At 35.6% G+C, this 57671-nt stretch carries 49 protein-coding genes (1 of these 49 cut by a window edge); 36 read left to right on the forward strand and 13 right to left on the reverse strand.

Annotated features, from left to right (window positions below; genetic code table 11):
* The 3 genes from G3A47_RS00700 to G3A47_RS00710 form a co-directional block, all read left to right on the forward strand.
* Positions 1–653: the 3' portion of an alpha/beta fold hydrolase gene (locus tag G3A47_RS00700; protein WP_166919470.1), read on the forward strand. The gene continues 241 nt to the left of window position 1, outside the view; 653 of the gene's 894 nt are visible here — the last part of the coding sequence; its start codon lies beyond the left edge, outside the window; its stop codon occupies positions 651–653.
* 364 nt (positions 654–1017) lie between these two features.
* The gene (locus tag G3A47_RS00705) at positions 1018–1572 is read left to right on the forward strand and encodes a thioredoxin family protein (RefSeq protein WP_166919472.1); all 555 of its coding nucleotides are present in this window, start codon (positions 1018–1020) and stop codon (positions 1570–1572) included.
* Positions 1573–1949: 377 nt separating this feature from the next.
* Positions 1950–2330, forward strand: a complete 381-nt coding sequence (locus G3A47_RS00710; RefSeq protein ID WP_166919474.1) for a GreA/GreB family elongation factor — start codon at positions 1950–1952, stop codon at positions 2328–2330.
* A 189-nt stretch (positions 2331–2519) separates the two neighbouring features.
* Here the strand turns inward: G3A47_RS00710 and G3A47_RS00715 are convergent, their stop codons facing one another.
* The 6 genes from G3A47_RS00715 to G3A47_RS00740 form a co-directional block, all read right to left on the reverse strand.
* Positions 2520–2837, reverse strand: a complete 318-nt coding sequence (locus G3A47_RS00715; RefSeq protein WP_166919476.1) for a cytochrome c — start codon at positions 2835–2837, stop codon at positions 2520–2522.
* A 101-nt stretch (positions 2838–2938) separates the two neighbouring features.
* On the reverse strand, positions 2939–3871 hold the full coding sequence (locus G3A47_RS00720) for a peptidylprolyl isomerase (protein ID WP_166919478.1): 933 nt from the start codon (positions 3869–3871) through the stop codon (positions 2939–2941).
* A gap of 62 nt (positions 3872–3933) precedes the next feature.
* Positions 3934–5070 carry an MFS transporter gene (locus tag G3A47_RS00725; protein ID WP_243860362.1) on the reverse strand — a complete coding sequence of 379 codons (1137 nt, stop codon included), beginning with the start codon at positions 5068–5070 and terminating at the stop codon, positions 3934–3936.
* A 447-nt stretch (positions 5071–5517) separates the two neighbouring features.
* Complete coding sequence (locus G3A47_RS00730; protein WP_166919482.1) at positions 5518–6216, reverse strand: aspartate/glutamate racemase family protein; 699 nt, start codon at positions 6214–6216, stop codon at positions 5518–5520.
* A gap of 235 nt (positions 6217–6451) precedes the next feature.
* Positions 6452–7315, reverse strand: a complete 864-nt coding sequence (locus G3A47_RS00735) for an archaemetzincin (RefSeq protein ID WP_166920983.1) — start codon at positions 7313–7315, stop codon at positions 6452–6454.
* A 105-nt stretch (positions 7316–7420) separates the two neighbouring features.
* Positions 7421–7885 carry a nuclear transport factor 2 family protein gene (locus tag G3A47_RS00740; protein WP_166919484.1) on the reverse strand — a complete coding sequence of 155 codons (465 nt, stop codon included), beginning with the start codon at positions 7883–7885 and terminating at the stop codon, positions 7421–7423.
* 418 nt (positions 7886–8303) lie between these two features.
* Between G3A47_RS00740 and trmD the strand changes: the two genes are divergently transcribed.
* The 13 genes from trmD (at position 8304) to uvrB (ending at position 26648) form a co-directional block, all read left to right on the forward strand.
* Positions 8304–8978 (forward strand): tRNA (guanosine(37)-N1)-methyltransferase TrmD, encoded by a 675-nt coding sequence (gene trmD / locus G3A47_RS00745; protein WP_029268668.1) that lies wholly within the window; start codon positions 8304–8306, stop codon positions 8976–8978.
* Between the two features lie 693 nt (positions 8979–9671).
* Entirely contained in the window at positions 9672–10022 is a 351-nt protein-coding gene (gene rplS / locus G3A47_RS00750; protein ID WP_166919486.1) for a 50S ribosomal protein L19, read from the forward strand.
* A 663-nt stretch (positions 10023–10685) separates the two neighbouring features.
* The gene (locus G3A47_RS00755; RefSeq protein WP_166919488.1) at positions 10686–12908 is read left to right on the forward strand and encodes an NADP-dependent isocitrate dehydrogenase; all 2223 of its coding nucleotides are present in this window, start codon (positions 10686–10688) and stop codon (positions 12906–12908) included.
* A gap of 137 nt (positions 12909–13045) precedes the next feature.
* The gene (locus G3A47_RS00760; RefSeq protein ID WP_166919490.1) at positions 13046–15427 is read left to right on the forward strand and encodes a TonB-dependent receptor; all 2382 of its coding nucleotides are present in this window, start codon (positions 13046–13048) and stop codon (positions 15425–15427) included.
* A 37-nt stretch (positions 15428–15464) separates the two neighbouring features.
* Complete coding sequence (locus G3A47_RS00765; RefSeq protein WP_166919492.1) at positions 15465–16286, forward strand: DUF4249 domain-containing protein; 822 nt, start codon at positions 15465–15467, stop codon at positions 16284–16286.
* An 11-nt stretch (positions 16287–16297) separates the two neighbouring features.
* Positions 16298–16792 (forward strand): GyrI-like domain-containing protein, encoded by a 495-nt coding sequence (locus tag G3A47_RS00770; protein ID WP_166919494.1) that lies wholly within the window; start codon positions 16298–16300, stop codon positions 16790–16792.
* The gene (locus tag G3A47_RS00775) at positions 16786–17238 is read left to right on the forward strand and encodes a DinB family protein (protein WP_166919496.1); all 453 of its coding nucleotides are present in this window, start codon (positions 16786–16788) and stop codon (positions 17236–17238) included. The genes G3A47_RS00770 and G3A47_RS00775 overlap by 7 nt, the downstream gene beginning before the upstream one ends.
* 97 nt (positions 17239–17335) lie before the next feature.
* On the forward strand, positions 17336–17998 hold the full coding sequence (locus G3A47_RS00780) for a thiamine diphosphokinase (protein ID WP_166919498.1): 663 nt from the start codon (positions 17336–17338) through the stop codon (positions 17996–17998).
* Between the two features lie 338 nt (positions 17999–18336).
* The gene (rlmF, locus tag G3A47_RS00785) at positions 18337–19287 is read left to right on the forward strand and encodes a 23S rRNA (adenine(1618)-N(6))-methyltransferase RlmF (RefSeq protein WP_166919500.1); all 951 of its coding nucleotides are present in this window, start codon (positions 18337–18339) and stop codon (positions 19285–19287) included.
* A gap of 309 nt (positions 19288–19596) precedes the next feature.
* Positions 19597–19899, forward strand: a complete 303-nt coding sequence (locus G3A47_RS00790; RefSeq protein ID WP_166919502.1) for a DUF3800 domain-containing protein — start codon at positions 19597–19599, stop codon at positions 19897–19899.
* A gap of 89 nt (positions 19900–19988) precedes the next feature.
* Positions 19989–20927 carry an alpha/beta fold hydrolase gene (locus G3A47_RS00795; RefSeq protein ID WP_166919504.1) on the forward strand — a complete coding sequence of 313 codons (939 nt, stop codon included), beginning with the start codon at positions 19989–19991 and terminating at the stop codon, positions 20925–20927.
* A 378-nt stretch (positions 20928–21305) separates the two neighbouring features.
* Complete coding sequence (locus G3A47_RS00800) at positions 21306–24425, forward strand: TonB-dependent receptor (RefSeq protein ID WP_166919506.1); 3120 nt, start codon at positions 21306–21308, stop codon at positions 24423–24425.
* 231 nt (positions 24426–24656) lie between these two features.
* The gene (gene uvrB / locus G3A47_RS00805) at positions 24657–26648 is read left to right on the forward strand and encodes an excinuclease ABC subunit UvrB (RefSeq protein WP_166919508.1); all 1992 of its coding nucleotides are present in this window, start codon (positions 24657–24659) and stop codon (positions 26646–26648) included.
* Here the strand turns inward: uvrB and G3A47_RS00810 are convergent.
* Positions 26645–27046: a TerB family tellurite resistance protein gene (locus G3A47_RS00810; RefSeq protein WP_166919510.1), complete on the reverse strand. Its 402-nt coding sequence runs from the start codon at positions 27044–27046 to the stop codon at positions 26645–26647. The genes uvrB and G3A47_RS00810 overlap by 4 nt on opposite strands.
* A gap of 56 nt (positions 27047–27102) precedes the next feature.
* Here G3A47_RS00810 and G3A47_RS00815 point away from each other — a divergent pair, with 56 nt between their 5' ends.
* From G3A47_RS00815 to G3A47_RS00830, 4 genes are all read left to right on the forward strand, one after another.
* The gene (locus G3A47_RS00815) at positions 27103–27903 is read left to right on the forward strand and encodes an alpha/beta hydrolase (protein ID WP_166919512.1); all 801 of its coding nucleotides are present in this window, start codon (positions 27103–27105) and stop codon (positions 27901–27903) included.
* A 13-nt stretch (positions 27904–27916) separates the two neighbouring features.
* A complete protein-coding gene (locus G3A47_RS00820; RefSeq protein WP_166919514.1) occupies positions 27917–28930 on the forward strand; it encodes a dipeptide epimerase in 1014 nt (337 codons plus the stop codon).
* Between the two features lie 318 nt (positions 28931–29248).
* Positions 29249–30286, forward strand: coding sequence for an aminotransferase class I/II-fold pyridoxal phosphate-dependent enzyme (locus G3A47_RS00825; RefSeq protein WP_166919516.1), 1038 nt, complete (start codon positions 29249–29251; stop codon positions 30284–30286).
* Between the two features lie 464 nt (positions 30287–30750).
* Positions 30751–31203, forward strand: a complete 453-nt coding sequence (locus tag G3A47_RS00830) for a DUF1456 family protein (protein ID WP_166919518.1) — start codon at positions 30751–30753, stop codon at positions 31201–31203.
* 99 nt (positions 31204–31302) lie between these two features.
* Here the strand turns inward: G3A47_RS00830 and G3A47_RS00835 are convergent, their stop codons facing one another.
* Positions 31303–32007 carry a LytR/AlgR family response regulator transcription factor gene (locus G3A47_RS00835; protein ID WP_166919521.1) on the reverse strand — a complete coding sequence of 235 codons (705 nt, stop codon included), beginning with the start codon at positions 32005–32007 and terminating at the stop codon, positions 31303–31305.
* A gap of 3 nt (positions 32008–32010) precedes the next feature.
* The gene (locus tag G3A47_RS00840) at positions 32011–33051 is read right to left on the reverse strand and encodes a sensor histidine kinase (protein ID WP_166919523.1); all 1041 of its coding nucleotides are present in this window, start codon (positions 33049–33051) and stop codon (positions 32011–32013) included.
* 221 nt (positions 33052–33272) lie between these two features.
* Between G3A47_RS00840 and G3A47_RS00845 the strand changes: the two genes are divergently transcribed.
* Positions 33273–34073 carry a DUF5694 domain-containing protein gene (locus tag G3A47_RS00845; protein ID WP_166919525.1) on the forward strand — a complete coding sequence of 267 codons (801 nt, stop codon included), beginning with the start codon at positions 33273–33275 and terminating at the stop codon, positions 34071–34073.
* A 223-nt stretch (positions 34074–34296) separates the two neighbouring features.
* Here G3A47_RS00845 and sucC read toward each other — a convergent pair whose 3' ends face one another.
* Positions 34297–35493: an ADP-forming succinate--CoA ligase subunit beta gene (sucC, locus tag G3A47_RS00850; RefSeq protein WP_166919527.1), complete on the reverse strand. Its 1197-nt coding sequence runs from the start codon at positions 35491–35493 to the stop codon at positions 34297–34299.
* A 620-nt stretch (positions 35494–36113) separates the two neighbouring features.
* On the opposite strand from sucC, the gene gltB reads away from it, so the two are divergent.
* Positions 36114–40631, forward strand: coding sequence for a glutamate synthase large subunit (gene gltB / locus G3A47_RS00855; RefSeq protein ID WP_166919529.1), 4518 nt, complete (start codon positions 36114–36116; stop codon positions 40629–40631).
* A 185-nt stretch (positions 40632–40816) separates the two neighbouring features.
* Positions 40817–42271 (forward strand): glutamate synthase subunit beta, encoded by a 1455-nt coding sequence (locus G3A47_RS00860; protein WP_166919530.1) that lies wholly within the window; start codon positions 40817–40819, stop codon positions 42269–42271.
* A gap of 136 nt (positions 42272–42407) precedes the next feature.
* Here G3A47_RS00860 and G3A47_RS00865 read toward each other — a convergent pair whose 3' ends face one another.
* Positions 42408–44540 carry a TonB-dependent receptor gene (locus G3A47_RS00865; RefSeq protein WP_166919532.1) on the reverse strand — a complete coding sequence of 711 codons (2133 nt, stop codon included), beginning with the start codon at positions 44538–44540 and terminating at the stop codon, positions 42408–42410.
* Between the two features lie 189 nt (positions 44541–44729).
* Between G3A47_RS00865 and lysA the strand changes: the two genes are divergently transcribed.
* From lysA to G3A47_RS00910, 9 genes are all read left to right on the forward strand, one after another.
* On the forward strand, positions 44730–45953 hold the full coding sequence (gene lysA, locus G3A47_RS00870; RefSeq protein WP_166919534.1) for a diaminopimelate decarboxylase: 1224 nt from the start codon (positions 44730–44732) through the stop codon (positions 45951–45953).
* Between the two features lie 201 nt (positions 45954–46154).
* Entirely contained in the window at positions 46155–46625 is a 471-nt protein-coding gene (locus G3A47_RS00875) for a DUF6934 family protein (RefSeq protein ID WP_166919536.1), read from the forward strand.
* Positions 46622–46777 (forward strand): hypothetical protein, encoded by a 156-nt coding sequence (locus tag G3A47_RS00880; protein WP_166919538.1) that lies wholly within the window; start codon positions 46622–46624, stop codon positions 46775–46777. Before G3A47_RS00875 ends, G3A47_RS00880 begins: the two co-directional genes overlap by 4 nt.
* A gap of 651 nt (positions 46778–47428) precedes the next feature.
* Positions 47429–47878, forward strand: coding sequence for a hypothetical protein (locus G3A47_RS00885; RefSeq protein ID WP_166919540.1), 450 nt, complete (start codon positions 47429–47431; stop codon positions 47876–47878).
* A 306-nt stretch (positions 47879–48184) separates the two neighbouring features.
* The gene (locus tag G3A47_RS00890) at positions 48185–49087 is read left to right on the forward strand and encodes a helix-turn-helix domain-containing protein (RefSeq protein ID WP_243860363.1); all 903 of its coding nucleotides are present in this window, start codon (positions 48185–48187) and stop codon (positions 49085–49087) included.
* Between the two features lie 103 nt (positions 49088–49190).
* Positions 49191–49553 (forward strand): hypothetical protein, encoded by a 363-nt coding sequence (locus G3A47_RS00895; RefSeq protein WP_166919542.1) that lies wholly within the window; start codon positions 49191–49193, stop codon positions 49551–49553.
* A 4-nt stretch (positions 49554–49557) separates the two neighbouring features.
* Positions 49558–50040 carry a GNAT family N-acetyltransferase gene (locus G3A47_RS00900; RefSeq protein ID WP_166919544.1) on the forward strand — a complete coding sequence of 161 codons (483 nt, stop codon included), beginning with the start codon at positions 49558–49560 and terminating at the stop codon, positions 50038–50040.
* Positions 50041–50069: 29 nt separating this feature from the next.
* Complete coding sequence (locus G3A47_RS00905) at positions 50070–50627, forward strand: hypothetical protein (protein WP_166919545.1); 558 nt, start codon at positions 50070–50072, stop codon at positions 50625–50627.
* Positions 50628–50736: 109 nt separating this feature from the next.
* Positions 50737–51918, forward strand: a complete 1182-nt coding sequence (locus G3A47_RS00910) for a hypothetical protein (RefSeq protein WP_166919547.1) — start codon at positions 50737–50739, stop codon at positions 51916–51918.
* A gap of 506 nt (positions 51919–52424) precedes the next feature.
* Here G3A47_RS00910 and G3A47_RS23635 read toward each other — a convergent pair.
* Entirely contained in the window at positions 52425–52880 is a 456-nt protein-coding gene (locus G3A47_RS23635; protein ID WP_208328325.1) for a hypothetical protein, read from the reverse strand.
* 180 nt (positions 52881–53060) lie between these two features.
* Between G3A47_RS23635 and G3A47_RS00915 the strand changes: the two genes are divergently transcribed.
* From G3A47_RS00915 to G3A47_RS00930, 4 genes are all read left to right on the forward strand, one after another.
* Positions 53061–53387 (forward strand): ArsR/SmtB family transcription factor, encoded by a 327-nt coding sequence (locus G3A47_RS00915; protein ID WP_166919549.1) that lies wholly within the window; start codon positions 53061–53063, stop codon positions 53385–53387.
* Entirely contained in the window at positions 53377–53877 is a 501-nt protein-coding gene (locus G3A47_RS00920) for an SRPBCC family protein (RefSeq protein WP_166919551.1), read from the forward strand. Before G3A47_RS00915 ends, G3A47_RS00920 begins: the two co-directional genes overlap by 11 nt.
* Positions 53878–54017: 140 nt before the next feature.
* Entirely contained in the window at positions 54018–54443 is a 426-nt protein-coding gene (locus G3A47_RS00925) for a DoxX family protein (protein ID WP_166919553.1), read from the forward strand.
* A 45-nt stretch (positions 54444–54488) separates the two neighbouring features.
* Entirely contained in the window at positions 54489–55364 is an 876-nt protein-coding gene (locus G3A47_RS00930) for a class I SAM-dependent methyltransferase (RefSeq protein ID WP_166919555.1), read from the forward strand.
* A gap of 719 nt (positions 55365–56083) precedes the next feature.
* On the opposite strand, the gene G3A47_RS00935 is transcribed toward G3A47_RS00930, so the two are convergent.
* Positions 56084–57619, reverse strand: a complete 1536-nt coding sequence (locus G3A47_RS00935; protein ID WP_166919557.1) for a YifB family Mg chelatase-like AAA ATPase — start codon at positions 57617–57619, stop codon at positions 56084–56086.
* Between the last annotated feature and the right edge of the window lie 52 nt (positions 57620–57671).

Consider the following 57671-nt stretch of genomic DNA (forward strand, 5'->3'; position numbering starts at 1 on the left):
GATTTGGCAGATCTTCACAGCCTTGGGATGGTTACGATTTTGATACTTTAACAGATGATCTAAACGAAATAATAGAACAACTTCAATTAGGAGATTTTACACTGATTGGTTTCTCTATGGGTGGAGGAGAAGTCGTGCGCTATTTTAGCCGACATGACGGAAGAGGCGCCACTAAAGCAGTTTTAATCTCTTCAATTATACCTTTCCTTGCAAAAACGGAAGATAACCCCGATGGACGTCCGAAAGAAAAAGCCGATGCAACTGTCGCCGCAATCAAAGAAGATCGAATCGGTTTTCTGGATAATTTCGGAAAGACATTTTTTGGGGTAAATGTGATCAACAGACCCGTAAGCAATGCTTTGTTAGAATATTACCGCATGCTCTGTTCTTTTGCCTCACCACAAGCCACTTTAAAATGTGCCGAATCACTTACGAATACTGATTTTAGAAGCGAACTTGAAACGATAAATGTTCCAACGCTCATTATTCACGGCACAGATGATAAAACGGTACCAATTGACCTAACCTCAAAAAAAGCTGCTCAAGAAATTGAAGACAACACTTTTATCATCTATGAAGGTGCACCACACGGACTATTCTACACCGAACGAGATCGCTTAAATAAAGATTTGTTGAATTTTCTGAATTCATAACTAATTTAAACTGCTAGTTGTGAGACGTGAGATGTGAGTTGTGGGTTATAAACCTGGAAAGTGATTAGTTTTGTTATGCGACAGCCAAATACTAATCAATAAAATAGTTAAGAAAGTAAAAAAAACGCTTTTTTTTATTTGATAATTCTACCTGTAATATCGTATGTATAAGCATTTGCCTGCTATAAACAAAATTACCATATTCAGCATCTTACATCTCACAACTCACATCTCACAACCCACAACTCAAATCAACTAACTCCCCCCCAAAGTACTATCACTTTTTACAATATCTACCTTCGCTTGTATTTTTTGCTTTCTTTTACAGAATTTAAAGGTTATTTTTGAATAAATATATTCTAAAATGGCACGAACTCCTTCAAATATGATTCCACTTGGAACAGTAGCTCCAAGCTTCAGTCTAAAAGATACGAATTCAAATAATACTTATTCTTTTGAAGAATTAAAAGGAACAAAAGGCACCTTAGTGATATTCATGTGCAATCATTGTCCTTTTGTGCTTCATGTTATTCCCGAAATTGTCATGATTGCAAATGATTATCGTGTTCAGGGAATTGGAGTACTTGCAATTTCCAGTAATGATATTATTAAATACCCGCAAGACGGTCCGGAACTCATGACCGAATTTGCTTTCCAACACAAAATAGATTTTCCTTATTTATTTGACGAAACTCAGGAAGTTGCAAAAGCCTTTGATGCTGCCTGTACTCCCGATTTCTATCTGTTTGACACCAACGACCGTTTGTTTTATCGTGGCCAACTAGACGATTCAAGACCTAATAACGGAATCCCATTAAGCGGCAGTGATTTACGAAGTGCCATCGACGCTCTAATCTACAATCGAACTTTAAAAGATTTACAGAAGCCAAGCATTGGTTGTAACATCAAATGGAAATAACAACCCCGACTTTTAAAAAAGTTTAAGTATCTTTACGAATTCATCTAAATGATCACTCATGGCGAGTATTATAGTAGCTATTATTTTTATACTACCGTTTTCTTTAAGGAGAAAACCGCTTGCCGTTGCCTTTATTTCGCATAGTAAGGCCTTTATTAATTAGGCCTCCGTCTATTTCCATTTCTTCTTTCAGGCGGAGGATTTACATCTTATTTTAACGTTTTTATTTGAAAGAAAATTTCTTCTGTCAAATAATCCTGTTTCTGTTAATCTTGTATTTGCATCCATTCTCTTCCAGCCACAATTTGTTCCTTACGTTCATTTTGAGAACCGGAAATAGTTTTTTTTTTTGAATAAATAACTAAATAAATAACAATATGAAACCAACACCTGTTTTCAGTTCAACAGACTATCAATTACTTCGTGAATTGATTCTAAAAAGTAAAAATGCTACCAATGCCAAAGAAGTTGGTCAGCTTTCTCACGAATTAGATCGTGCCATTATCAGTAAAGACACCACTCCGGATCCTTTAGTTATCCGAATTAATTCATTTGTCACTATTGAAGATGTAAAAGCCAAAAAGCAAATGAAAATTCAAATTGTTCTACCTTCAATGGCAGATGTAAAAGAAGGAAAAATTTCTATCCTGGCCCCTTTAAGCGTAGCCATAATTGGATTCAAAGAAACCGACGAAGTTGATTGGGAACTACCTGCCGGAGTAAAATCTTTAAAAATAATTGCAGTGAGCAACAAATAACCTATTAAACTAATCAAGTTTAAAAAAAACATTTCTCTCCTAAAAATAAAGCCCTCACTGTCAGGCTGAGCGAAGTCGAAGCCCCTCTAAGTTCCAAAAACCTTCGACTCCGCTCAGGGTGACATCGCGGTTACTAGCAGGTAAAATTCAAAACAAAAAAAGCATTCCGATTAAGAATGCTTTTTTGTTTTACAATTGTGAATTAATGTAATTCGTAATAGACGCCATTTGAGTAGCATCTAAATGTGCTTTTTTCCCCATTCGCACTAAGATTGGAGTCCATTCTTCCTGTGTGAATTTTTTAGGCTCGTACAATTTATGACATTTAGCACAATTGTTAGAATACAAGTTTTGACCTTCCGCAAGCTCAGGTGTTAATGTTACAACTTTAGCAGTTTCTGTTGGTGGTGCAGCTGGTTCAGTTGCAGCAACCGGAGCAGACTTTTGAGTACCACAAGAAGCCAAAAACAAGGCTACTGCGGCAAAGGTTAAAAAATTTGATTTCATTAGCTTTGTTTTTTAAGTAAATATAAAAAAATCCCATTCGCAAACGAATGGGATTTATTATTTAGACACTATTTAAATTAGTGCAAAACTAGTCTGATTTCTTATTTTACTTCCATTAATTCAACGTCAAAAATCAATGTTGCGTTTGGTGGAATAACTCCTCCTGCACCTGCAGATCCGTAAGCCAAATGAGAAGGAATAACAAAACGAGCTTTGTCTCCAACTTGCAATAAAGCAATACCTTCATCCCAACCTTCAATAACCTGACCTTGACCTAATCTGAATTCGATTGGTTTTTTACGTGGGTAAGATGAATCAAAAACTTTTCCTGTTTCTAAAGAGCCTTCGTAATGTACTGCAACTGTTTTTCCAGCTTCAGCTCTTTTACCATCTCCTTTTTGAATCATTTTGTAACGTAAACCGCTTTCTGTTTTATCAAAACCAGCTGCAAGTTCTTCCATTTTAGCTTCAGCAGCCGCTTTTTCTGCAGCTTCACGTTTAGCACGAGAACCTTCAAAAACTCTGAAAGCCTCAATAGCATTCCATTTTTGAGCTTCTTCTCCTACTCTCACAATTTCTAAAGTCTCAAGAGCATCTCCCTGAGCGATTGCATCAACGATATCCTGTCCTTCAACTACATGACCAAAAACAGTATGTTTTCCGTCTAACCAGGAAGTTGGAACGTGAGTGATGTAAAACTGAGATCCGTTTGTTCCTGCTCCCGCATTAGCCATAGCCAAAACTCCCGGACGATCGTGTTTCAAACTTGGGTGAAATTCATCATCAAATTTGTAACCAGGACCACCTGTTCCTGTTCCCTGAGGACAACCTCCCTGGATCATGAAATCAGGAATTACGCGGTGAAATGATAATCCATCGTAATATTTATTCCCTTGTGGTTTGATTTTATTTTCTAAATTTCCTTCTGCCAATCCTACGAAGTTACCAACTGTACCAGGTGTTAAATCGTGTGTCAATTTTACTAAAATTGAACCTTTGCTAGTATTGAATTTAGCGTATATTCCGTTTTCCATTGTTATTATTTTTAATTTTTGATTGCAAATTTACAAATTAATTCTATATCAATTTGTGCTTTCTATTTTTTCGAATTTGATTTAAAAGTAACTCCATAAACTAACAAGGCCAGTAGAGCCAGAACAGCACATCCGATCGTAACGGCATGCCATCCGCCTAATTTCCACAATAGCAATCCGTACGCTGATCCGGCAGCAGTTCCCAGAAAACTAAACGACATAAATACGGTGTTTAATCTGTTTCTTGCTTCAGGCAAAAGAGAGTAAACGCGGGTTTGATTTGAAATATGAACTCCCTGAATTCCGATGTCAATAAAAACAATTCCGATCACAACTCCAATGACACTTTCTATTGAAAAATAAAAAACAATAAAGCTAATTAACATCAACAAACAACCGTAGCCCACTGCGACTCTCGGATTTCCTTTATCACCCATTTTACCAACCAACGGCGCAGCTAAAGCTCCTGAAGCACCTACAATTCCAAAAAGCCCAATTGTGGCACTATTAAAATTAAATGGTTCACCTGACAGCAGTAATACCATGGTTGTCCAGAATGCTCCAAATTGTGCGAAACAAAATACATTGATTAAAGTGGCTTCACGCAAAACAGGCTGTGTTTTTATCAGCGTAAATAATGATTTAATTAATTGACCGTACGAACCTTCAAATTGCGGTTTATTTACCGGTAATTTCTTCTGAATGGCAAAGAATATCAAAAGACAAATTCCGGCCGCAATCCAAAACATGGATCGCCATCCAAAAATCTCACCTATAAATCCGCTTAAAGTTCTGGAAAGCAAAATACCAACCAGCAAACCACTCATTATAGTTCCAACTACTTTTCCACGTTGCTCCGGTGCACTCAAAGAGGCCGCCAAAGGCAAAATAAGCTGTGGCACAATCGATGTGATTCCAACCAATAAACATGCTGCTTGCAAAACAAAAAAACTTTTAGCGGTAGCGGCAATAATTAAAGCAATTACCGTGGCAAAAGTGGTCATTAAAATTTGCTTTTTACGTTCCAGTTTATCGCCAAGCGGTACCATAAAAAACAACCCAATTGCATAACCTGCCTGGGTAAGATAGGTAATGGTTCCGGCATTGGCCTCGGGAATTTTAAATTCGTTAGCGATTAAAACAATCAGGGGTTGGCAGTAATACAGGTTGGCAACTATCAGTCCGGTGCAGGCTGCCATGAACAAGATATTCGTTTTAGATAAATTCATTTTGCAAAAATACTATTCTAATTGCAACCAAAACTTTAAAAAAACTATAAATTTTTCAACGTTAGTGGGGGGATTGAATTTCTCGCAAAGTCGCCAAGCCGCAAAGTTTTTTTGCACGCAGATTTTGCAGATCATGCTGATTTTCTTGTTTTGTCGTTCCGCTAAAAACAATCCTGCTGAATCTTAGAGTGAAAATTTCTCGCGAAGTCGCAAAATCGCAAAGTTTTTTTTGCACGCAGATTTTGCAGATTATGCTGATTTTCTTGTTTTGTCGTTCCGCTAAAAACAATCCTGCTGAATCTGAGGGTGAAAATTTCTCGCAAAGTCGCTAAGCCGCAAAGTTTTACAAAAAAGCAGTAAAAAAAACTTTGCGATTTTGCGACTTTGCGAGATTTACTCTTCAAACTATTTCCAAAATTATTCTCCCGAAACAGCAAATTCTACCGCCGCTTCCGAATGAATTTTTGTCGTATCAAAAACGGGAACCGAAACGTCTTCCTGACTTATCAGCATTGGAATTTCGGTGCAACCTAAAACTATCCCTTCCGCTCCATTTTCGATCAATTTATCTATAATCGAAAGATAAGCTCTCTTGGTTTGTTCCTTTATTATTCCTCTGCCTAATTCTTCTTTTAGAGTTTGCTGAACAAAATCTCTTTCTTCCTGAAGAAAAGGAACAATAGCTTCTATGTTATTTTCTGCCAGTTTTTTGAAGTAAAAATCCATTTCCATAGTGAATTTTGTTCCCAATAAACCTACTTTTTTAAACCCTTGTTTATTTATTGCATCCGCAGTAGCTGTTACCACATGCACAAATGGCAACTTAATCTCCTGTTCAAGTCTGTCTGAAACAGCATGAGCTGTATTGGCACATAAAACAATCGCATCGGCACCACTTTTTTCGAGGCTTTTACAGGCATTTAAAAGCAAATCAAAAGTGGCATCCCAATTGCCGTTGGTATTGTTTCTCTGAAAGTCATCAAAATTCACCGAATAAATAATGCATTCTGCAAAATTAAGTCCTCCTAATTTTTCGTTGATGCCTTCGTTGATAAATCGATAATAATCAATTGTAGAAACCCAACTGATTCCGCCTACAAGTCCTAATTTTTTCATATTTGTATTTTTCAATTCTAAAGTTTTATTGTAACCGATTAAGTGTACTTATTTCCTAACACATAGGCGTAAAGTTTCCTTTATGCATGCAGATTTGCTCCGCCAGTTCATTATCGCTTGTGTTACAGATTAAGCTATTTTTTTTACTTTGTTTGTTCTTTTATTAACTGATCCCAGTTGATTACTTACATCATTTGGATTACCATTAAACAAAAGAATCAACCAGCAACTTGAATTAAATACTTGCCAGATCCTTTTTCATCAATTGTAACTCTCTCATCAGATTATTACGTCGAAAAAAAGCTGCAAGTTCCTTTAATCTTTTCTCATTATCGTATTTAATACTCGAATTTAATTTCCTTTGACAAACCGAACATAATCTAATCGTACTTTGATCTGTTTCTTCCAAACTATTTGTTCCGTTCATTACACAATTTGCTGTAATACAATGATGCATTCCAAACATATGCCCAATTTCATGCGAACATACTTTTGACAATCGGGTCAGGCATAAATTAAAATTAGCTTCCGTTAAATTCTCATCCTGCAATCTGTAAATTGAGCTCACTCCTATTTTTTGAGTATAAGATGCCAATCCGAAAACAAAATTCCATTGTGAGCTAGGGTACAAATCTACCTCCGTTAATCCCATTAGTGCGATTCTATTTAATGGTTTTTCCTTTTTTAAAATGCTGTCCAGAATAAAACCGGCCAAAAATTGCTCTTGATTTTCCTTTCCTATCCGTCTGGCATGATCAGGAATAATATCATTTGATGCTTTTTCTGAAATTTTGGTTTCCAATTGAAAAAATATTTGCAAATACTCTCTTACCAGTTCAATTTGTTTGTTTTGCAGAGCTGTAAAATTGCCAATCGGTTTTATATAAATAATATTCGCTTCTTTTGTCGGAATAATATGTTTTGATTTCAAGAATTGTTCAAAATCCTGTCCTTTTTCTTCATGATCATACAACCATTCACCGGGAGCTGGCGTAGAAAGCGCAACATCATTTGCTTTTACACCCTCAAAATATGGATTTTCTTTACTAGAATTACAGGAATAAAAGAGTACGATTCCTAAAAGAAATAGCTTTCTCATAAATGAAATGGATAAAACAGATGCCGTTATCGGGCTATTATTCTTTGTAAAGGCTCGTGAGGAAATCATTCTTATTGTTTTGGAATTCTGAAAGTAAATCTAACTTTATTTATCAGATTTTGAATCATCAAAGTTGTCAAAATAAGTAAAATCCTGTGTTATTTTTCCTTTATCAATTGTAAAAATCTTGCAGATCGGAAGTTTAAATTTTGTACTGTCGGCAGCGGTGCCGGTAGAAACAAGTTCGACAATAATATGTTGTTCATCTGAGGGATAAATTTTAGCGATTTCAGCATGTAAATCTGCAAACAAGGTATTAAGCTTATTGTATTTATTAATGGTTTGTCTTCGGGTCTGAATGGTCATCTCGTTTCCCAATGACGGATCCTTAAAATCTGCTATTGGCGAATACAACGCCGCAAGCTCATTCCATTGATGGTTATTATAGTATTCGAAATATTGTTTTACTATTTTTTCTTTTTTTGTCGGATCCAGATTTGGTGCTTTTACCTGATCCTTACAAGAGGATAGCATAAAAATCACACCAAGGAACAATACTATATTTTTCATATTATAGATTCATTTTAGGTCAAATCAATTTCTCTGTATTTACTTCAAAAACAACCTATTTGGTGCCATTACTTTTTAACACATAGAAACATAGTTTTGAAAACGTAATGACGCGTTTCACTTATTTTAAATTATCATTTGTCAGTCTGAGCGAAGTCGAAGATTGACTATATGATCGAACTGTGTCGCTATTTCTCACTCTTTTTATACCAAAATCTATGTTTTTTAATAGATGTAAGCATCGTTTTTACAAATTGCATCCACAGGTTAAAAATACTAAAAAACATCCTATCTTTTTTCGTACTTCTAAAGGTATGAGTGTTTTTATTTCTGTCTTAACTCTTCTATTTTTAAATCTTTAAAATTTCGCCACTATTTACTTTGTATCTTTGCGGCTTAGAACTATTGAAGAAAAGAAATGCGAATTGACATTATAACGATTTTGCCGGAATTATTAAGAAGTCCGTTTGAGGCTTCCATTATGAAACGAGCTATTGACAAAGGTTTGGTAGAAGTTCATTTTCATAATTTACGCGATTACACTACAAATAAACAAAAAAGTGTTGACGATTATCCTTTTGGAGGCGGTGCCGGAATGGTGATGACGGTTCAGCCAATTGATGACTGTATAACACATTTGAAAAGCCAACGCGAATACGATGAGATCATATATATGTCTCCGGATGGTGAAACTTTAAACCAAAAAATGGCCAACACCATGTCGATGTATGAAAACATCATTATTTTATGTGGTCACTATAAAGGTGTAGATCAAAGAGTCAGAGATCATTTTATTACAAAAGAAATCTCGATTGGTGATTATGTTTTATCAGGTGGCGAATTAGGTGCTTTGGTACTTTCGGATGCTTTAATTCGTTTGATCCCGGGTGTTTTAAGTGATGAAACCTCTGCATTGACGGACAGTTTTCAGGACAATTTACTTTCGGGTCCTATCTATACCCGCCCCGCAGATTATAAAGGATGGAAAGTTCCCGAAGTTTTAACCAGCGGACATTTTGCCAAAATCGACAAATGGCGTGAGGATATGGCGTATGAGCATACTAAAAATAGACGACCGGATTTGTTGGAGTAAAATTCCAAATTTTTGAAATTCCAAATTCCAACTAAATGAGGTGTTAAAGAGTGTGTGTTTTTGTTTCAGGTTTCAAGTTTCAGGTTGTTGTTGCGTAGTCTTTATGTGAGATGTAAAATGTGAGATGTGAAACCTCAAACTTGAAACTTGAAACTCAAAACAACTCTAACTCCCAAATAAACAAATAAGTTAGAAAATTGAAATTCCAACTAAATGCGAACGTTAAAGAACGTGCGTTTTTGTTTCAGGTTTCAAGTTTCAGGTTGTTGTTGCGCAACCTTAATGTAAGATGTAAAACCTCAAACTTGAAACTTGAAACCTGAAACTTGAAACCTGAAACCTGAAACCTGAAACTCAAAACAACTCTAACTCCCAAATAAACAAATAAGTTAGAAAATTGAAATTCCCACTAAATGCGAACGTTAAAAAATGTATGTTTTTGTTTCAGGTTTCAAGTTTCAGGTTGTTGTTGCGTAACCTTAATGTGAGATATGAAACCTCAAACTTGAGACCTGAAACCTGAAACTCAAAACAACTCTAACTCCCAACAAGCAAATAAGTTAGAAAATTGGAATTTGGAATTTCAAAAATTTGGAATTTATTTATTTTTACTTACCTTTGCACCCAAATTAGACTAACCTCTGGCGAGATCCGTGAATGTTACTCTATAAAAAACCATAATTAAAAATTATCATGGCAGATTTATTGAAATTCGTTCAAAACGAATTAGTTGCTAAAAAAGATTTCCCTGTTTTCGGAGCTGGAGACACTATTACTGTTTTCTACGAAATTAAAGAGGGTGAAAAAACAAGAACTCAGTTTTTTAAAGGAGTTGTTATTCAAAGAAGAGGTTCTGGTAACACAGAAACTTTTACTATCCGTAAAATGTCAGGTGCTATCGGAGTTGAGCGTATCTTCCCGGTAAACTTACCAGCTTTACAGAAAATTGAAATCAACAAAAAAGGAGCTGTACGTAGAGCTAGAATTTTCTACTTCAGAGAACTTACTGGTAAAAAAGCTAAGATTAGAGATAAAAGAAGATAATTCTTTATCTTTTTTATCATAAAAGACCCGTTTCATACTATTTGAAACGGGTTTTTTTATGCCCGATTTTCAATCTCAGCGGATAAAAGAAATTCCAGAATTAAAAGATCCAACCAAAAGACGCACAAAGTTTTAGACAAAGTTCGCTGAGATAAAAAGAAACAATTTTAAGTATAGCTTCCCCCTATGTTTGCGGAGAAATTTTTGCACGCAGATTTTGCAGATTTTGCAGATATTTTTTTTATCAATTTCAATAAAAAAGAATCTGCAAAATCTGCGTGAAAAGAAACTTTTCGATTTTGCGCCTTTGCGAGCAAAAATAGCTACCCTTTGCGTAAACCTTTGCACGTTTGCGACCAACACAAGTAAAAAACCGTTGCGTACTCTTTGCGTAAAACCTTTGCGGGCCACGTTGCCAAATAAACACAAAATTTTATCGCTTGCCGCTTTTCGTATTGATTCAGTAAAACCTTATTTTTTTAATACCAAAATCATCAATTTAGCAATTTTACGAGCCCGAAATAATAATCTGATAATTTCTTTAATTATCCTTAAAACGCAACCGTTTTCGTCCTGTTTTTATTATATTTGCTCCGCTCATTTTGAGCCGACTATACCTTTTAATTACCATTTCGCGGTAATACGATTATAAAAAAAAAGAAAATGACACAAAATTCAAAAATTTTTTACACCTTAACTGATGAGGCGCCATTGTTAGCGACTTATTCTTTTCTACCTATTGTTCAGGCGTTTACCGCAACAGCCGGTATCGCAATTGAAACAAGAGACATTTCGTTGGCAGGCAGAATTTTATCTAATTTTCCTGAAGTGTTAACGGCTGATCAAAAAACAGTTGATGCATTGGCTGAACTTGGTCAATTGGCTACACAACCGGAAGCCAATATTATCAAATTACCAAACGTTTCTGCTTCAGTACCGCAGTTAAAAGCGGCTATTGCTGAATTGCAATCACATGGTTACAATATTCCAAATTATCCGGAAGAGCCTCAAAACGATGCTGAAAAAGAAATCAAAGCCAAATATGCTAAAGTTTTAGGTTCTGCTGTAAATCCTATTTTACGTGAAGGAAACTCTGACCGTAGAGCTCCAAGAGCGGTTAAAAACTTCGCTAAGGCAAATCCACACTCCATGGGTGCATGGTCTGCTGACTCTAAAACCAAAGTAGCTTCAATGCCAAATGGTGATTTCTACGGAAGCGAAAAATCACTTACCGTTACTGAAGCGAATGATGTAAAAATCGAATTCGTTGCCAAAGACGGAACGACAACTGTTCTTAAAGCCAGTACTCCATTAAAGGCCGGTGAAATTATTGACAGTTCTGTATTGCATTTGAAAGCTTTAAAAAGTTTTGTTGCTGAAACCATTACGGAAGCAAGAAAAGAAGGTGTTTTACTTTCTGTACACTTAAAAGCTACCATGATGAAAGTTTCAGATCCGATTATCTTTGGCGCTATCGTTGAAGTATATTTTGCTGATCTTTTCAAAAAATACGAAACTTTATTCAATGAATTAAACATCGATACCAGAAATGGTTTAGGCGATATCTATACTAAAATTGCCGGAAGACCGGAGCAAGCAGAAGTTGAAGCTGCCATCAATCAGGCAATCGAAAACGGACCTGCATTGGCGATGGTGAATTCTGATAAAGGAATTACAAACTTACATGTTCCTTCTGATGTTATTGTTGATGCTTCTATGCCGGCAATGATTCGTACTTCAGGACAGATGTACAATAAAGAAGGGAAACAACAAGATACAATCGCTATTATTCCGGACCGTTCTTATGCGGGAATTTATACGGCAACTATTGACTTCTGTAAAAAACACGGTGCTTTTGATCCTAAAACAATGGGAAGTGTTCCTAACGTAGGTTTGATGGCGCAAAAAGCAGAAGAATACGGATCTCACGATAAAACTTTCCAAATGAAAGAAGAAGGTGTTGTTCGTGTAGTAGACCAAAACGGAACTGTTTTGATGGAACAAAGTGTTGAGGCTAATGACATTTTCAGAATGTGTCAGGCTAAAGACGCTCCGATTCAGGACTGGGTTAAACTAGCGGTAAACAGAGCTCGTTTATCTGATACTCCGGCTGTTTTCTGGTTAGACGAAAACAGAGCGCATGACAGAGAATTGATCGCAAAAGTTCAAAAATACCTTAAAGACTACAATACTATAAACTTAGACATCCGTATTTTAAATCCGGTTGCGGCTACAGAATTTACTTTAGACAGAATTATCAAAGGATTGGATACCATCTCAGTAACAGGAAACGTTTTACGTGATTACTTAACTGACTTATTCCCAATTTTAGAATTAGGAACTTCAGCTAAAATGCTTTCTATCGTTCCTTTAATGAATGGCGGTGGATTGTTCGAAACAGGTGCCGGAGGTTCTGCTCCTAAACACGTTGAGCAATTTACAGAAGAAGGCTATTTACGTTGGGATTCATTAGGAGAGTTCTTAGCGCTTGGTGCTTCCTTAGAACATTTAGGTCAGACTTTAGACAATGCTAAAGCGATTGTTTTATCTGAAACTTTAGATCAGGCAAACGACAAATTCTTAGCAAATGACAAATCTCCGGCACGTAAAGTAGGACAAATTGACAACCGTGGTTCACATTTCTACCTTGCTTTCTATTGGGCTCAGGCATTAGCTGCTCAAAATAAAGATGCTGAGTTAAAAGCAATTTTCACTCCAATTGCAGCTCAATTTGAAGCAAACGAAGCTAAAATCGATGCTGAGTTAATCGGTGCTCAAGGGAAACCTCAAACGTTAGGCGGATACTATCAGCCAACTCCGGAATTAGTAAGCAAAGCAATGCGTCCAAGTGCGACATTCAATGCGATCCTGGCGGAAATAAAATAAGAAATAGTATATTATTTACTATGAAATATAAAAAGGCAACCCTAAAACGGTTGCCTTTTTTCTTAACTCATATTTAACAATTGTTCGCGGCCATATTTTAATAAGAATTATTATCTATGTATATCAAAATCAAGACAATGATTACAAAAAAAATTAGCCTTTTTATTCTTCTTGTTCTAACGACTCTTACTTCATTTTCTCAGGAAAAATTTACCTTAAGCGGCACCATCAGCGATTTTAAAAACAATGAAACCTTAATTGGGGTAAACATTTATATTCCTTCCTTAAAGATTGGAACGACTACAAATGAATACGGTTTTTATTCTTTAACCATTCCTTCCGGTAAACATCAGATCGAAATCAGTTATGTGGGATATCAAACTCTTCAAAAAACAATTGATCTAAATCAAAACACCAAAAGTAATTTTTCCCTGAATGAAGGAGGTGAAGAACTTCAGGAAGTTGTTATTACGGACAACAAAGGTAAGATCAACATTAAATCTCCTGAAATGAGCACCAATAAACTTTCCATTTCAACGATCAAAAAAATGCCGGTTGTTATGGGAGAAGTTGATGTTTTAAAATCGATTTTATTACTTCCGGGTGTTACCAATGCCGGAGAAGGAGCCTCAGGATTTAATGTTAGAGGTGGTGGTGCGGATCAGAATCTAATTCTGTTGGATGAAGCTACTATCTTTAACTCTTCTCACGTATTTGGATTTTTTTCGGTTTTTAACCCCGATGCCATCAAAGATTTAAAACTGTATAAAGGCGGAATTCCGGCTCGTTATGGCGGAAGAGCCTCTTCTGTTCTTGACATTTACCAAAAAGACGGTAGCAGCAAAGATTTTCACATGAATGGCGGAATCGGATTAATCTCAAGCAGGCTTCTTGCCGAAGGTCCGTTAGTAAAAGACAAAGGCTCCTTTTTGATTGGAGGAAGAGCTTCGTACGCGCATCTGTTTTTAAAATTATCCGAAGATCAAAAAGACAACTCTGCCTATTTTTATGATTTGAATACCAAACTGAGTTACAAATTAAACGACAACAACAGCTTGTATTTATCCGGGTATTTTGGACGAGATGTTTTTAGCATCAATAAAAGTTTCTCTAACACCTACGGAAACACCACTTTAAATCTTCGCTGGAATCATTTGTATTCTGATAAACTGTTCTCTAATTTATCCTTGATTTACAGCGACTATTATTATGGTCTTGATTTGGATTTGGTGGGCTTCAAATGGGATTCGGGAATTAAAAACTACAATATCAAATACGATTTCAAACATTATATCTCAGATAAGTTCAAATTGAACTATGGTATAAACGGGATTTACTACGGATTTAATCCGGGAACAATCAAACCAACCGGAAGTACTTCCGGAATTAATCCTGATCAGTTAGACAAGAAATACGCTTTTGAGCCTGCTGTTTATCTCGATGCCGAAAGTCAGGTTACAAAAAAACTTACTGTCTCTTACGGATTGCGTTACAGTTTATTCTATCGTTTAGGCGGATCTACTATTAATTATTACGATAATAACGGTCCGGTTGTTTTTGACTCAGACATACAGATTTACAAAAAAGGTACACCAACCTCAACTAAGTATTTTGGCAAAAACAAAGTGATTCAGAGTTATGACAATCTGGAGCCAAGGTTTGCGGTTTCTTATCAATTGAACGATGATCAGTCGGTAAAAGCCAGTTACAACAGAATGGCGCAATACCTTCAACTGATTTCGAATACCTCATCTCCTACTCCATTAGATGTGTGGATGCCGAGTGACAACTATATCAAACCCCAAATTGCCGATCAGGTGGCGCTGGGTTATTTTAGAAACATAAACAACGGCGCTTATTCGCTTGAAGTTGAAACCTATTACAAAAAAATTCAAAACAGACTTGATTATATTGATGGTGCCGATCTAATTGCCAATGATGCTATCGAACAGGTAATTCTAAACGGACGCATGAGATCGTATGGTTTAGAAATTATGTTTAAGAAAAACGAGGGCAAGTTTAACGGATGGGTCTCGTATACTTTATCTAAATCAGAACAACAAACACCTGGAAGAACAGCTGGCGAAACTGGGATAAACGATGGACAATGGTACAGCTCTGTTTACGACAAAACTCATAATTTAGCCATTACATCCGCTTATAATTTAAACGAAAAATGGTCTTTTGGTGCTAACTTTGCTTTGCAGTCCGGACAACCTGTTACTTATCCGAATTCGCAATATGAGTATTTAGGAATCACGGTACCAAGTTATGGGCTAAGAAACAAAAATCGTTTACCTGCTTATCATCACCTGGACATCTCTGCAACCCTGACACCAAGAAGTAATAAAAACAGAAATTGGAAAGGAGAATGGGTTTTTAGTATTTACAACCTTTACAATCGCCAAAATGCGGCCTCGATTAACTTTCGTCAAAATGCAGACACCGGTGCTAATGAAGCTGTAAAAACCTCCATTTTTGGAATGGTACCGGCAGTAAGTTACAATTTCAAATTTTAAAAATTATTTTCTGCAAAAGAAAAACAAAAGATAGATCATGAAAAAAGCAAGTTTTTTAATCGTATTTTTTATATCTCTTTTCTTCATAAGTTGTGAAGAAGTTGTTGATGTGGAATTAGATACAGCACCTCCAAAATTAGTAATTGAAGCTGCTATAAATTGGCAAAAAGGAACAGTCGGAAATCAACAAATCATAAAACTGACTACTACAACCGGTTATTTTCAAAACGTAATTCCAACCGTTTCCGGTGCTACTGTGTATATAAAAAACAGTAAAAATGAACAATTCAATTTCGTGGAAGGTTCTAAAAAAGGGTTTTACATTTGTAACACTTTTAAACCCGAAATTGAGGAACAATACACTTTGACTGTAGTTAGCGGCGGAAATACGTATACAGCAAATGAAACCTTAAAATCGGTAGCTCCCATCACCCGATTGGAACAAAATAACGAAGGAGGAATAACCCGAAAAGACATTGAGGTAAAAGCTTTTTATACCGATCCCGGCAATGCAGAAAATTTCTATTTATTCAAATACACGTATTCCAGTAAAGTAACTTCTACCTTTTATGTTTCTGAAGATAAATTTTATCAGGGAAATGAAATTTTCAGCAGCTCGGATGATGACGATTTAAAACCCGGAGACAAAGTTGAAATAGTCCATTACGGAATCTCAAAACAGTATTATAATTATATGAGTATTTTGGTAAGTATTGCCGGTAACAACAGCGGAGGACCATTTCAATCTCCTCCTGCAACAGTAAAGGGAAACATTATTAATACTACCGATAAACCCAATTATCCTTTGGGCTATTTTTCGCTTACCGAAACAGATTCAAGAAAATACACTATCGAATAACACACTTACTAATGGAAGCCAGAATCGAAATTTCAACAGAAAAAAAACTTGTCGGAAAATACATTGCCATGTCTTATCTTGATAATAAAACCTTCCAATTATGGTCGTCTTTCATGCCGCACCGCAAAGAAATAAAAAATCAGGTCGGAACTGATTTATATTCATTAGAAGTTTTCCCTGTTGGTTATTTTAACGAATTTGATCCAAAAAACGATTTTGAGAAATGGGCAGCAGTTGAAGTTTCTGATTTCAACGACATCCCGTCAGAAATGGAGGATCTGATAATTCCTTCAGGATTATATGCCATTTTTATTCATTCAGGGGAAAATGCAACCGCTCATAAAACGTATCATTCTATATTTGTGGAATGGTTACCAAAATCGGATTACACGGTTGATGACCGTCCGCATTTTGCAATTATGGGTGAAAAATACAAAAAAGATGATCCGAATTCTGAAGAAGAAATCTGGATTCCGATAAAAAATAAAACGGAAAAACTATGTTAATCGAAACGCTTAAAGCACTGTTTGAAAGAGACCTCAATAAATTAAAACTGGAAATTGAATCGTATCAGGATGAATCTACTATTTGGGTAATCGATAAAAACATTTTGAACTCAGGCGGAAACCTTTGCCTGCATCTGATCGGAAACCTAAATACCTATATCGGAGCAGAAATTGGAAAAACGGGTTATATCCGAAATCGTCCTTTAGAATTTTCCTTAAAAGATATTCCCAAATCAGAATTAATTCAGAAAATAGAAAACACCATTTTGGTTGTAGATAATGCGCTGAGTTCTTTAACGGAAGAAGATTTAGAAAAGAATTACCCGCAAATTGTATTCGAAAAAGAAATGACAACCGGTTTTTTCCTGGTTCATCTTTCTACGCATTTAGCCTATCATTTAGGACAGATTAATTATCACAGAAGAGTATTAGATCTGCCTAAATAAATAGAATAACATTTCATAACATCGAAAAATAAACCGGTCCTCAGTCAAAGCCTATAACTTTTGTACATTTGCAGCACATTTCAAATCAAAACGCTAAATGTCTTCACACCATATCGTACGCGACGACCAGGAACCCGCTTTAATTATCGCTAACGGAGCAGCATGCAATCCGGAATTATTAGGACAATTGCTCGAATGGTCTCCCCTAGTTGTCGTACTGGATTCTGCCATCGAAAGAGTTATTGAATTAGGCATAAAAGTTGACGTTCTTTTAGGCGATTTTGATCGTGGTTTTGACCCTGAAATCTACAAAACCTCTCAGTATCCGATTGAAATTGTACATACACCCGACCAAAACAAAACTGATCTGGAAAAAGCTTTTGATTATTTAATTGATCGAAAAATCCCTGCCGCAAATGTTGTTTGGGCTACCGGAAAACGTGCTGATCACACCATAACCAATCTAACCAACATTGTTCGTTACAGAAATTTGCTTAAGATTGTTATTTTGGATGATCATTCTAAAATATTTCTGCTTCCGAATAAATTTGAAAAATGGTACACGGCCAAAACCCCAATTTCATTAATCCCGATTGGAGTTGTAAATGGCATTTTTTCAACCAATCTGGAATATCCATTAGAAAATGACACCCTTACAATTGGATACAGAACTGGCAGCAGTAATGCTGTTGCAAAAGACGGATTGGTTACCATTACACATACTGATGGCGATTTGCTTCTTATGGAGTGTATGGATTGATCATTTTTTAACCGCTAAGTTCGCAAAAGGTTACGCAGAGCACGCGAAGCTTTTTGTGCACGCAGATTCTGCAGATTTTGCAGATTTTTTTATTAAAAGACTACAAAACAAAAACATAAACTAAATCTGCGTGAAAAAATTTATCGACAAACAGGAGAGTTTACTAGCATCTAAAAAGCAACTTTTTACATGCAGCTTAACAAACTTTGCGATTAAAACAAACAAAAATCTTTGTGCACTTTGCGTAATCCTTTGCGGACCTTGCGTTTAAAATTCTTAACCGTAAACACAGTAGTCCACAAAAAAGGAATGACTATCTTTGCATCCAAATTCACAAAATGAAAGCAATAGACAATTCCGAAAAAAACAATTTACATCCCAGAAATCTACATCGCTCCCGATATGATTTCGAACTTCTTATTACCAATTGTCCGGAATTAAAAAAGTACGTAGCAGTAAATGTTCACGGTATCGAAACTATTGATTTCAGTGATCCGAAAGCCGTAAAATCACTCAACAAAGCGTTGTTACAAACGTATTATAGCATTGAAAATTGGGATATTCCTGTCAATTATCTTTGTCCACCAATTCCTGGTCGTACCGATTATATCCATTATCTGGCTGATTTATTGGCTGAAACTAATAACGGTGTCATTCCTAAGGGGAATTCTGTTTTAGGTCTTGATATCGGAACGGGCGCAAATTGTATCTATCCGATATTAGGGAATGCCATTTACGATTGGAGTTTTGTGGGAACTGATATTGATCTGAAAGCAATTGAAAACTGCAGTAAAATTATCGAAGCCAATCCAAAACTTATTGATGCGATAAGTTTACAGCAACAAATGGAGCCCCGTTTTATTTTCAAAAATATCATCACGCCCGAAGATCGTTTTACCTTTACTATTTGCAATCCTCCTTTTCATGCCTCTGCTGAAGATGCCAACCAAAGTACCGTGAGAAAAGTTTCGAATCTAAATCCGAAAGAAAAGAAAAAAACAAACCCTGTTTTAAACTTTGGAGGCCAAAATGCAGAATTATGGTGCGATGGCGGCGAAATAGGTTTTGTCACGCAAATGATTTACGAAAGTGCCAAATATCCGATGCAATGTTTATGGTTTACTACTTTGGTTTCTAAAAGAGACAATCTTTCCAGTATTTACAGAACACTAAACAAAGTACATGCCGCTACAGTAAAAACAATAGATATGGCTCAAGGCCAAAAAACAAGTCGTATTGTGGCGTGGACTTTTTTGACTGAAGCACAACAGAGAGCATTCAAAATTTAAGATTCTAAAATCAACTTTTATTTATTAAAAGAATTTAATAAGCACTACATATGGCTCAAAGCCAAAAAAACAAATCTATTGTATCACCTATTTGTTTTATCTGAAACACAACAAAAGCGTTAAAAAAAAGAGCAAAATTCCTACAAATTAATTTTGCTTTAATTTTTATTGTATCTTTGTACCAAATAGGTAATACCTGTCCAAACGTGGCGGTGAAACATCTACCATAAATGTATTATTAATACATCGTTCACAGGGACTATTTTTAACAAAATTATTAAAAGGGCTTACGCCCTTTTTTTTGTACGTATGAAAATATACATAGATGAAAGTGGTGATTTGGGATGGACTCTTGATAAACCAAACAGACATGGCGGTTCAAGTAAGTATATCACAATTACCGGAATACTAATTTCTGATAATGAAGAAAAATATATTTCTCGTTTTATCAATTCTATTTACAAAAAATACAATCTTACACCGAACATTGAAAAAAAGGGAGCAAACTTCAAACCTGATCATGCCTCTTATATTACTTCACAACTACTTCCTAAAATAATTAACAAGAGCTCATCATTTAGAATAATCTCGATCACTGTAAACAAAATATAGAACCTTACAATTATGAAAATTCCCAACAAAATTCTAATACGATAATCCATTCCTTCCACTTAACTTTATGGCAAATTGAATTTTTTCTTATGCCAAAACTATTTCTAAAATTTTCGCTATTATTTTTACTTGTTGGCTGTGCTTCTTCTAAAAAAATAAAATTTGATGATTATATTTTTCAAACCAAAACTGACAAAGACAGTTACATCGCCTCTTACAACAAAGCATTAAAACTTTGGGACGTTCCCTATACAGAAGATACTATTCAAACCACTTTTGGAATTGCTCATGTTATAATAGCCGGGCCAAAAAATGGAAAAGGTTTAGTTTTATTACACGGCATGGATGCCAGCTCTACCATGTGGTATCCGAATAGTAAAGTTTTAGCCAAAACACATCGCATTTATGCCATCGATTTCCTAATGGAACCCGGCAAATCTACTTTAACAGCAAAACCTCTTTCTACAGAAGAAATAGTGGCTTGGTACCGTCAGATTTTCGATCATTTTAAATTAAAAAACTTTGATATTGTAGCTGCATCGCGTGGTGGCTGGACTGCAACATTATTAGCGACCCAAAAAGAAAACTCAATTGACAGAATCGTTTTATTAAGTCCTGCGCAGACTTTTAAATCTATTGATAAAATGAGAAAAATGACTCCTGCCTTATTACTTAAACTGTTTCCGAATGAAAAAAGATTTACCAAAACATTAAAAACTTTTGCCACACATCCTGAAAACATAAATCCCGTATATAAAAGACAATTTTATCTGGCGAACCATTTCGCCAAATCAAATTCGAATATGCTTAAGATGCAACCTTTTTCGGATGATGAATTAAAATCAATTCAAAATCCGGTTTTAGTTTTAATTGGTGATCATGATGTTGTGAATTCTGATGAAAGTTTAAAACGCGCACAAAAATATCTGGTCCACTGCAAAACCATTATCATCAAAGATGCCGGACATTTTTTAAGCACGGATCAACCCCACATTGTGAACGAAGCTATTACTGATTTTTTAAATTAAAAAAAACAGATTTCAAATCCTTAAAAAAATAGTTCTAACTAAACTACATTGCAACATTTATAAATAATTCAAAAATTTCACTTTTTTCTTACAGTAAGTGTTTTTTAAATAAAAATTATATATATTTACGATTACAAGCAAAAACGCTTTTTAAAATTCGCCAAAATACAGCGGAGAATACCACCTTAATCTGCAGTAGATTAAATTAGTCACAAGATACACAAAAAGTGACTATTTCTATAGTTCAAAGACCTATTGAATAAACATTTCAAAAAACAAATTCAAATCTGGAAATAATTTATAATAGTTTAATTCCTATTCTAAATTATTTTTTTTGTTTTCATATTGATTTTAACCAAACTAATATAAACCAAAATTATGAAAGAGAATTTATTTAAAAATCAAGTGTTTTTCCGACTCAAGAAAGTATCACTTTCGTCGTTTGTATTTGCAATTATTGTATCAGGCAGCAACTTTGTTAACGCAACTGAACAGACAAAAAACAGAAAAAAAATAAACCTGATAAGTCAGAAAAAAGAAATTGATATTGTCAAGGGAAAGGTTGTAGACGAAACGGGAGGCTCTTTACCGGGAGTTACTGTTTTGGTAGTAGGTACCAAAAAAGGAGCTGTTACGGATATCGATGGAAACTATACTATTGAAGCCAAAGTTGGTGATGTATTGCAATTTTCATATGTAGGTTTGCAAACCAAGACTGTAACTGTTGATGGGCCAATTGTAAATGTTACTTTATCAGGAGGCAGTGGGGAAACACTGGAAAATGTAGTGATCATTGGATCGCGTAATCCCGCCAGAACCGTTACAGAATCTGCGGTTCCTATTGATGTAATTGCAATGAAAGAAATTGCAACACAAGGGGCACAAACCAACCTGAATCAGATTTTAAACATGGTGGCGCCTTCCTTTACGTCAAATACCCAAACGGTTGCCGACGGAACGGATCACCTTGATCCGGCTCAATTAAGAGGTTTGGGGCCCGATCAGGTATTGGTTTTAGTAAATGGTAAACGAAGACATACTTCGGCCTTAGTCAATATAAACGGAACACCGGGAAGAGGATCTGTAGGAACTGATTTGAATGCGATTCCGTCCTTTGCGCTTGAAAAAATAGAAGTACTTCGAGATGGGGCTTCTGCTCAATACGGTTCTGATGCTATTGCGGGAGTTATTAACCTTAATATAAAAAAGGATACTAAAAAATTAGATGTCAATCTCTTTTCAGGGAGTAATTTTTCCAGAAATGCCAATGACCACAGAGGAGGCAATGATGGTAACCATTACCAAATGGATCTTAATTACGGAACAAATCTGGGCAAAGAAAAAAGTTTTATTAATCTAACAGGTAGCTTGCAACTACGTGATGCCACAAGCAGAGCCGATGATGCGACCGGAACAATCTATAACGCTTACAACGCTATCGAACAAAGAGCTTTTAAAGATGGAATCAATATTAATTCTCTATTTGGAAACATTAGCAATACCCCTAATTCGGCTCAGATTATTAATCTGATAAAAGGTTATGCTCCCCAAATAAACTATTTTACCGGAACACAGCAAACAAATATCGCTAATGCAACCACTATTCCACAATTGCAAACGGCATTAAATTTTGATGCTACAGATGGAGAACTGGCTTACAGAAATCTGCAAAGACAAAACTTTAATATGAGAGTAGGTCAATCTGCATTTAAGAGTGTCCAGTTCTTTTTGAATGCTGCCTATCCTATAAATGAAAAGTTAGAAGTTTATGTTTTTGGAGGAACGAGCTATAGAGAAGGGGAATCTGCCGGTTTTTTCAGAAGACCTAATCAGTCCAGATCGTATACCGGTTTATACTTAAATGGTTTCCTGCCTGAGATTCATTCCACTATTAATGATCTTTCTGCCGCAACGGGGCTTAGAGGTACTATTTTTAAAGATTGGAACTTTGATTTGAGTAATACCTATGGCCGAAATGCTTTTGATTACAATATAGAAAATACCGTAAATGCAACCATGAGAGAAGGTTCTCCTACCAAATTTGATGCCGGAGGTTTACGTTTTGCCCAAAACACAACCAACTTTGACATGAGCAAAAAGTTCCATACGCTAAACGTAGCTTTTGGTGCCGAGTATCGTTACGAACTGTACGGTATCAATGCCGGTGTTCCCGATTCTTACAGTCAATACGATATCAACGGAAATGTAGTTACCGGTACAACGCCTGCCAACATAAGAGTTACGGACTTCTATGGAGCCGCCAGACCTGGTGGAGCACAGGTTTTTCCGGGATACAGAGCAGAAAATGCTAAAGATGAAAAAAGAAACAGTGTTGCCGTTTATACAGATTTAGAATTAGATGTAACCGAAAAATGGTTATTAAATGGAGCTGTTCGCTTTGAAAATTATTCTGATTTTGGCAGCACCACTAATTTTAAAATAGCAACGCGTTATAAACTTACTGATAATATCAACTTGCGCGGTGCTTTCTCAACCGGATTCAGAGCTCCATCCTTACATCAAATTTACTACGAATCAACTGCCACGCAATTTACGGGAGGGGTTCCTTTTGAAGTAGGAACTTTCAGCAATGATTCTGAAATAGCCAAATTACTTGGAATCCCTAAATTAAAACAAGAGGAATCTACTAGCGTAAGTGCCGGATTTACTGCCAAAATTCCAGCCGCCAACATTACAATAACTGCTGATGCGTATTTCATAAAAATAGACGACAGAGTGGTACTTACGGATCAATTTACGCCAACTCCTCTTACTCAGCCTTTGTATGATCAGGCTGGGGCAAATGCGGCCACTTTTTTTGCCAATGCAATTGATACCGAATCCAAAGGAATTGATGTAGTGATTACCAATAAACTTAACTTAAATGAAAATCTGACTTTAAAAAATGATTTATCCGGGACTTTTTCAAAAACACATAAAATAGGGAACATTCATGCCTCTCCAATATTAGAAGCTGCTGGACAAGTCAACACTTATTTTTCAGAGTCCTCCAGAATTTATCTGGAAGAGGCAGTGCCTCGAGTAAAAGTAAACTTAACCAATAGTCTTACTTACAAGAAGTTTGATTTCTTTTTAAGAAATGTATATTTTGGACAAGTAACAGACCCAAACGTAGCTGACGTAAATGGTGATGGTCTTGTAGGCGCTACTATTGTGAATGGAAAAGCGGTAGAAAATGAACACCCGGTTTGGGGAGGAAAAGTTATTACCGATATGTCGGTTGGTTTCAAAATTAGCCCTATAACCAAAATCATAATTGGTGCAAACAATGTTTTTGATATTTATCCGGACAAAAACCTGGGCCCACAAACCGCCAGAAGAGCCAACGGTGTTGATGCAAACGGAAATGTAACTTATGCCGCAGCAGCAACTGCTATTGATTTATCAAATCAAAATCAATTTGTGTATTCCAGAAACGTATCGCAATTTGGTCAAAACGGACGCTTTGTTTTTGCCCGATTAAGCTTTAGCTTCTAAGCTACTGAGTTGCTAAGATGCTAAGTTTTATTTTTAAACATATGGATTTGCTGTAATTTAAAATCTCAGAAACTTAGCATCTTAGTAGCTTAGAGCCTTTCTACCACAAAATGAGAATTTTAAAAAGCCGTTAACATTAGTTTGTTAATGGCTTTTTTTTGATTTCGGCTTTCCGCAAAAAAAGAAATCAAACTCGTATCTTTACAACACTAAAATTTTCATCAGTCAAAAATGGAGTTTCAAGTTTCCTCAGATTATAGTCCAAAAGGCGATCAGCCACAAGCCATTCAAAAACTCGCACAAGGAGTTGTGGATGGCGAAAAATATCAAACTTTATTAGGAGTTACGGGTTCGGGAAAAACATTTACGGTAGCCAATGTTATTCAGGAAGTGCAAAGACCTACTTTGGTTCTGGCACATAACAAAACTTTGGCAGCACAGTTGTATTCTGAATTCAAGCAATTTTTCCCTAATAATGCAGTGGAATATTTTGTTTCGTACTACGATTATTACCAACCCGAAGCTTTTATGCCCGTAACAGGGGTTTTTATTGAAAAGGATTTATCTATCAATGAAGAGCTTGAAAAGATGCGTTTGAGCACCACTTCTTCCCTCCTTTCGGGTCGACGTGATATTTTGGTCGTTGCATCAGTTTCTTGTTTGTATGGTATCGGAAATCCGGTTGAATTTCAGAAAAACGTAATCGCGATAGAAAAGGATCAGGTCATTTCACGTACCAAACTATTGCACAGTCTGGTTCAGAGTTTGTACGCCCGAACTGAAGCCGATTTTACACCCGGAACTTTCAGAATCAAAGGTGATACTGTCGAAGTATATCCAAGTTATGCGGACGATGCGTTTAGAATTCACTTTTTCGGAGACGAAATTGAAGAAATAGAATCTTTTGACTCCAAGACTTCTCAAGTGATTGAAAAGTTTAATAAACTGACTATTTATCCGGCCAATATGTTTGTGACTTCTCCGGATGTCCTGCAAGCTGCTATCTGGGAAATTCAGCAAGACCTGGTCAAACAAGTCGATTATTTTAAAGAAATCGGAAAACATCTCGAAGCAAAACGTCTGGAAGAACGTACCAATTTTGACTTAGAAATGATTCGGGAATTGGGGTATTGCTCCGGAATTGAGAATTACTCACGTTATCTTGACGGCAGAGATGCCGGAACAAGACCTTTCTGTTTGCTGGATTATTTCCCAAACGATTATCTGATGGTGGTAGACGAAAGTCACGTAACCGTTTCACAGGTTCATGCCATGTACGGAGGCGACAGAAGCCGAAAAGAAAACTTGGTGGAATACGGTTTCCGACTACCGGCCGCAATGGACAACAGGCCTTTGAAGTTTGAAGAATTTGAAGCCATGCAAAATCAGGTCATTTATGTCTCTGCCACCCCAGCCGATTATGAATTACAAAAAAGCGATGGTATTTACGTAGAACAAGTGATTCGTCCGACAGGATTGTTAGACCCAATTATAGAAATTCGTCCGAGTTTGAACCAGATTGATGATTTAATCGAGGAAATTCAGGTTCGTTGTGAATTAGACGAAAGAGTTTTGGTTACTACTTTAACGAAAAGAATGGCCGAAGAATTAGCCAAATACTTAACCAAAGTAAATATTCGTTGTCGCTATATTCACTCTGATGTTGACACTTTAGAGCGTATCGAGATCATGCAGGATCTGAGAAAAGGTATTTTTGATGTTTTAATTGGAGTTAATTTACTTCGTGAAGGATTAGATTTACCCGAAGTTTCTTTGGTTGCGATTCTTGATGCTGATAAAGAAGGATTCCTTCGCAGTCACAGATCACTGACGCAAACCATCGGTCGTGCGGCAAGAAATCTAAATGGTAAAGCGATTATGTATGCGGATAAAATTACAGCCAGTATGCAAAAAACAATCGACGAAACCAGCTATCGACGAACCAAACAAATGAATTTTAACACCGAAAATAATATTGTACCACAGGCATTAAATAAAAAAATCGATAGTGCCTTTACTAAAAATCCGTTGGTAGAATTTGAGCTTGGACATACGCTCCCGGTAGCAGCAGAACCGGAAACAGCATATATGTCTAAAGGCGATCTGGAAAAAATGATTCGTGAAAAACGAAAATCAATGGAAAAAGCAGCTAAAGAATTAGACTTTTTACAAGCTGCAAAGTTGCGTGATGATATTAAAAAACTACAGGAACAACTCCCTTAATTGTGTTGTTCCTGAAAAACTTTCAATAATACTTTAGGATCAAGCATAGCGTTTGGTGCTTTTTGCATCAACTCTAAAATTCGTTTTGTAGCCATTGGATTCAACCCCATCTCAATTGCAATCTGTTGTATTGCCAATGCTTCTTTTTCGTGCAATATACCATCACAATACATGATTAAAGCCAATCTGTAGAATTGCTGAATGCGTTGAAATTCAGATTTTATCTTTAGCGGGGTATGTTCCTGATGAAATAAATCCTGAAAGTCTTTTTTATCGATATTCAATTCCTGAGCTACCAGCCACAAAAAATCCAATTCTCGTTTATGCAACTGACCATCAACTGTCGAGAAAGCGATCATTTCTAAAAGTAAACTTCTCTTTTGTTCTTCGGTATTCATCAATTTCTTATTTTTAGCTAAATTATTGTTTTTAAATCTAAAACACAAAAAAACGCATGATTCGGCTAATCTTCATTTTCATTTTCCTTGGGATAATCTTTAGCGGTCATGCACAAGAAAGTACGGCATCCAAAAATGTTTCCACTTTCACCATTGAGGCGCCACAGCTAAAAACCAGTAAAAAAATCTGGATTTATTTACCTGAAAATTATTCAAGCGCTATCCAAAAAAAATATCCCGTGCTCTATATGCATGACGCTCAAAATTTATTTGATGCTAAAACCTCTTACGCGGGAGAATGGAATGTTGACGAAAAACTGGACAGCTTAAAAGCGCAGGTAATTGTGGTTGGAATCGAACACGGAAATGATAAACGAATTGATGAATTAACGCCCTTTAAAAATGAAAAATACGGCGGCGGAAATGCAGACAATTATCTTGAATTTATCGTAAAAACGCTAAAACCGTATATCGATAAAGAATACCGAACTAGGCCAAATACCAAAAACACGCAAATCATGGGAAGTTCCCTTGGTGGATTGGTTTCGTATTACGCACTATTAAAATACCCAAAAGTATTTGGAAAAGCAGGCGTCTTTTCGCCTTCTTTCTGGTTTTCCAATGACATTTATACTTTAACAGAAAAAGCGCCTAAAATAAAGACCAAAATTTACTTTTTGTGTGGTGATAGCGAAGATGAAAATATGGTAAAAGACATGACCAAAATGGAACGATTACTGGACAAAAACCGTTGTTACTGTCTCCACTTAACCCAATCAAAAATTGTAAAAGGCGGACAGCATAACGAAAAACTTTGGAGGGATAATTTTGTAACCGCCTTTTTATGGTTGAATTAAAAAAACACAGCATATGGAATTGATTTTAAGAGAATACAATCTAAAACTAAAACACACCTTTACCATTTCCCGAGAATCAATTGATTTTCAGCCCTCGCTTATTGTCGAACTAAAAAGTGATGGTTTTTCAGGTTTTGGAGAAGCAACTTCGAATCCGTATTACAAAACTACCGTTCCGGTAATGATAGCGGATTTAGAAAAAATCCGAACTCTTATTGAACGTACCGAAAACGAAACTCCTGAAGCTTTTTGGACTAAAATATATCCTCATTTAAAACAGGACATGTTTGCTTTATGCGCTCTGGATATGGCCTATACGGATTTGTATGCCAGAAAAAAAGGCAAGAAATTATACGAATTATGGGGGTACTCTATTCACAATAACCCGATGACCGATTACACTATCGGGATTGCTTCTATAGAAAAAATGGTTTCTAAAATGCAGGAGCTTCCCTGGCCTATTTACAAAATTAAACTGGGAACCAAAGAAGATATTGCCATTGTAAAAGAATTACGAAAACACACCGATGCCATTTTCAGAATTGATGCCAACTGCGACTGGGAGGTCGATGAAACAATCCATAATTCGATAGAATTAAAAAAATTAGGTGTTGAATTTCTGGAACAACCTATAAAAGCTGATAACTGGGAAGGACACAGAGAAATTTTCAAACATTCCGCTTTGCCGGTAATTGCCGATGAAAGCTGTATTCTTGAAGAAGATGTTGCAAAATGCCACCATCATTTTCATGGCGTAAATGTCAAATTGGTAAAATGCGGCGGACTAACACCCGGCAAACGCATGATTGAAGAAGCTAAAAAATTAGGCTTAAAAACGATGGTGGGCTGCATGACGGAATCTACTGTAGGAATTTCAGCCATCGCGCATTTATTACCTCAATTAGATTATGTAGACATGGATGGCGCTTTACTTTTAGAACAAGATATTGCAAGCGGTATAACCCTAAAAGACGGCGTGATTCATTATTCTGAACTTAATGGGACCGGAGTATCTTTAATTCATTAAGCATAAATATTTTTAACACATAGAAACATCCTTTTGAAAACGAAAAAAGGCCTTTCATTTATTTAAAATTTCAGTTGTCAGTCTGAACGAAGTCGAAGACCAATTGTCAGCCTGAGCGAAGTCGAAGGCCAGTTGTCAGTCTGAGCGAAGTCGAAGACCAGTTGTCAGCCTGAGCGAAGTCGAAGGCCACATAGCTTGACTATGGACTGAAAGGAGTTTCTTTTTTACATGCTTTTTTTAAAGCAGAATCTATGTTTTTGTGTGTTAAGCACAAATTTTACGAATTACACTAACCCGATTAACTATAATATAAGTTTAATGAAAGTCAATCAATTTCCGGATCGCATTATTGAAATAAACCAGGAACCTTATTTGTATTTTGGTGGTACAGCTTATTTGGGATTATCAACCAACAGTGATTTTCAGCAGTTAGTAATCAAAAACATGCTGAAATGGGGAACCACTTACGGGAGCTCCAGAAATGCGAATGTTAAACTTACTGCTTATGATAACGGTGAAACCTTTCTAGCCGGTCATATAAAAGCAGAAGCAGCCGTAACGGTTTCATCGGGAATGCTGGCCGGAAAAATTGTAATAGACGAACTGAATAAAGAAACGGACTGCTATTTTCATTTCCCAAACGCCCATCCTGCCATTAAAACCCATAACAGTCTTCCAGTTATTATTGATGCTAAAATCAATCCGAGGTTACTGGATAAAACACCGGAGCGCATTACCATTCTTACGGACGCTGTTCCCGCAGATCAGACAAAAGCGATTGATCTATCAATTTTAAAAGAAATCCCCAATCACAAAGAAATTACACTTCTCATAGACGAATCCCATTCGCTTGGAATTCTGGGCGAAAACGGTTGTGGAATTTATGCTGAAATTCAGCTCCCGATTAAACGAAAAATCATGGTAGCATCTTTAGGTAAAGCATTTGGACTGACAGGAGGCGTTATTGCGAGCGATCTTTCCTTCATCAATCAAATAAAAAAAACAGACACTTTTATTTCGGCAGCCGGAATGAATCCTGCTTTTGTGCAAACACTGGCAGATGCTTCAGAAATCTATCCAAAGCAGCATCAAAAACTTTTAGAGAACTTGAGTTACATCGATACAAAACTCATTAAAAACGAGAATATTAAATTTGATAAAAACTACCCCCTGCTTTATATCGAAATTGAAAGTATAACCGAGATACTCAAAAAAAATAAAATCATTATAGCCAATTTTAAATATCAGGAAAACACCAAAGACATCAATAGAATTGTGATTACTGCCAATCATCTTAAAGAAGATTTAGACAAAATGATACAGGTTTTAAATGACTACAACTCTGACTGTACATAAAAAGAGTTGCCACTAATTGCACGAATTTGCGCAAATTATTTTTTTAACCTACTCGCTAATTTTCTAAGATATCCTAAAACCGGAACTTACTAAATAGCCATTTTTCGTCTTGTGGAAGAGTAAAACTTTTTTAACTCAAAAAAAAAATCGATATGATCACTTTAATCTGTGGCAAGACCAAAAAAAATGCCACTGATTCCACTGATTAAAAAGGATTTCTTTTCTTTTTTAACTCAAAAGAAATCGATATAATCACTTTAATCTGTGGCAAGACCAAAAAAACTACTACTGGTTCCACTGATTAAAAGGATTTTTTTCCTGATTCATAGTTATTGACCAACAATCTATTTCGAAACAAAAACAATTCGTGCAAATTCGTGCAATTCGCGGCAAAAAATCCACGCACACCACAATAAATTACAGTCTGATCATTTTTAAAACGTACCTTTGTAAAAAATTAAACGATGACAAACAACGATATCCTAAAAAAACTTCGTGTAGCCTTAATGCTACGTGATGACCAAATAGTTGAAATTTTAGAATTAGTAGATTTTAGAATTTCAAAATCAGAATTAGGTGCTTTTTTTAGAGCCGAAGATCATGAAAATTACATGGAATGTGGTGATCAGGTTTTGCGTAACTTTCTTAATGGATTGGTAATTCACTTAAGAGGAACGAAAGAAAATCCGAAAAACCCAAATGAGGTTTTAGCAAAACATAAAGCTCAGATTCCGAAAAAAGACACTAAAGACAGACCCGAATTTAAAGCTGCTCCAAAAGACAGCGAAAGAGCCAGAGGGGATCAGAAACCTTCAAAAACGGCTACGGCTAAAAAACCTTTCAAGAAAAAACCTGCTGCCCCGAAAGTACAGGTGGTTGAAAAAGTCGTTTACAAAAACGGTAAAAACAAAAAATAAGCAGAAATATACAGATACACAATTGTAGAGATGCACAGCAGTGCATCTCTACAATTGTGTATCTAACAAAAATCCATTCGTTCCCACGAATGGATTTTTTTATATCTTATTCTGATCAATTCGTTCAAAAAACACTTCTTTATAGGTAGCACCAATAGGTAATTCTTTTGTACCTATAAAAACAGAGAAACTATCGGTAGATTCTATCTGCTTTAAAGCCACAATGTAGGACTTATGAATCTGAACAAAATCCTTTTCAGGTAATGATTCGATTACATTTTTAAGAGAAGAATGGGTAATAATTTGTTGTTTAGAAGTGTGGATACAAACATAATTCTGCAAACTTTCTACATACAGTATATCATTTAAAAGCACCTTCTGAAACTTATTCTTACCATCTGTTTTTACAAAAATAAATTCTACAGCATTATTAGACACAACTTCTGTTTTAACTTCCGGATTCAATTTAGAAACGGCTTGATAAAAACGTTCAAACGAAATGGGTTTTAGTAAATAATCAACAGCATTAAGCTCAAATCCTTCTAAAGCAAAATCGGGATAAGCCGTCGTAAAAATGACTTTTATATTTTTTGAAATGATTCTGGAAAGCTGTAAACCTGTTAACTGAGGCATTTGAATATCTAAAAAAATTACATCAATATTTTCTTTATTCAAAAATTCAAGTGCTTTTAAAGAATCATTAAAAACACCTACTTTTTCCAGAAAAGATACTTTTCCGATGTAGTTTTCTAAAATTCGGGTTGCAGGTGGTTCATCGTCAACTATGATACATTTAAATGGCATGCGTTACTTTTTTAGCGGTAATTTTAAGTATGTTTTAAAGGTATTATTTTCTGTTGTTTTTTCAAGAAGAAAACGATCTTTATATGTATAATCTAATCGTTTAATCAGGTTCTCATAACCAATTCCGGTTGAAGAGTAATTCTCCCCTTCCGCATTATAATTAAAGGTAGAAACTTCCAAAAATTCCTGATTGCATTTTATCGAAATAACAGCTTTTTCCTCCGGATTATTTAATTTTCCGTGTTTGAAAACATTCTCTATAAAATGAATCAAAGCCGACGAAAGTACTTTTTCATTTCCAAAATCACCTTCCACTAAAAAATCCAGATAAAGCTGATCCTCAAATCTTTTCTTTTGCAAATGAATGTAGTTTTGAATGAATTGAATTTCTCTTGAAAGCACAGCCTCGTCTTTATCTGTTTCAGTAATCACATATCGAAGCAAATCTGAAAGCACTAAAATATCCGAAGCAATCTCATCTTCTTTCGAAATCAACTGACTATAAAAAGAATTCAGTGTATTAAACAAAAAATGTGGACTTACCTGCGCCTTTAACATCTGAAATTCGGCTTTTTTATTTTCCAGAAGTAAATCCTGATTCTCTTGATGCGATGCTTGCGATTGCCAGAACAAATAACATAATGCACTTAAAATTACTGCAGGTAACCCGAAGAATAAATTGTCGCGTATATAAAAACCAACCTCCAAATCCCGTACATCATAATTATGCATTCCAATAATATGAAAGACTATGACCTCCTGAATTAGATAACGCAATCCGCCAAACAATAATAGTGAAACCGGAATCGTCAAGAAATAAAACAACATCTTTCTATTGTACAAAAACCAATCGCAAAACGTATAAAAATTAAAAAGGTAAACAATAAATACAGTAAGAAAAAAACTGGAAGTAACCCATAAATATAGATCTGAGAAAACGTGTTCTGCTTTTTTATTATTAATTCCAAGATCCCAGCTACAATAAATTATAAACAATACAAGGAAAAGTAATAAATGATAGTAGTATGGTATTTTTAATTTCATAGAAAATATAGTTCTTACTTCAAAAATACAATTCATACTTCAAATCAAAACTAAATTATATGAAAGTTGCTTTTTCTTTGACGAACTATTAAAAATAGTACACCAACTTTTTATACCGCGAATTTTTATAGTTGCTGTAAAGAAACCCCTAGTTGGTCAAAAAGCAAAAAATCACAGCGACTATGAGGATACATTTGCCCTGAATTTAAAACAAAATTATCATGCAAAAAATTATTCTACTATTAGCTTTCATCACCTTAAACACCGTTTCTGCACAAATAAAAAAGAAACAAATTTTATTAATCGGAACTTTTCATTTTGAAAACCCAGGTCTTGATGTCGCAAAAACCAATTCTTTTAATGTAATGAGTGACAAAAGCCAAAAGGAATTGGAAAACATCACCAATAAAATTAAAAAATTTAGTCCTGACAAAATTTTCGTAGAATGGGGACACGAAAAGCAAGACAAACTGGATAAATTTTATGCCCGCAATACAGACAGTTTACTTCAAAAAAAAGCAGATGAAAGAGTACAACTAGCCCTACGTGCCGCTAAAAAACTTGGACATAAAAAATTATTTGCCATTGATTATAACGAAACAGATTTTCCTTACGATAGCCTCACTAAAGGAATGAAAGAAGCTAATCAGCTTGATTTATTAAAAAGCAATGACGAAGAGATGAAACAATACGAACGATCACAAAATGAAAAAATTGCAAAATATACCCTGACACAACTTCTTATAGATGTTAACACAAAAGAATCTAATACAGAAAATGTTCAATGGTATCTGGGAACCGCAAACAGAGCCGGAAAAACAGGTAATTTTGTGGGTGCTTACCTGGTTTCGGAATGGTACAAAAGAAATTTGTATATGTATTCTTTAATTCAAAAACTTACAGAAAGCAAAGATGACAAAATAATGGTACTGCTTGGTGCAGGACATACATCCATGATTAGGGAATTTATAAAATACGATCCCGCTTTCGAAATTGTGGAATTGGCTACGATTTTAAAATAATTATTACAATAAGGAGATGCACTGCTGTGCATCTCTACGGTTTTACATTCCACATTTTACATTCTACATTTTACATTCTACATTTTACATTCTACATTTTACATTCTACATTTTACAACCCATAAAAAAAACCATTCGCAGAACGAATGGTTTTATCTTTCTATATGAAACCGCAGTAGACATGCACTGCAGTGCATCTCTACGCGACGATGTTTTTATTGTATTATTTTGATAATGCAGCTTTAACCTGATCAGCAGCTTCCTGGAATTGAACAGCTGATAAAATTGGCATACCTGAATTGTCAATTAAATCTTTTGCAATTTCAGCATTTGTTCCTTGCAAACGAACGATAATTGGCACATTGATAGCATCACCCATATTTTTGTAAGCGTCAACAACTCCTTGTGCCACACGGTCACAACGAACAATTCCACCAAAAATATTGATCAAAATTGCTTTTACGTTTGGATCTTTTAAGATAATACGGAAAGCAGTTTCAACACGTTTTGCATCAGCAGTTCCACCAACGTCTAAGAAGTTAGCAGGCTCAAATCCGGCGTATTTAATTAAATCCATAGTTGCCATTGCAAGACCGGCTCCGTTTACCATACATCCAACAGTACCGTCAAGATCTACGTAATTTAAACCAACTTCTTTCGCTTCTACTTCAATTGGATTCTCCTCACGGATATCACGCATTTCAGCATATTTAGGTTGTCTGTATAAAGCATTATCATCGATATTTACTTTAGCATCAACAGCCATAATTTTGTTGTCAGATGTTTTTAAAACCGGGTTGATTTCAAACATAGACGCATCAGAACCAATGTAAGCATTGTATAAAGCATCGATGAATTTAATCATTTCTTTAAAAGCATTTCCTGAAAGACCTAAGTTAAAAGCAATTCTTCTTGCTTGAAAACCTTGTAATCCAACAGTAGGATCCACTTCTTCAGTAAAGATTAAATGTGGTGTGTGCTCAGCAACTTCTTCGATATCCATTCCACCTTCAGTAGAATACATAATCATGTTACGACCTGTTGCTCTATTTAATAAAACAGAAACATAAAATTCAGACGTTTCACTCTCACCAGGATAGTATACATCTTCTGCTACTAAAACTTTGTTTACTTTTTTACCTTCAGCAGAAGTTTGAGGTGTAATCAATTGCATTCCGATAATTTGTTCTGCAATCTCTTCAACTTGTTGTAAGTTTTTAGCCAGTTTCACTCCACCACCTTTTCCACGGCCACCTGCGTGAATTTGCGCTTTAATCACGTGCCATCCTGTACCAGTCTCGGCAGTTAATTGTTTTGCAGCAGCTACAGCTTCAACTGCATTGTTAGCCACAATTCCGCGTTGAATGCGTACTCCGTAACTCGCTAAAATTTCTTTTCCTTGATATTCGTGTATGTTCATAATATAGAATTTGTCTGGTTCTGAATTTATTTCAGAATAAAAGTGCGACAAAAATAGCAAAATTCAACTGAATAGTAAAATCTTTTTCAATTAAATAATGTGTCAAATTTATATTAAGGAGTTATTCTTATTTAAACCCAAATTCCGTCAGTAGAAAGGTTTAAAGATTCTGAGACTCTAAGTTCCTAAGTCTCTAAGAGTTATTTCTTAAGACACCTATTTACAGCAATTTAACATTCCCAAAACTTAGACACTCAGGAACTTAGAATCTTAGGACCTTCTTAAAATTACTTTTTGATTCTACTTTACTTTTGAAATCCTAATCCACAATTTATGTTATCGCAAATTAATCGTTAAACAATTGTATATAAATTCTAAACATAAAAGCACTATATCGTTTGAGTTTTAACAAAAACACCAACGATATCAATAGCTTAGAGATGATTTTTCATAAATTATCTTAAAACGGATTATGATTTTGATAATTCGCAATGCTTTAAAAAACATTATTGCCATTTTAGAACTCTTTTTCTAATATTACAACAAAAATACAGGCAAAACAACGAATTTAATGAATTATATTTAACGAAATCTTTATTTTTACAAAAAAAATATCAAGAATGAGAGTTAAAGAACAAGGGCTTTATTTGCCTGAATTTGAACACGACAATTGTGGTGCAGGATTTATTTGTAATTTGAATGGTATTAAATCTAATGACATCATTCACAAAGCATTGGACATCTTAATAAAATTAGAACACCGTGGTGCCGTTAGTTCTGATGGAAGAACCGGAGACGGAGCCGGAATTTTATTTGACATCCCACATGATTTTTTTAAGAAAGTATGTGATTTTGAAATCCCTGAAACACGTGAGTATGCAGTAGGAATGGTTTTTTTACCAAAAAGCAAAAACCAGGTTACTTTCTGCATGAATACATTTGAATCTACTATTAAAGATCAAAATTTAAAGATCTTAGGCTGGAGAGATGTACCCGTTGACGTTGAAAATTTAGGGCAGATTGCCGCAGAAAAAGAACCAACCGTTAAGCAGGTTTTTGTTAGCAAAAACGATCAGGATTTAACGGAACAAGAATTTAATGCAAAACTTTTTGCAGCTAGAAAAATTGCCGAACATGCGATAAGAGGCTCTAAAACCTCCGAAAGTCATATGTTTTATTTTACTAGCCTATCGACAACTACTATAATATATAAAGGTCTCTTGATGCCGGAAGACATCAGCCGATATTATATTGATTTAAAAGATCCCGATTTAGTGACTCGTCTGGCGTTAGTACACCAACGTTTCTCGACCAATACTTTTCCTTCATGGGATTTAGCGCAACCTTTTAGATATATGTGTCATAACGGGGAGATTAATACACTCCGCGGAAATGTCAGCAGAATGCGTGCCCGTGAAGAATTAATGGAAAGTAAAATTTTTGGTGCTGATATCAAAAAATTATTCCCGATAATCTTAGAAGGAAAATCAGATTCCGCTTCTATGGATATGGTCGTTGAACTTTTGTTAATGACCGGTCGTTCTTTGCCGGAAGCTATGATGATGGTCGTTCCAGAAGCTTGGGAAAAACACCAGTCCATGTCGGAGGAAAAGAAGGCTTTCTATGAGTACAACGCCTGCATCATGGAACCTTGGGATGGCCCTGCCTCTATTCCGTTTACGGATGGAAATGTAATTGGTGCGTTATTAGATCGTAATGGTTTACGCCCTTCTCGTTATACTTTAACAAAAAGTGGTTTCGTGATCATGTCATCAGAAATTGGTGTACTTGATATCGAGGCAGAAGACGTGATTCAGCACGGTCGTTTAGAACCGGGAAAAATGTTCCTGGTAGATATGAATGAAGGCCGTATTATTGAAGACGAGGAAATCAAAAAAGCAATCGTTACCAAACGCCCTTACAAAGAATGGGTTGAGGCTAACTTACTTCCATTGTCTAAAGTTCCTTATACCAATAATCCTACTCCTGTTGAGAAACTTGATTTCCAGACAAGACAACGTTTATTTGGTTATACCATCGAGGACTTAAAAACAATTATCAACCCAATGGGATCTGATGGTGCTGAAGCAATCAGCTCTATGGGGAACGATACGCCACTGGCCGTTTTATCCGATCAGCCTCAATTATTGTATAACTATTTCAAACAATTATTTGCTCAGGTTACCAACCCGCCTTTAGATGGTATTCGTGAGGAGATCATTACCGATATCAGTTTAGCCATTGGCGGTGATTTTAATATTTTTGATATTGAAGCCAAACAATGCAAAAAATTAAAAATCCAAAATCCGGTAATCTCTAACGAAGATTTGGATAAAATCAAAAACATTGATCACGAAGACTTTAAATCGACTACTATCTCTACTTTATATAAAATAGAAAAAGGAGTCAACGGTTTGGAGCGTGCTTTAGAAAAATGCGTTCAGGCCACTTACAAAGCGGTTTCCGAAGGCTGTAATATTATCATTCTTTCCGACAGAGGCGTAAGCGAGCAATTAGCTCCAATTCCAATGTTATTGGCTTGCTCTTATATTCACCACTCTTTAAACATTCTGAAAGTTCGTTCTAAATTCGGAATCATAATCGAATCGGCAGAGCCACGCGAACCTCATCATTTTGCTTTATTGTTCGGATATGGAGCCAGCGCAATCAATCCGTACATGGTTAACGAGATCATTCACGATCAGGTAAACCAAGGATTTATTACAAAAGTTAAAGCGGATTATGCTGTTATCAACTACAACAAAGCAATCGCAAAAGGAATCCTAAAAATCATGAACAAAATCGGTATCTCTACTTTACATTCGTACAGAGCCGCTCAGATTTTTGAAATTTTAGGTTTAAATAAAACATTCTCTGCCAAATATTTTCCTTACACCCCTACTAGAATTGAGGGAATTGGCTTAATGGAAATTGAAAAAGAAGTAAAGAAAAGATTCCAGAAAGCATTTCCAAATTCAAAAATTGCCAACTTATTGCCTTTAGAAATTGGAGGTATCTACAGATGGAGAAGATCCGGAGAGAAACATATGTTTAATCCAACTACGATTTCTAAATTGCAACAGGCAGTTCGTTTGAACAGCCCGGAAAGTTACAAAGAATACGCTAACATGGTCAACGAGCAAAGTGAAAACTTAATGACTATCAGAGGTTTGTTTGAATTCAACAATTTAGATCCGATTTCTATTGATGAAGTAGAGTCTTGGACGGAGATTGTGAAAAAATTCAAAACCGGAGCGATGTCTTACGGATCGATCAGTAGAGAAGCCCATGAGAATTTAGCGATTGCAATGAACAGAATTGGCGGAAAAAGTAATTCGGGAGAAGGTGGAGAAGATCCAAAACGTTTCCAGAAAGAAATCAATGGTGATTCCAGAAACAGTGCGATTAAACAAGTAGCTTCAGGAAGATTTGGTGTTTCGATCAATTATCTGACCAATGCCAAAGAGATTCAGATTAAAATGGCTCAGGGCGCTAAACCGGGAGAAGGTGGACAATTACCGGGAGAAAAAGTAGTGCCGTGGATTGCAGAAACCAGAAACTCTACACCTTATGTAGGTTTGATTTCTCCTCCTCCTCATCATGATATTTATTCGATTGAAGATTTATCTCAGTTGATTTATGATCTGAAAAATGCAAATCGCGAAGCTCGTATAAACGTAAAACTGGTTTCTGAGGTTGGAGTCGGAACAATTGCCGCAGGTGTAGCCAAAGCAAAAGCCGACGTTATTTTAATCTCCGGTTACGACGGAGGAACAGGTGCTGCCCCTTTGACTTCCTTGCAACATACCGGTATTCCGTGGGAACTTGGTTTGGCCGAGGCCCAACAAACTTTAATCTTAAACGACTTAAGAAGCCGTGTGGTTTTAGAGTGTGACGGACAGTTAAAAACAGGTCGTGATGTTGCTATTGCAGCCTTATTGGGTGCTGAAGAATTTGGCTTTGCTACCGCTCCATTAGTGGCTTCCGGATGTATTATGATGCGAGCTTGTCATTTAAATACCTGTCCCGTTGGTATTGCAACTCAGGATCCTGAATTGAGAAAAAACTTCAAAGGAACACCGGAGCATGTTATCAACTTCATGTATTTTATTGCAGAAGAATTAAGAGAAATCATGGCGCAATTAGGTTTTAGAACTCTGAAAGAAATGGTGGGTCAATCACAAAAATTAAATGTGAATAAAGCGATCCAACATTACAAAGCAAATGGTTTAGATTTATCTTCTATTCTATACAAACCGGAAAAAGCGAAAACGGTTCCTAATCACAATACAACCACACAAGATCACGAACTGGACCATGTATTGGATTTTGATATCATCAAAGAAGCGATTCCGTCTATTTACAGAAAAGAAAAAACAAGAGTTACCTTTAAAATTAAAAATACAGACCGTTCCGTAGGCGCTATTTTGAGTAATGAAATCTCAAAAATATATGGCGCACAAGGTTTACCTGATGACACTATTTTAGTTGATTTTGAAGGTTCTGCCGGACAAAGTTTTGGTGCATTTGCAACAAACGGATTGTCTTTTAAAATTCACGGAAACTGTAATGATTATTTAGGGAAAGGACTTTCAGGAGGAAAATTAATTATCAAAGTACCTCCTACCGCGACCTTCAAACCTGAAGACAACATCATTATAGGAAACGTTGCCCTTTACGGCGCTATTACCGGAGAAGCGTATATCAATGGTAGAGCCGGAGAGCGTTTTTGTGTGAGAAATTCCGGAGCAACCGCAGTGGTTGAAGGAATTGGAGATCACGGATGCGAGTATATGACAGGTGGTACCGTCGTTGTTTTAGGAAAAACAGGAAGAAACTTCGCAGCCGGTATGAGTGGCGGTGTGGCTTATGTTTATGATCCAAATCAGGAATTTGATTCGAAATCCTGCAACATGGAAATGGTTGCTTTTGACCCCATTGAAGATACTGACATTGCAAAACTAAGGCGATTGATCAAAAACCACTCTTTATACACCAACAGTCCTTTAGCCAAAAGAATTTTAGCAGACTGGGAGAATCAACAAAACCACTTCGTAAAAGTAATGCCAACAGATTACAAAAAAGCATTACAAAGAATTGCAGAAGAAAAAAAAATAGAAGAATTAATAGCTGATTAGAGGATTTTAGAATTCAGATTTTAGATTTTAGATTATTAAAATTTACCCCAACTTTGCGAACCTTTCGTTTTTTCAAAAAAATAAAAAGAAAAAACCTTACGCACTTTGCGGTTAAAACCTTAGAATCAAAAATTTAAAAAATTGGAATTTGGAATTTTAAAAATTTGGAATTTAACTAAAATGTCATGGGTAAAATAGGCGGATTTAAAGAATATAGAAGAGCCGACGAAAGCAATATTGAAGTTATAGAACGTATTACTAACTATAATGAATTTACGATTCCGTTAGCAAAAGATAAAATAAAAGAACAAGGTTCAAGATGTATGGATTGTGGTATTCCATTCTGCCACAGTGCCTGTCCGTTAGGAAATTTAATTCCTGACTTTAACGATATGGTACATCAGGAAGAATGGCAGAGTGCTTTAGAGATTCTACAATCAACGAATAACTTTCCGGAATTTACAGGTCGTTTATGCCCTGCTCCCTGCGAAAAATCATGTGTACTTGGAATTATAAAAGAACCGATAGCGATTGAAAACATTGAAAAAAACATCATCGAAAGAGGTTTCGCAGAAGGCTGGATTAAACCACAAACTCCTAAAAAGAGAACCGGAAAAACAGTAGCTGTTATTGGTTCCGGTCCTGCAGGTTTGGCAGCAGCACAACAACTAAACAGAGCCGGACATACGGTAACTGTTTTTGAAAGAGACAATGCCATTGGAGGTTTATTGCGTTACGGAATTCCGAATTTCAAATTAGAAAAAGGAATCATCGACAGACGTGTTGCCATTCTGGAAGCAGAAGGAATCACTTTTAAAACGAATGTTAATGTGGGGGTGAACTTTAGCGTAGACGAACTAAATGCTTTTGACTCTATCGTATTGTGCGGAGGGGCAACAGAAAGAAGAAGCCTGCCAACTAAAGGAATCGAAAGCAAAGGCGTTGTTCAGGCAATGGATTTCCTGACACAACAAACAAAAGTACTTTTCGGAGAATCAATTCCCGATCAGGTAAAAGCAACCGGCAAAGACGTAATCGTTATTGGTGGTGGAGATACGGGTTCAGATTGTATTGGTACCTCAAACCGACATGGTGCAAAATCAGTAACTAATTTTGAGATTCTGCCAAAACCTCCGGTAGGAAGAAGCGAAACAACACCTTGGCCATTTTGGCCGTTGCAACTAAAAACATCTTCTTCTCACGAAGAAGGCTGTAACAGAAACTGGCTAATCAATACTAAAGAATTCCTTGCCAACGAAAAAGGAGAATTAGTTGGATTAAAAACCGTTGAGGTTCAATGGAAAATGACGGCGGGACAAAGACCTGAATTAATAGAAAAAGAAGGATCTGAAAAGATCTGGCCTTGTGATCTGGCTTTATTGGCATTAGGTTTTACAGGTCCGGAGAAAACATTAAGCGAACAATTAGGTCTGGAAATAGACATGAGAAGCAATTATAAAGCTACCAATTACCAAACCAATGTCCCTCATATTTTCACAGCCGGTGACATGCGCAGAGGACAATCTTTAATCGTATGGGCCATTTCAGAAGGTCGTGAAGCGGCAAGAGAAGTAGATTTGTACTTAATGGGGTCTACTAATTTGCCAACAAAAGGAAATGGGGATCTTCCGGCATTGTAAGATGTAAGATGTGAGTTCTTAAAATAAAACCCCTCTTTTTAAAATTTTAAAAAGAGGGGTTTCTTATTTAATTCAAATTGTTAGTCTAAAAATAATAAAGACTAAGCGCCAAATCGAAAAATTTAACCTAAAGAATTTAGAAATTAAATTGAATTTGTACCGTAGCACGTCTTCCCGGAGCGTTGACAAAGTCTTTATCTCTCGCTTGCCACCATGCCATGTTTGGAGAATAATCTTTATTGAATAAATTCTCAACTCCTAATCCTAATCTGAATGAATCATTAATAAGATAAGAACTGCTCAAATTAAAAACAGTATATTGTTTTACCCGACCCTCATTAAAGGCATACAAATTTGTAGTAGGGTTCGGATCAAATCGATCTCTTTTAAAATTATGTAAAGAACTTAATTCTATATCCAAGTTTTTTACAGGACGCAATTGAATATAAGTGGTAAGTTTTGGAGCCATAATACGGGAACCATTAATATATTTCTCGTAGCTTCCGTTATTATCATTATCAACTTTACCCTCTATCCAGGCGAATGCTCCACCAAAACTTAAAAAATCAAATGGTTTTAAGTTTAAAATGGCCTCATACCCCCAAATGTTTTCCGGAGCACGCTGCATGGCAAAAGAACCGTCAGGCAACTGAATAGAAGTAGCTCCTAATTTTGAAGTACTCCAAAAACTGGTTAGCTCATAGTTGATCCATTTTTTTATAGTTCCCGCTACACCCATTTCATAATTATTTACAATTATAGGATCTGTAGGCAGTTTTGAGATCACACTTTCTGTAGAAGATCTTAAAATACGACCTACTTCATTGATCGAAAAAGATTGGGAATAACTGGTAAAAACATTTACCTCCGGTCTGATATTATATCTCAAACCAATATTACTGACAAAGGCATTGTATTCTAAATCGCCTCCTTTTACAAAAATACTTTTGGTATACGTATTATTCTTAGTATTTAAGATGGACAACGTTTCAAAATCATCTGCTTTAACCTTTATGTTTTCGTATCGCGCTCCGACTTTCACAGTAAACTTCTGCCAGGCATCAAATTTGATTAATGCAAATGGCGCTGTATTTTGCATTTTCATTTGTGGTGTCCACGAACGTCCGTCTTCTAACTTCTGAACGGTAGCATCCTGAAGGATATCCATACCATAAATCAAATCGGCTTTGTAATTGTCTTTTGACAAAAGACGCGAATCAAAGTTAAATCTCAATCCCAACTTTTTTGAAGCCACATTAGATTGTCCTCCGTTTAAAAACTGATCTCTGTCATATCCGTAAACCGTTCTGAAATCCTGCAAATAGAGATTCACATTTAAAGCCGTATTATTCCAAATTTCTGAGTTTGTATACGATAATTTAAAATTATGATTTCTAGGAGTTCCCTCCGGAGTTCCTAACCTCTTACCAGCTTCAACCCCAATAGTTGGAATCTCGCCCCATTTACCAATCTTAACATCCTGGTCTAAAAAGGACTTAGATGCATAACCAATATAAGAAAACTCAAATCGTTGTTTATCCGATAATTGATACCCGATTTTTGCTAACCCGTTGTACGTGTCTAGATTTGATAAACTGTAAAAAGGAGACGTATTAACCGAATTAGCATCTTTTATGACTCCCGTTCTTTCGTTAGTAAATCCTAAAACATAGTCAAATCGGTTTTGTTTTCCTGTTATAGAAGCTGATCCTCTGTATCCAAACGATTCCGCAAAACTTTTGGGTTGGCTTATAATCCCCAATTGTACAGAACCTGTCAAAGGCTTGTCCTTATGATTTTTCTTTGTGATGTAATTGATAATTCCTCCATCAGCTCCATTTCCGTAAATTGATGTCGCTCCTTTAATTACCTCAACTCTTTCGATAGAGAAAGGATCAATTACCTGTAAATCCCGACCTCCATTTCGTAATGGTGTAGATTGTGGCACTCCATCAATCATAACCAAAAAAGGTCTCCCTCTTAACGTTTGCCCATAATTCGAAGTCTGATTGCTCGCCGTAGCCAAACCGGGAACCGTATATTGCAGAATATTACTAATATTAGAATTAATGGTACTCTGGCTTTGAATTTTTTTCTCCCCAACAATAGTAATCGAAGAAACCACTTCTTTTATACTTTCTTTTTTACGGCTTGCCGTTACAATAATGTCATCTAAATTGTTTGTAGCTAATGTATCTTTTGCTTTTTCCTGAGCAAATCCTGTCGAAATCGCAAGACTGAATAAGCAAAATATAGTAATTCTTTTCATAAATAATTTTTAAAATGCAAGTTTTTTGCAAATGTAATTTTTATTAATTCTAAATAACAATAATTAACACTCAAATATTACATTTTTTAAATTTTCATTTTTATAACAATTTGTTATAATTTGTTATTTTTCGTTTTAAAATTTGCCAATCGCCAAAAGAGTAATAAGTTTGTCTAAAATAATTTACAAATGCAAGCAAAAGATCTACTGCAGTTAGCAGACCAATTTGGGAGTCCATTATATGTTTATGATGCCGAGAAGATTCAGTCTCAGTACAATCGATTAACCAAAGCTTTCTCTAAAGTAGAAAACTTAAGAGTTAATTATGCTATGAAAGCATTATCAAACGTTGCCATTCTCCAGTTATTAAAAAATATGGGATCCGGTCTGGACACCGTATCTATTCAAGAGGTTTTATTAGGACTTCATGCCGGCTATGAACCTGAGAGAATCTTTTTTACACCAAACGGAGTTTCTTTAGAAGAAATCGAAGAAGTAGCCGCTATGGGCGTACAAATCAACATCGACAACTTATCGATCCTGGAACAATTCGGGACAAAACACCCTAATATACCAGTTTGTATTCGTATCAATCCACACGTAATGGCGGGAGGAAATGCCAATATTTCTGTGGGACATATCGATAGTAAATTTGGAATTTCTGTACACCAGATTCCTCATATATTGCGAATTGTGGAGAACACCAAAATGCACATTGTAGGGATTCACATGCACACCGGATCGGACATCTTAGATATTGAAGTATTCTTGTATGCTGCCGAAATTTTATTTGATACAGCCAAACACTTCAAAGAATTAGAGTTTTTAGATTTCGGAAGTGGTTTCAAAGTGCCATACAAAAAAGACGATATCGAAACAGACATCGAAGAATTGGGTAAAAAATTATCTAAAAGATTCAACTCGTTCTGCGCAGAATACGGCAGAGATTTAACCTTAATTTTCGAACCGGGTAAATTCCTAGTGAGCGAAGCAGGTTTCTTTCTAGCCAAAGTAAACGTAGTAAAACAAACCACATCAACAGTTTTCGCAGGAATCGATAGTGGTTTCAATCATTTGATCCGTCCGATGTTTTACGGTTCTTCTCACCATATTGAGAACATCTCAAATACAAAAGGAAAAGAGCGTTTTTACTCTGTTGTAGGATACATTTGCGAAACAGATACTTTTGCAAACAACCGCAGAATTCACGAAATCACCGAAGGAGACATACTGGCTTTCAGAAATGCAGGAGCTTATTGCTTCTCGATGGCATCCAACTACAACTCCAGATACAAACCCGCTGAGGTTTTATGGATGAACGGACAAGGAATCTTAATCCGTGAACGTGAAACATTCGAAGATTTACTTAAAAATCAAATCTCGTTACCACAGGAAGCTGCTGTAACGGCTTAAAATAAAAAATGTCATTCTAAATCCCGTTTCTTAATTGAGACGGGATTTTTTTATTGTAGATTTCTGATTTTAGATTTTAGATTTTTTAGAAATGTGTATATCAGACTGAGCGAAGTCGAAGCCCGTCCCAAAATTCTTATTCTAAACCAATGAACAACTTCATCAATAAATTATTACATTTGTAAGAAATTACATTGTTTAATGAATTTAGATAAATATGCCATCTCGAAAGACGAATCTTCTACAATATTTAATTTCACAAGTATTGGAGACAAGGGCGATTTTAGAAAGATAGTGATTTACTCCCCTACTAACAATCCGTTCATTTATAATTTGGGTTTCGGAGATTTAATCTACAATTCTTTTACAAAGGAGTACATTATTGATGATCAAATTACAAATGATAATGGAAATATAAGGCTTGTATTAGCAACTGTAGCCAAAACTGCCTATGAATTTACAATCGTGTATCCGCATATAACAGTGTTTTTTAGAGGTACAGATACCAGAAGAACAAATACTTATAAACGAGCTATAATGTTAAACCTAAAGGAATTATCAGAAACTTTTGATATATTTGGTGCTAGAATAATTGATAATCAAATCGTAGATGAACCATTTGATTATAAAAAAGACTTTGATGGATTTCTAATTAAAAGGAAGAAGATATGAAAAGTGTAAAGAAAATAGTTATAGCCGCCAGAGTTACCAATAAAAATGCAAAAGTACTGGTAGACCCATCACTTAATGAATTTAAAAACATTAAGTTTAAGTCCGGCAAACTCGATGAAATAAGTAAAATGAATTTTAATCTTAGTTTTTAAACATATACTATTCCCGTTCACTAAAATCGAACGGTTTTTTTTTATGTTTCTTGTACGCAGATTGTACCCATTTATACTTTAACAATAATTGTCAGGCTGAGCGAAGTCGAAGCCCCCTATTTGCCACCCAATTGTGCCCTATCGTCAAAGAAAACCCGGGCAATAGCAAATAAACAAAGTAAATCACAATGTAACCTCCATGCAAAATGTCGCCAATCTTTGACGAATTACAGCTGTGTTTTCTCCTTCGTCGAAAAGACAAACTGGAGCGAATAAATTTTACTTGCGGTTTTTCTAAAAGTGAGATAAACTTCCTGAAGGTGTAAGGTAATTTGATTTACAGACTCCTCACTTGATTCATCTGGTTTGTCTTTTCGACGAAGGAGAAAACACACAAGAAATTCCGCAAAGTATATATACAGCGTTCTGAGCTCGAATGATATTCAAAAAAAATAGTTTCTGCAATCTTAGAACACTAGTTTCTTGCACGCAGATTGTGCCTACTTATATTTTAATCAAAATTGTCAGGCTGAGCGAAATCGAAACCCGCTCCCAATATCAATCCAAATGAAGAAAAGATTACACAAAATAAAACTCAACTGGCTCAAATAAAAAAACTATTTTAGCTCAGTAAACCCAAGTCCCCAAACCATGAGAATCACCATTCCCCTATCGGCATTATTCCTGTTACTCACCACTAATTTATTTAGCCAGACTATGGCTGACTTAAAACTAAAAACCAAAGAAATTCCAAAAAGTTATACCTTAAACCAGGGTAATGTTTGTATTTCTCCTAAGGCCTGCACTTTTTATAATGATATTGAAACGTACAGCAATATTGTCGGAATCTTAAAAAGCAAACAGATTCAAAGTTTTAAAAGTAAATCTGATAGTGGCTCTATCATGTATTTTGAATTTGAACACGTGTTCAAAGGCGATAGATTTCTACAAGGAATGTTATGGGGAAAAGAAGGGCAACCAACCGACGAACATCCCGAGGAATATCTGGCAAAAGGAAAATTTCTGATCGTTTGGAGTTTTCATCCCAATAGTCCGATTAAGGAAAAATCGGAAGCCAAAATAGAGGCGCTTTTGCAATAAGAACCTTAGTAGTACAAGCGAGAAAAATGCTATCATCAGACAAAGATTACGAAGGAGTCCCATACGATAACAAATAGATGAAGTAAATTACAACCGTAAACCGTCAAAGACTGGTGAAATTCTGTATGGAACTTCCAGTGGATTTTTCCTTCATCGGAAGGACAGGAATGGGTGTGTATACCAAAAACCACCAAAAGTTGTCAATAACAACTATAAGTAGCGTAAAAACAACTATTGGTAGCGGCATTTTTTTGTAAACAGGCAATGAGTCACTATAGCTTTGCAGTATCAATTAAAAAAATAATTATGATGCTAAATTCAAAATCACTAGGTAATAAAATTTCAGCGGCCAGAAAGAAAAACAATCTTTCACAGGCTGATCTTGCGCAACAAGTTTCTATAAGCTCTCAGGCAGTTGGTAAATGGGAAAGAGGCGAATCAATGCCTGACATTGCTACCTTAAACCGACTTGCCGAAATCCTGGGCGTGGACTTAAACTATTTTTCTGATACATTCAATTCTAAGGATTCAGAAAACAAAATTGAAGCGACTTGGAAACCAGCTATAGCGATAGCAACAGCAAAACTTAAAACTACTTTAGGTTTAAATTGGAACATGCCAGCAGCGAATTGGGTCGATGCAGATTTTTCGGGTCTAAATAACCTTAAAGACAAATTCAGCGCTTCGAATATGAAGAACTGCAAATTAATTGATTCTGACTTATCGAACTTAACACTCCAATCCAACAATATTACAGGTTGCGATTTTTCTAATTCAGATTTAAGGAATAGTAAAATTCGCGCTTCAAACTTAGAAAACAATCAGTTTGTTGAATGTTTACTCATAGACACCGAATTCTCTTCAAGTGAAATTAAAAACTGCAATTTTTCAAAGGCCAATTTTTCAGGAGTTGAAATAAACACCTCAGAACTTAAAAATTGCATTTTAGAAAATGCAATTTGGAATCTGTCGACATTTATATCGTCACATATTTCTAATGCTGTCTTTAATGACACAATAGAAGAATGTTCTTTTGAAAACTGTTCTTTTACAAAAGTAACTTTTAAGAACGCAACACTTATAAATACTTTTTTTAAAGGCCGAAGATTAAAAGGCATTCAATTTATTGACTGTCGTGCGGACCGAATGACCTATGAATTTCTTAAAAACGGAAAAGCTGATTTAACAGGGCTGACTTTATTAACATAGTGTCTGCAAAACAGAGAAAATTAAAAATCCTTCCGGGAATACAGCGACCTTCATTTAATCTTTAATTTTAATTCGTAATTTCGGAAATTAAAACACCATAAAAATGAAACCTCAAATACGAATTCTGCTCTATTCCCTATTATTTCTAACCTATAGTTTTTCAACTTCACTTTTACTGGAACTTGGCGAGAAATTAAAAGATCACCGATTTATAACTCTAGGCTGCGGTTTTCTGCTAATCAATATTATTTTTTCTTTTCTGGTGTTAAAATGGACACCACTTTTAAATATAATCTGCTCTATTGCAATTGCCGTTTTAGCGCTGTTCATCGCTTTGAAAATTGGAGATTTACATTTGTTTCCAAAATATGACGCTTATGGAGTCAAAACGGCATTGATGGCAAATGCAATTTTATCGGTTTTGTTTTGGGAAATTGTGTATCGAATAAAAAATAGAAAACAATAAAACCATGTCCATCAGAACCGCCACAATTAAAGACCTCCATACAATTAGCGAAATTGAAAATCTCTGTTTCTCCGCTGAAGAGGCAGCATCGTTAGAAACCTTAGAAAAACGACTAAAAACTTTTCCACATCATTTTTTTGTTCTGGAGGAGAAGGAACAAATCGTTGGGTTTATCAACGGAATGGTAACCGATAACGATGTGATTATTGATGAAATGTTTAAAAATACCGATCTTCATGATGCTAACGGAAAATGGCAGTCGGTTTTTGGCCTGGCTGTATCTCCTGACTTTCAGAAAAAAGGTTATGCCGGTAAATTAATCGATCATATTATTGCTTTTTCAAAACAACAAAACCAAAAAGGCGTGGTATTAACCTGCAAAGCCGGACTTGTCCACTATTACGAAAAATTTGGCTTTTATGATGCCGGAATTTCAAATTCTGTTCATGCAGGTATGGTCTGGCATGATATGAGAATCGAACATTAACTTACACTATTTTATTTATTTCAAAAAACATGAGAATCCAAATTTTAACTATTTGCCTTACCCTACTTATTTCCTGTAAAAAAGAATCCGAAACCAACCACAAAACTACTGATACTGTAAAAATCGATTCGGCTCAGAAACCGGAACAAAAAGCAACTGAAACTAATACATCGGACACCATCACACTTTCAACAAAACACAAAACAAACAAAATTCTTTGCGACCTAGACGGCGATGGATTAAATGAAACTGTTGAAATCGTCAGAGGCAAGAAAAGTGATAAAAGTGGTTTGCGAATTAGTTTCGGAAACGGAAAAAGAACGGATTACTTTGGAATGGGAACTACTATTCTCGAACAGGGTTTTGATGAAATTGACTGGGCAGGAATATTCGAAAAAGCATCTAAAAATGAGCTTTACTGGAATAATGTAAATGAGGATGGAGAAATAATGGGGGATGAAGAAATAAAAGAAGAAGACAAAATCAAACTTCCAAATGACGGAATCTTTATCCACGCTGAGGAAAGTTGCGGGGGAGGAATTATTTATTTGAAAAACGGAAAATACGAATGGATTCAACAGGAGTAATTCTGTTTGCACATATAAATACTATACGGCATCTAAAAATTAAATTCTAAAAAAGGCATAGTTGTTGAATGTTAAAAAAGATATCTTTACACCTTCAAAAGTTATACCCATGCAAAAAATTACATTACTCATTTCTATACTATTTTTGGCGTTATCCTGTGGCGTAAAAACAACGCAGTCGCTTATAAGTGACGGAGATTACGATGGTGCCATAAACCGTGCTGTTGAGGCATTAAGAACCAAAAAAGACTCCAAAGGAAAACAAGATTATGTGTATTTGCTTGAAGAAGCCTATGCCAAAGCCAAAGACAGGGATTTGCGAAATCTTGAAATGATGGATAAAGAAAAAAATCCTGCCAATTTCGAACGCATCTACAATACTTATGTACAACTAAATAATCGTCAGGAAAAAATCAGACCTTTATTACCGCTTCCATTATTGAAACAAGGTAAAAATGCCAGCTTTCCGTTTGATAATTATTCTACACAAATTGTGAACAGTAAAAATGCACTTTCTAAATACCTCTATGATAATGCTCAAATCCTTCTAAAATCAAAAAACAAATTAGATTCCAGAAAGGCGTATGATGATTTGGCGTATGTTGAAAGTATTAATCCAAACTACAAGAATGCAAAAAAACTAATGGATGATGCATTGTTTAAAGGGACTGACTTTGTGAATGTTTATGCTACAAACGAAACCAATATGATCATTCCAAAACAATTACAGAACGATTTATTAGATTTCAGCACTTACGGATTAAACGACAAATGGACGGTTTACCATAGTGTAAAACAAAGAAATGTCAATTACGATTATGGCCTGGTCTTAAATTTCAGAGAGATCTTTATTTCACCCGAGCAAGTCAAAGAAAAAGAATTTGTAAAAGAAAAACAAATTAAAGACGGGCTCAAAACGCTTTTAGACAGCAGAGGAAGACCAGTAAAAGACAGTTTAGGTCGCCCGATAAAAGTAGACAATTATAAAACGCTCAAAGTTAACATCTACGAATACAGACAATTTAAGTCCTGTGAAGTAACAGCAAAAGTAGACTATGTAGATCTGAAAACCAATCAGCTTATGCAGTCCTTTCCTATTACCAGCGAGTTTGTTTTTGAAAACATTTATTCAACTTATCGTGGAGACCGAAATGCATGTGATGAAAATTATTTAGGCTATTTTAATAAACGTGCTGTACCATTTCCGAATAATGAACAAATGGTTTTTGATACCGGAGAAGATCTAAAAGCCAAATTCAAAAATATCATTGTCCGAAACAGATTCAGATAATAAACTAAAACGATCAATAGGATCCCATTTGTTACGAAGCAAATGGGATTTTTTTATGCCTTACTAAGTCAATTCAGTATACATATCCAACCTTCTGTTCTTTCCGGATCGACACGAAAACTTATGGAGAGATAAAAATCTTCGCAAATATTGCGTTTATTTAACCGCAAGGGGCGCAAAGGTTTTGCGCAAGGTTCGCTAAGATAAAAAATAACAGTTTCGATAAAAGCTTTGCGGACTCCTAAGTTTGCAGAGAAATTTTTTCACGCAAATTTAGCAGATTTATTCAGATTGTTTTTATCGAAATCACAGAGCAAAAATATCTGCTAAATCTGCGTGTATAAAAAGAAACTTTGCGATTCTGCAATAAAAGCTAACAAAAATCCTTGTGTACCTTGCGGTTAAACAAACTATACGTTCTGACAGAAGAAGGAAACTTTATAAAAAGTCCACAACTTTTAAGCTTGATCCCTCTCTCCCCAATACGCATTTCACCAAACCCTTTTTTATCTCAGTTTTTTATTTAAAGTTAAATTTAAAAGTAAAAATAACTGCTGTAGAATCAATAGACCACAACCATATTGCAAATACTCAAAATGAGAGTATGAAAATTCCAAAAGAGACATTAAAGAAATGATACATAAAATAAGTACGGTTTTGTAACGGCGTCTATAAAAAAAGACAAACTCTAATAAAATAGAGCAAGGTAAAATTAATACCATAAAAATCCCCAACACTTCTATAAAAGGAAATCGGAACGGATATTTAAAATTATTAATAAAATTGAAACAGTCCTGAAAATAGTTAACCGAAAATGAGGTTGAATCATGACTTGCATCATATACATTTCCTATCAGACCGGAAGCGAAGAAAAAATCTAGTGTAAATGGAAGAAACAACAACAAAAAACCACCTAAGATAACAAGAAGAAGCATTTGTCTGTACGAAAAAATATTTTCCATTATTTTATGTTATTTTTTAAAATCTAAAAAAGCCTAAAGATAACCTATTATTTAACATTTGGCTTAATCAAATTGATAACATATTCTTCAATCAACGAAAAAAAGTAAAAAAACATAATGCGAAACCAAAAAGTTGCATATATTTGCAACTAATTGATTGCGTATTAAAATAAACAAACAATGAAACGAGATATTTTTCAGGCCATTGCCGACCCGACCCGAAGAGCCATATTAGTACTAATTTCTTCCAGTGCCTTAACGCCAAATACCATTGCAGAACAATTTAATACTACAAGACAGGCGGTTTCAAAGCACATTAAAATTCTTAACGAATGTGAATTGCTCGAGGAAAAAAAAATGGGTAGAGAAATCTACTATCAGCTTAAAATCGACAAAATGAAAGAAATAGATAAATGGTTAGAACAATTTAAAGAAATCTGGGAGAACCGTTTCAATCAATTAGATCAAGTATTAATGAATTTAAAAGCTAAAGAAAATGAAAACTAATCTTTTAATGAATTTTACCGTAGACAAAGAAAATTGTGCGGTTAAGGTAAAACGTGAATTTAATGCTCCAATTGCCAGCGTATGGGCTGCCTGGACCGAAGCTGAAATCCTCGACCAATGGTGGGCTCCTGCTCCCTATAAGTCTAAAACAAAAAACATGGATTTTAAAGTAGGTGGTCACAGACTCTACGCCATGGTAAGCCCTGAAGGTCACGAAAATTGGTCTTTGGTAGATTATACCTCAATCTCTCCAAAAACAAACTTTACAACGCTGGGAGCTTTTTGCGATAGCGAAGGCAATATAAATCCAGATTTTCCACGTTCTAACTGGAGTGTCTCTTTTTCCGAGCAGGGAGATCTTACCATTGTTGATGTACTTATAAAACACAAGCAATTAGCCGATATTGAAAAATATCTTGAAATGGGTTTCAAAGAAGGATTTACATGCATCCTTGAAAATTTAGATAAAATCCTTGAAGCCGGAAAATAATTCTAAATGTACAGTTGTAGAGATGCACAGCTGTGTGTCTCTACAATATCGAATATCATTAAATATGTTCTAACTGTTTTGTACAAAGAAGCATTGTTTTTCTTAAATTCGTTTATGGTACTAATTTTTAAATCCGTGATATGAATTCAAAACTAGTCAAACTCTTTTTACGTCTTGCGATCTCAGCAGGATTTCTCTCTGCTGTGGCAGACCGATTTGGATTGTGGAGCAAAGAAAATTCGGTGTGGGGAAATTGGGAAAACTTCCTTGCTTACACAAAAGTATTGAATCCACTGATTCCTGATAGCCTATTATCACCTCTTGGAATTATGGCAACCGCACTTGAAATTATTTTTCCGGTTTTTCTTTTAGTTGGTTTTAAAACCGAATTGTTTGCCAAACTAAGTGGTTATTTATTATTGCTTTTCGGATTGTCAATGGTGTTTTCCGTGGGAATAAAAGCGCCTCTCGATTATTCCGTTTTTACCGGTGCTGCGGCTTGTTTTGCTCTAAGTTTACTTAAAGAAAAATATCTGGAGCTTGACACTGTAATTTCTAACCGATAAAGATGTTTCTGTTTTTTTTGATTTCTAATCCCTTAAAACTAAATCATGAAAGCCAACAAGACAAGTCGAACTGCACAATATATGGCACTGTTCAGAGCATTGGAAAGTCAGCGCGATTCTAACGATCGATTATTTTATGATCCTTATGCCATCCATTTTTTAGACCTCAAACTTAGACTAGCCGTACGTTTGTCCAAAAACAAACGGGTTAGAAAGTACATCAGCACCACGATTCAAAATAAAATTCCGGGTGCCTTTTCGTCCGGATTGGCACGAACAAAATATATAGATGATTTACTTCAATCTTCCCTTTCAGAAGGCATTACTCAAGTCATTATTTTAGGTGCTGGTTTTGACACGAGAGCTTTACGTCTTGACTTTTTAAAATCGGCTTCCGTAATAGAAATCGATCATCCCAATACGTCAAATTTTAAAATTGACATCTTTAAAAAACGAATTGGAAAACCTCCGGAGAACATTACCTACTGCCAAATTGATTTCAATAAACAAAGTCTTGATGAATTAGCAGTGCAATATCATTTTGATTTTACAAAACCTACAACCCTGATCTGGGAAGGTGTTACTAACTATTTAACGGCTGCCGCAATAAGTAAAACATTTACTTTTATTTCCAGATTTCCAAAGGGCAGTGTTATTATCTTCACTTATGTACATCAGGAAATCCTAACCGATCCTTCTTCTTTTCTGGGTGGCGAAAAACTTTTGAAAGATTTAGAAAAACTCGAAGAACATTGGACATTTGGTTTTCTCCCGTCAGAACTGCCCGATTACTTGAAACAGTTTAATCTGACTCTCCTTGAAGATTTAGGTGCAAAAGAATATCGGAAAAAGTACTTGCCCAATCGAAATGAAAAAGGATATGAATTTTACAGGGTTGCCATGGCAAAAAAGGATTACTGATAAATTAGTATTCTTTTGATCAATGATTTTTTTTCGGAATAAATATACACGTTTTGAAATTCCAAAATATAAATTCCAAATTCCAAATGTCACCCTGAGCGAAGCCGAAGGGTAAATTCCAAATGTCACCCTGAACGAAGCCGAAGGGCAAAATCTGAAAAAAAACTCCCCTAACCACCCTTCTCTATCCAGACTTCTATATTGAATCGCACTTCATGTGAAAAATGATATTTTAAAAGAACTTATAAAAGTTATTGACAATATTACTACACACATAGAATTGAAAGTCTTTTTTTCCAGCTACTTCAAAATTTAATGCAAAGATTAGAAGATTGGATGACAATAATATTAATTATCTGCTTTCTATTTTACACTCCAAAATAACAATGGAAGATATTGGCGAAAGTATTTATTTAAATAATAGAAAATTATTAAAACTTGTTAAATTTTATATAGTATATATTGTGGTTATTTTATACTGACTTATATTTAATCCTCATTTTTAAATTAAAAAATATGTTAGAATTAAATGTAACTATTCCAGAATTTATGAATCCAAATCTAGCTTCAATATTAAGAAAAAAATGCATTGGCCATAGCAACGAGTTTATACCATATAATGAAGAAACCAGAACAATCATATTGTATTTCGATTCAGGCAGTAAAATGAATTCGTTAATTGCTTATATTAATGAAGAATACCCCGAAGTTATTATAAATTACCCTAACCACCCTTCTCTATCCAGACTTCTATATTGAATCGCTTCGGCAATATGTTGCGAAACTACATTTGGAGCATTGTCCAGATCCGCAATAGTGCGTGCTACTTTCAAAATTCTATCGTAGGCTCGTGCAGAAAGATTAAGACGTTCCATAGCCGTTTTCAGTAATAGTTTTGATTGTTCGTCGAGTGCACAAAATTCTCTGATTTGCTTAGTATTCATCTGAGCATTGTAATGAATATTAGGCAACTGCTCAAAACGAATGGATTGCAATTCTCTGGCCGCAGTTACCCGTTTTCGGATTTCAATACTACTTTCTGCTTTTCTATCGTCCGATAACTTTTCGAAGGGAACAGGCGTAACTTCTATATGAATATCGATTCGGTCTAGTAAAGGGCCTGAAATTTTACTCAGATACCGCTGCATTTCTTGTGGTGAAGAAGTGTTAGGCATACCGGAATCATTAAAAAATCCACTAGGACTTGGATTCATACTCGCCACCAACATAAACGACGACGGATAGGTTACCGTAAATTTAGCCCTTGAAATTGTTACTTCACGGTCTTCCAATGGCTGACGCATTACTTCCAGAACATCCCGTTTGAATTCTGGCAGTTCGTCCAGAAACAAAACCCCATTGTGCGCCATCGAGATTTCTCCCGGTTGCGGATAACTTCCTCCACCTACCAAAGCTACATTAGAAATAGTATGATGCGGACTGCGAAATGGCCTTTGATTCATTAAACCCACTTCTTTTAATTTTCCGGCAACACTATGAATTTTAGTCGTTTCTAATGCTTCACGCAAAGTCATAGGAGGCAAAATACTGGGCAATCTTTTGGCCAACATCGTTTTTCCTGCGCCGGGCGGGCCAATCAAAATAATATTATGGCCACCCGAAGCCGCAATTTCCATACACCTTTTTATACTTTCCTGTCCACGAACATCTGAAAAATCAAATTCGGGAAAATCCAGTGTTTTGTAGAATTCTGTTCTGGTATCAATTGTCATGGGTTCAAGTGTTCCTTTCCCTTCAAAAAAATCAATTACTTCTTGTAAATTCTCAACGCCATACACCTCCAAACCAGCTACTATTGCAGCCTCTTTTACATTTTGCCTCGGCAGAAAGAAACCTTTGTATCCTTCTTCTTTGGCTTTTATAGCAATAGGTAAAGCTCCGTTTATCGATTGCAAACCTCCATCGAGCGAAAGCTCTCCCATGATTATATACTGATCCAAATCAGGAGCTTTAATCTGATTTGACGCCGCCAGAATTCCAATGGCAAGTGTCAGGTCGTAGGCAGAACCCTCTTTTCGCAAATCGGCCGGTGCCATATTGATGGTAATTTTTTTCCCCGGAAACTTATAAACATTGTTCTTTAAAGCGGCTGCAATACGATAACTGCTTTCTTTTATGGCGTTATCCGGCAAACCAACCAAATGATACCCAATTCCAGTATCCATATGAACTTCAATCGTAATTGTCGTCGCTTCTACTCCAAAAACGGCACTTCCATAAACTTTAGTTAGCATAAATTCTATTCATTAAATATTTTTAAATTTAATGAAAAATAATTAAATTGTA

Origin of the sequence: Flavobacterium poyangense, assembly GCF_011751075.1 — a bacterium.
Classification (GTDB): Bacteria; Bacteroidota; Bacteroidia; order Flavobacteriales; family Flavobacteriaceae; genus Flavobacterium; species Flavobacterium poyangense.

Bases quoted from the DNA above. Each gene is read 5' to 3' on its own strand.
- G3A47_RS00705 (WP_166919472.1), top strand. From the start codon at position 1,018: ATGGCACGAACTCCTTCAAATATGATTCCACTTGGAACAGTAGCTCCA.
- G3A47_RS00845 (WP_166919525.1), top strand. From the start codon at position 33,273: ATGCAAAAAATTATTCTACTATTAGCTTTCATCACCTTAAACACCGTT.
- G3A47_RS00885 (WP_166919540.1), top strand. From the start codon at position 47,429: ATGAGAATCACCATTCCCCTATCGGCATTATTCCTGTTACTCACCACT.
- lysA (WP_166919534.1), top strand. From the start codon at position 44,730: ATGCAAGCAAAAGATCTACTGCAGTTAGCAGACCAATTTGGGAGTCCA.
- G3A47_RS00815 (WP_166919512.1), top strand. From the start codon at position 27,103: ATGATTCGGCTAATCTTCATTTTCATTTTCCTTGGGATAATCTTTAGC.
- G3A47_RS00880 (WP_166919538.1), top strand. From the start codon at position 46,622: ATGAAAAGTGTAAAGAAAATAGTTATAGCCGCCAGAGTTACCAATAAA.
- G3A47_RS00925 (WP_166919553.1), top strand. From the start codon at position 54,018: ATGAATTCAAAACTAGTCAAACTCTTTTTACGTCTTGCGATCTCAGCA.
- G3A47_RS00780 (WP_166919498.1), top strand. From the start codon at position 17,336: ATGTCTTCACACCATATCGTACGCGACGACCAGGAACCCGCTTTAATT.
- G3A47_RS00765 (WP_166919492.1), top strand. From the start codon at position 15,465: ATGAAAAAAGCAAGTTTTTTAATCGTATTTTTTATATCTCTTTTCTTC.
- G3A47_RS00820 (WP_166919514.1), top strand. From the start codon at position 27,917: ATGGAATTGATTTTAAGAGAATACAATCTAAAACTAAAACACACCTTT.
- G3A47_RS00865 (WP_166919532.1), bottom strand. From the start codon at position 44,540: ATGAAAAGAATTACTATATTTTGCTTATTCAGTCTTGCGATTTCGACA.
- G3A47_RS00840 (WP_166919523.1), bottom strand. From the start codon at position 33,051: ATGAAATTAAAAATACCATACTACTATCATTTATTACTTTTCCTTGTA.
- G3A47_RS00935 (WP_166919557.1), bottom strand. From the start codon at position 57,619: ATGCTAACTAAAGTTTATGGAAGTGCCGTTTTTGGAGTAGAAGCGACG.
- G3A47_RS00715 (WP_166919476.1), bottom strand. From the start codon at position 2,837: ATGAAATCAAATTTTTTAACCTTTGCCGCAGTAGCCTTGTTTTTGGCT.
- G3A47_RS00825 (WP_166919516.1), top strand. From the start codon at position 29,249: ATGAAAGTCAATCAATTTCCGGATCGCATTATTGAAATAAACCAGGAA.
- G3A47_RS00790 (WP_166919502.1), top strand. From the start codon at position 19,597: ATGAAAATATACATAGATGAAAGTGGTGATTTGGGATGGACTCTTGAT.
- uvrB (WP_166919508.1), top strand. From the start codon at position 24,657: ATGGAGTTTCAAGTTTCCTCAGATTATAGTCCAAAAGGCGATCAGCCA.
- trmD (WP_029268668.1), top strand. From the start codon at position 8,304: ATGCGAATTGACATTATAACGATTTTGCCGGAATTATTAAGAAGTCCG.
- G3A47_RS00895 (WP_166919542.1), top strand. From the start codon at position 49,191: ATGAAACCTCAAATACGAATTCTGCTCTATTCCCTATTATTTCTAACC.
- G3A47_RS00875 (WP_166919536.1), top strand. From the start codon at position 46,155: ATGAATTTAGATAAATATGCCATCTCGAAAGACGAATCTTCTACAATA.
- G3A47_RS00730 (WP_166919482.1), bottom strand. From the start codon at position 6,216: ATGAAAAAATTAGGACTTGTAGGCGGAATCAGTTGGGTTTCTACAATT.
- G3A47_RS00755 (WP_166919488.1), top strand. From the start codon at position 10,686: ATGACACAAAATTCAAAAATTTTTTACACCTTAACTGATGAGGCGCCA.
- G3A47_RS00710 (WP_166919474.1), top strand. From the start codon at position 1,950: ATGAAACCAACACCTGTTTTCAGTTCAACAGACTATCAATTACTTCGT.
- G3A47_RS00835 (WP_166919521.1), bottom strand. From the start codon at position 32,007: ATGCCATTTAAATGTATCATAGTTGACGATGAACCACCTGCAACCCGA.
- G3A47_RS00915 (WP_166919549.1), top strand. From the start codon at position 53,061: ATGAAACGAGATATTTTTCAGGCCATTGCCGACCCGACCCGAAGAGCC.
- G3A47_RS00735 (WP_166920983.1), bottom strand. From the start codon at position 7,315: ATGAGAAAGCTATTTCTTTTAGGAATCGTACTCTTTTATTCCTGTAAT.
- G3A47_RS23635 (WP_208328325.1), bottom strand. From the start codon at position 52,880: ATGGAAAATATTTTTTCGTACAGACAAATGCTTCTTCTTGTTATCTTA.
- G3A47_RS00905 (WP_166919545.1), top strand. From the start codon at position 50,070: ATGAGAATCCAAATTTTAACTATTTGCCTTACCCTACTTATTTCCTGT.
- G3A47_RS00770 (WP_166919494.1), top strand. From the start codon at position 16,298: ATGGAAGCCAGAATCGAAATTTCAACAGAAAAAAAACTTGTCGGAAAA.
- rplS (WP_166919486.1), top strand. From the start codon at position 9,672: ATGGCAGATTTATTGAAATTCGTTCAAAACGAATTAGTTGCTAAAAAA.
- G3A47_RS00900 (WP_166919544.1), top strand. From the start codon at position 49,558: ATGTCCATCAGAACCGCCACAATTAAAGACCTCCATACAATTAGCGAA.
- G3A47_RS00795 (WP_166919504.1), top strand. From the start codon at position 19,989: ATGCCAAAACTATTTCTAAAATTTTCGCTATTATTTTTACTTGTTGGC.
- G3A47_RS00810 (WP_166919510.1), bottom strand. From the start codon at position 27,046: ATGAATACCGAAGAACAAAAGAGAAGTTTACTTTTAGAAATGATCGCT.
- G3A47_RS00910 (WP_166919547.1), top strand. From the start codon at position 50,737: ATGCAAAAAATTACATTACTCATTTCTATACTATTTTTGGCGTTATCC.
- G3A47_RS00760 (WP_166919490.1), top strand. From the start codon at position 13,046: ATGATTACAAAAAAAATTAGCCTTTTTATTCTTCTTGTTCTAACGACT.
- G3A47_RS00920 (WP_166919551.1), top strand. From the start codon at position 53,377: ATGAAAACTAATCTTTTAATGAATTTTACCGTAGACAAAGAAAATTGT.
- G3A47_RS00860 (WP_166919530.1), top strand. From the start codon at position 40,817: ATGGGTAAAATAGGCGGATTTAAAGAATATAGAAGAGCCGACGAAAGC.
- G3A47_RS00800 (WP_166919506.1), top strand. From the start codon at position 21,306: ATGAAAGAGAATTTATTTAAAAATCAAGTGTTTTTCCGACTCAAGAAA.
- G3A47_RS00930 (WP_166919555.1), top strand. From the start codon at position 54,489: ATGAAAGCCAACAAGACAAGTCGAACTGCACAATATATGGCACTGTTC.
- rlmF (WP_166919500.1), top strand. From the start codon at position 18,337: ATGAAAGCAATAGACAATTCCGAAAAAAACAATTTACATCCCAGAAAT.
- G3A47_RS00830 (WP_166919518.1), top strand. From the start codon at position 30,751: ATGACAAACAACGATATCCTAAAAAAACTTCGTGTAGCCTTAATGCTA.
- G3A47_RS00775 (WP_166919496.1), top strand. From the start codon at position 16,786: ATGTTAATCGAAACGCTTAAAGCACTGTTTGAAAGAGACCTCAATAAA.
- gltB (WP_166919529.1), top strand. From the start codon at position 36,114: ATGAGAGTTAAAGAACAAGGGCTTTATTTGCCTGAATTTGAACACGAC.
- G3A47_RS00740 (WP_166919484.1), bottom strand. From the start codon at position 7,885: ATGAAAAATATAGTATTGTTCCTTGGTGTGATTTTTATGCTATCCTCT.
- G3A47_RS00725 (WP_243860362.1), bottom strand. From the start codon at position 5,070: ATGGCAGCCTGCACCGGACTGATAGTTGCCAACCTGTATTACTGCCAA.
- G3A47_RS00720 (WP_166919478.1), bottom strand. From the start codon at position 3,871: ATGGAAAACGGAATATACGCTAAATTCAATACTAGCAAAGGTTCAATT.
- sucC (WP_166919527.1), bottom strand. From the start codon at position 35,493: ATGAACATACACGAATATCAAGGAAAAGAAATTTTAGCGAGTTACGGA.
- G3A47_RS00890 (WP_243860363.1), top strand. From the start codon at position 48,185: ATGATGCTAAATTCAAAATCACTAGGTAATAAAATTTCAGCGGCCAGA.